Source organism: Corallococcus sp. CA054B, from assembly GCF_003611625.1.
In the GTDB taxonomy this organism is placed as follows: Bacteria; Myxococcota; Myxococcia; order Myxococcales; family Myxococcaceae; genus Corallococcus; species Corallococcus coralloides.
Genome location: NZ_RAVY01000059.1, coordinates 1 through 46227, shown reverse-complemented (window position 1 = coordinate 46227; position 46227 = coordinate 1). Strand labels below are relative to the sequence as shown.

General features: G+C 68.7%; 32 protein-coding genes and 2 pseudogenes. 8 read left to right on the top strand and 26 right to left on the bottom strand.

Features of this window, described 5'->3' with window-relative positions:
• Nucleotides 1-525 (bottom strand): annotated as a pseudogene (locus D7V80_RS16790) (energy transducer TonB); the annotation flags it as partial.
• A gap of 221 nt (nt 526-746) precedes the next feature.
• Between D7V80_RS16790 and D7V80_RS16785 the strand changes: the two are divergent.
• The 4 genes from D7V80_RS16785 to D7V80_RS16775 all read left to right on the top strand — a co-directional run bounded on the left by D7V80_RS16785 (nt 747) and on the right by D7V80_RS16775 (nt 4296).
• On the top strand, nt 747-1226 hold the full coding sequence (locus tag D7V80_RS16785) for a hypothetical protein (RefSeq protein ID WP_120589119.1): 480 nt from the start codon (nt 747-749) through the stop codon (nt 1224-1226).
• A 134-nt stretch (nt 1227-1360) separates the two neighbouring features.
• Nucleotides 1361-1522, top strand: coding sequence for a hypothetical protein (locus D7V80_RS41810; protein ID WP_158616651.1), 162 nt, complete (start codon nt 1361-1363; stop codon nt 1520-1522).
• A gap of 86 nt (nt 1523-1608) precedes the next feature.
• Complete coding sequence (locus D7V80_RS16780; protein ID WP_120589118.1) at nt 1609-3666, top strand: cation:proton antiporter; 2058 nt, start codon at nt 1609-1611, stop codon at nt 3664-3666.
• 84 nt (nt 3667-3750) lie between these two features.
• On the top strand, nt 3751-4296 hold the full coding sequence (locus D7V80_RS16775) for a polymer-forming cytoskeletal protein (RefSeq protein ID WP_120589121.1): 546 nt from the start codon (nt 3751-3753) through the stop codon (nt 4294-4296).
• A 30-nt stretch (nt 4297-4326) separates the two neighbouring features.
• On the opposite strand, the gene D7V80_RS16770 is transcribed toward D7V80_RS16775, so the two are convergent.
• From D7V80_RS16770 to D7V80_RS16760, 3 genes are all read right to left on the bottom strand, one after another.
• On the bottom strand, nt 4327-4974 hold the full coding sequence (locus D7V80_RS16770) for a cysteine hydrolase family protein (RefSeq protein ID WP_014396794.1): 648 nt from the start codon (nt 4972-4974) through the stop codon (nt 4327-4329).
• 111 nt (nt 4975-5085) lie between these two features.
• On the bottom strand, nt 5086-6990 hold the full coding sequence (locus D7V80_RS16765; protein WP_158616650.1) for a sorbosone dehydrogenase family protein: 1905 nt from the start codon (nt 6988-6990) through the stop codon (nt 5086-5088).
• A gap of 121 nt (nt 6991-7111) precedes the next feature.
• Nucleotides 7112-8110: a WD40 repeat domain-containing protein gene (locus D7V80_RS16760; RefSeq protein ID WP_147447121.1), complete on the bottom strand. Its 999-nt coding sequence runs from the start codon at nt 8108-8110 to the stop codon at nt 7112-7114.
• 187 nt (nt 8111-8297) lie between these two features.
• Here D7V80_RS16760 and D7V80_RS16755 point away from each other — a divergent pair, with 187 nt between their 5' ends.
• Entirely contained in the window at nt 8298-8945 is a 648-nt protein-coding gene (locus D7V80_RS16755) for an SRPBCC family protein (RefSeq protein ID WP_120589115.1), read from the top strand.
• A 69-nt stretch (nt 8946-9014) separates the two neighbouring features.
• On the opposite strand, the gene D7V80_RS16750 is transcribed toward D7V80_RS16755, so the two are convergent.
• The 21 genes from D7V80_RS16750 to D7V80_RS16655 form a co-directional block, all read right to left on the bottom strand.
• On the bottom strand, nt 9015-9242 hold the full coding sequence (locus D7V80_RS16750; protein ID WP_120589114.1) for a hypothetical protein: 228 nt from the start codon (nt 9240-9242) through the stop codon (nt 9015-9017).
• A gap of 209 nt (nt 9243-9451) precedes the next feature.
• Nucleotides 9452-13951, bottom strand: a complete 4500-nt coding sequence (locus D7V80_RS16745) for a discoidin domain-containing protein (protein WP_120589113.1) — start codon at nt 13949-13951, stop codon at nt 9452-9454.
• Between the two features lie 155 nt (nt 13952-14106).
• Nucleotides 14107-14781: a hypothetical protein gene (locus D7V80_RS16740; protein WP_120589112.1), complete on the bottom strand. Its 675-nt coding sequence runs from the start codon at nt 14779-14781 to the stop codon at nt 14107-14109.
• Nucleotides 14778-15332 (bottom strand): hypothetical protein, encoded by a 555-nt coding sequence (locus D7V80_RS16735; protein WP_199738695.1) that lies wholly within the window; start codon nt 15330-15332, stop codon nt 14778-14780. Before D7V80_RS16735 ends, D7V80_RS16740 begins: the two co-directional genes overlap by 4 nt.
• Nucleotides 15333-15345: 13 nt before the next feature.
• Entirely contained in the window at nt 15346-18630 is a 3285-nt protein-coding gene (locus D7V80_RS16730; RefSeq protein WP_120589110.1) for a glycoside hydrolase family 2 TIM barrel-domain containing protein, read from the bottom strand.
• Complete coding sequence (locus tag D7V80_RS16725; protein ID WP_120589109.1) at nt 18627-19997, bottom strand: GH1 family beta-glucosidase; 1371 nt, start codon at nt 19995-19997, stop codon at nt 18627-18629. The genes D7V80_RS16730 and D7V80_RS16725 overlap by 4 nt, the downstream gene beginning before the upstream one ends.
• A complete protein-coding gene (locus D7V80_RS16720; RefSeq protein ID WP_120589108.1) occupies nt 19978-20973 on the bottom strand; it encodes an ABC transporter ATP-binding protein in 996 nt (331 codons plus the stop codon). The genes D7V80_RS16725 and D7V80_RS16720 overlap by 20 nt, the downstream gene beginning before the upstream one ends.
• Complete coding sequence (locus D7V80_RS16715) at nt 20970-22736, bottom strand: dipeptide/oligopeptide/nickel ABC transporter permease/ATP-binding protein (protein ID WP_120589107.1); 1767 nt, start codon at nt 22734-22736, stop codon at nt 20970-20972. Before D7V80_RS16715 ends, D7V80_RS16720 begins: the two co-directional genes overlap by 4 nt.
• A complete protein-coding gene (locus D7V80_RS16710; RefSeq protein ID WP_120589106.1) occupies nt 22729-23712 on the bottom strand; it encodes an ABC transporter permease in 984 nt (327 codons plus the stop codon). The genes D7V80_RS16715 and D7V80_RS16710 overlap by 8 nt, the downstream gene beginning before the upstream one ends.
• 2 nt (nt 23713-23714) lie before the next feature.
• On the bottom strand, nt 23715-25358 hold the full coding sequence (locus tag D7V80_RS16705; protein ID WP_120589105.1) for an ABC transporter substrate-binding protein: 1644 nt from the start codon (nt 25356-25358) through the stop codon (nt 23715-23717).
• A complete protein-coding gene (locus tag D7V80_RS16700) occupies nt 25355-26110 on the bottom strand; it encodes a family 16 glycosylhydrolase (protein ID WP_233585413.1) in 756 nt (251 codons plus the stop codon). Before D7V80_RS16700 ends, D7V80_RS16705 begins: the two co-directional genes overlap by 4 nt.
• Before the next feature lie 104 nt (nt 26111-26214).
• On the bottom strand, nt 26215-27441 hold the full coding sequence (locus D7V80_RS16695; protein ID WP_120589103.1) for an ROK family transcriptional regulator: 1227 nt from the start codon (nt 27439-27441) through the stop codon (nt 26215-26217).
• A 47-nt stretch (nt 27442-27488) separates the two neighbouring features.
• A complete protein-coding gene (locus D7V80_RS16690; RefSeq protein WP_120589102.1) occupies nt 27489-28253 on the bottom strand; it encodes a hypothetical protein in 765 nt (254 codons plus the stop codon).
• Between the two features lie 756 nt (nt 28254-29009).
• Complete coding sequence (locus tag D7V80_RS16685; protein ID WP_158616649.1) at nt 29010-34403, bottom strand: RHS repeat-associated core domain-containing protein; 5394 nt, start codon at nt 34401-34403, stop codon at nt 29010-29012.
• A gap of 1175 nt (nt 34404-35578) precedes the next feature.
• The gene (locus D7V80_RS41805; protein ID WP_158616648.1) at nt 35579-35917 is read right to left on the bottom strand and encodes a hypothetical protein; all 339 of its coding nucleotides are present in this window, start codon (nt 35915-35917) and stop codon (nt 35579-35581) included.
• Between the two features lie 190 nt (nt 35918-36107).
• A complete protein-coding gene (locus D7V80_RS16680) occupies nt 36108-36476 on the bottom strand; it encodes a response regulator (RefSeq protein WP_120589100.1) in 369 nt (122 codons plus the stop codon).
• A gap of 2 nt (nt 36477-36478) precedes the next feature.
• Nucleotides 36479-38047, bottom strand: a complete 1569-nt coding sequence (locus D7V80_RS16675; protein ID WP_120589099.1) for an ATPase domain-containing protein — start codon at nt 38045-38047, stop codon at nt 36479-36481.
• Nucleotides 38048-38196: 149 nt separating this feature from the next.
• Nucleotides 38197-38976 (bottom strand): 1-acyl-sn-glycerol-3-phosphate acyltransferase, encoded by a 780-nt coding sequence (locus D7V80_RS16670; RefSeq protein WP_014396775.1) that lies wholly within the window; start codon nt 38974-38976, stop codon nt 38197-38199.
• Nucleotides 38977-39005: 29 nt separating this feature from the next.
• On the bottom strand, nt 39006-39791 hold the full coding sequence (locus tag D7V80_RS16665) for an exodeoxyribonuclease III (RefSeq protein WP_120589098.1): 786 nt from the start codon (nt 39789-39791) through the stop codon (nt 39006-39008).
• 86 nt (nt 39792-39877) lie between these two features.
• Nucleotides 39878-41725, bottom strand: coding sequence for a lamin tail domain-containing protein (locus tag D7V80_RS16660; protein WP_120589097.1), 1848 nt, complete (start codon nt 41723-41725; stop codon nt 39878-39880).
• Between the two features lie 160 nt (nt 41726-41885).
• Nucleotides 41886-42848 carry an alpha/beta fold hydrolase gene (locus tag D7V80_RS16655; RefSeq protein WP_120589096.1) on the bottom strand — a complete coding sequence of 321 codons (963 nt, stop codon included), beginning with the start codon at nt 42846-42848 and terminating at the stop codon, nt 41886-41888.
• Nucleotides 42849-42975: 127 nt separating this feature from the next.
• Here D7V80_RS16655 and D7V80_RS16650 point away from each other — a divergent pair, with 127 nt between their 5' ends.
• Nucleotides 42976-43773 carry a phytanoyl-CoA dioxygenase family protein gene (locus D7V80_RS16650; RefSeq protein WP_120589120.1) on the top strand — a complete coding sequence of 266 codons (798 nt, stop codon included), beginning with the start codon at nt 42976-42978 and terminating at the stop codon, nt 43771-43773.
• A 20-nt stretch (nt 43774-43793) separates the two neighbouring features.
• On the top strand, nt 43794-44642 hold the full coding sequence (locus D7V80_RS16645) for a WbqC family protein (RefSeq protein ID WP_120589095.1): 849 nt from the start codon (nt 43794-43796) through the stop codon (nt 44640-44642).
• Here the strand turns inward: D7V80_RS16645 and D7V80_RS16640 are convergent.
• Nucleotides 44582-46057: pseudogene (locus tag D7V80_RS16640) on the bottom strand (ATPase); the annotation flags it as partial. The gene D7V80_RS16645 and the pseudogene D7V80_RS16640 overlap by 61 nt on opposite strands.
• Between D7V80_RS16640 and D7V80_RS43935 the strand changes: the two are divergent.
• The coding region (locus D7V80_RS43935) for a phytanoyl-CoA dioxygenase family protein (RefSeq protein ID WP_370452504.1) at nt 45952-46227 on the top strand (276 nt) is incomplete at its 3' end. The pseudogene D7V80_RS16640 and the gene D7V80_RS43935 sit on opposite strands and share 106 nt — an antisense overlap.

The following is a 46227-nucleotide window of genomic DNA, read 5'->3' as shown; positions in this document are numbered from 1 at the left end:
CCCGACGACGCCGCCCACCGCGCCGTCCGGCACGCCCGGCCCCGCGGGCGCCTGCGGCGCGACGGCGGCCACCTCCGTCGCGGCCGGCGTCTCCACCTGCTCCACCACCGGCTCTGGCTCCTTCACCGGCTCCGGAACCTTCGCGGGGACCACCAGCTCCTGCCGCTTGGGGCGCGGCTTCTGCACCACCGGCTTCACGGGCTCCGGGGTCGCCTGCTTCAGCGCCCCACCGCCCAGCGGCGGCGGAGGCGGGGCGTACGCCATCAGCACCAGCTCCGGCTCCGGCTTCTTGACCACCGGCGGCGCCTGGGTCGACACCATCAACCCCACCGCCACCGCCAGCACGTGCGCCACGGTCGCGGTCAGCAGGGCCCCGCTCCAGCGACCCCATCCCGTCTCGGCCGTCGCGGTCGCTGACTGGAAGAGCCCCACAGGGCTCCGCGCCGCATCCGCACGGGCGGTCACTGCTTGCGGCAGCGCCGGGGCGGCACCCAATCGGTCGTCGAAGTTGAGAATGGTTCGCATTTTCGGTCGCCGAAAGGGGATATCCCCTGGGGGGTGGCAACGTCAATCTGGAGCGATGCTGAAATCATCCTGGCGCGTCGCCTCATGACTGTTTCGTTGCCAAGGGCGCGATTTTCCGAGGTGCGTAAGAGCCCTGCTGCGTATAAAGGCCTTCCGCTGACTCGTTGATTTGTCGTCGCCCGACTGTCGCATCGGGTGCGACACGCTTAACCCCCCCACCCATGACGCCGGCCCTTCCCCACACCGGGCGTGAAGCCCCCCGCGAGATCAGGTTCGCCCTGGCGGCGGCCGTGTGCGCGGCGGTGCTGGCCGGACTCCTGGGGATGGTGGGGCTCTCGTCAGCGCCCCGCCACGGCACGCGCCAGGAGGTTGCTGCGCCCCGGACGCATGCGGTGTCGCGCATGCCGCCCCCTCCGAAGCTGGGGTGGGAGGTCGCGGGGCTGCTGCATGGCTCGCACATGGCCGCGCCGCGGGCGGGCTCGCGCGATCAGGTGGATGGCGGTGGTGCCGGCCTCCGCCCCTCAACGCCCTTCGCACCCCGGCTGGACACGCTGCGCGCGATCCTCGCGCGCCATGACGCGCGGATGCTGGCGCGGGCCGAGGGCCTGCTTGCCCGGGCGCTGCCCTCCCGTCTCACGCCGCTGGCGGACCGTCCCCGGACGGTGAACTGCCCGGCCCAGGGTCCACCCGTCTGGGGCTGAGCGGTTCTTTGCGTTCGCAGGCCCGCGCCCGTCTCCGACCCGGTGTGACCCCCGGGAGCAGGTGGGCGGGCCTTCCACATCACAACCCTTCCAGCACGCGGTCTGCACTTCGCGGCCGCGCGAGACCTTCTTCCATGTCTTCCTCCCCTCCCCCCGAACCCATCTCCACCCCTTCGCAGCAGCCCCAGCAGGGCGGCTCCACCCACGATCAGTGGCAGGGCGCGCGCCTGTTGTGGAGCGGACTGCTGTGCCTGGTCATCATCGTCGGGGCCATTGCCCTCGAGCGATGCAGCTGAGTCCGCCCTAACTTCCTGTAGTTCCGGCCCCGCGCAGCGCGGGCGGGGCCGGTCATCGCGAGCCCATCACCTCCAGAGGCGCCCCCATGCACGACGCCCACGCGTTCCTCCAAGCCCTCGCCACCGTCCTTTGTGTCGCGGCGGTCACCACGGTCCTCTTCCAGCGCCTGCGCCAGCCGGTGGTGCTGGGCTATATCCTCGCGGGCTTCATCATAGGGCCGCACGTCCCCATCCCCCTGGTGGCGGACCCGGGCATCGTGCAGACGCTGTCGGAGCTGGGCGTCATCCTGCTGATGTTCTCGCTAGGGCTGGAGTTCAGCCTGCGGCGGCTGTTCCAGGTGGGGCCCACCGCAGGGATCACCGCCGTCATCCAGTGCAGCGTGATGGTGTGGCTGGGCTTCGTCACCGGCCGCGCCTTCGGCTGGACGATGCTGGAGAGCCTGTTCGCCGGCTCCTGCATCGCCATCTCCAGCACCACCATCATCGCCAAGGCGTTCGACGAGCAGAACATCCGGGGCGCGCTGCGGAGCATCGTGGTGGGCATCCTCATCGTGGAGGACCTCATCGGCATCCTGCTGATGGCCATGCTCACCGCGGTGTCCAGTGGCACCGGTCTGTCCGCCGGGGACCTGGCGTTCACCGTGGGCCGGCTGGCCGCGTTCCTCGTGGGGCTGGTCGGCATTGGCCTGTTCGTCGTGCCCCGGTTGGTGCGCTACATCACGAAGCTCCAGCGGCCGGAGACGACGCTCGTCACCGGCGTGGGCATCTGCTTCGCGGGCGCGCTGCTGGCGCAGTCGTTCGGCTACTCGGTGGCGCTGGGCGCGTTCCTCGCGGGCTCGCTGGTGGCGGAGTCCGGCGAGGGCAAGGAGATTGAACACCTGGTGCAGCCGGTGCGCGACCTGTTCGGCGCGGTGTTCTTCGTGTCGGTGGGCATGCTCATCGACCCGGCGCTCATCCGCGAGCACTGGCTGGCCATCGCGGTGCTCACCGGCGTGGTCGTCCTGGGGAAGATCCTCAGCGTGTCGCTGGGCGCGTTCTTCACCGGCAACGGCACGCGCACGTCCGTGCAGGCGGGCCTGAGCCTGTCCCAGATTGGCGAGTTCTCCTTCATCATCGCGGGCCTGGGCCTGTCCCTGAAGGCCACGGGCACGTTCCTCTACCCGGTGGCGGTGGCCGTGTCGGCCATCACCACGCTGACGACGCCGTGGCTCATCCGCGCGTCCGGCCCCATCGCCAACTGGGTGGACCGCAAGCTTCCGGCGCCGCTGCAGACGTTCGCGTCGCTGTACGGCAGCTGGGTGGAGAACCTGCGCACGTCGCCGCGCCAGAAGACGGTGGGCGCGCGCGTGCGGCGCATGGCGCTGCTGATGCTGCTGGACGCGGCGTTCATCACCATCATCGTCATCGGCACGTCCGTGCTGCTGCCCCAGGTGACGGAGTTCATCGACGAGCGCATGGGCTGGGGCAAGACGCTGACGCCGTGGATCGTCATTGGCCTGGCCACGGCGCTGGCCCTGCCCTTCTGCGTGGGCATCGTGCGGATGGGGCGGCGTTTGGGCGTGGTGCTGGCGGAGGGCGCGCTGCCGGCCGCGGCCAACGGCAAGGTGGACCTGGCGGCGGCGCCGCGCCGGGTGCTGGTGGTGGCGCTCCAACTGGCCAGCGTCTTCATGGTGGGCGTGCCGGTGCTGGCCATCACCCAGCCGTTCGTACCCGGCGTGCCCGGCGCGGTGCTCCTGCTGGTGTCCCTGGGCGTGCTGGGCTTCGCCTTCTGGAAGAGCGCCACGAACCTGCAGGGACACATGCGCGCGGGCGCGCAGGTCATCGTGGAGGCGCTCGCGGCCCAGTCCCACGCGAAGGGCGACGAGGGCGAGCCGTCACAGGACGTGCTGCACGGCGTGCGTCAGATTCTTCCCGGCATCGGAGAACCGGAGTCGGTGGCGCTCGGCGAGTCCAGCGCGGCGGTGGGCCGCACCCTGGCGGAGCTCAACCTGCGCGGCATGACGGGGGCCACGGTGCTGGCCATCCGCCGGGGCGACGCGGGCGTGCTGGTGCCCACCGCGCAGGAGGTGCTGCGCGCGGGTGACATCCTCGCGCTCGCGGGGACGCACGAGGCCATCGACGCGGCGAAAGGCGTTCTCGGCTGAGGCGGGGCCCCGGATGCAATGGGGGACGCGGCCGTCCGTAGCAAGGGCATGCCGCTCCCCTTCCGCGTTCCGGAGGTCTCCGCCATGCGCCGTCCCTTCCTGCCCACGCTGTTGCTTGCCTGCTCGCTGGCCGTGCCTGCCCTGGCGGCGGAACCGGCGAAGAAGCCGGCCAGGGCTCCCGCCAAGGCCATCTGCGTCAATGTCAAGGACGGGAGCAAGGCGGTCCAGGGCACGAACCTGGTCATCGAGCCCGGCGAGAAGGTCAAGGACGCGGTCGCCGTGGACGGCGACGTCATCGTGAAGAAGGGCGCGGTCGTGGACAACGACGTGGCCGCCATCCGAGGCCGCGTCATCCTGGAGCCCGGCGCCAAGGTGAAGGGCGACGTGGTGACCATTGGCGGCGAGGTGCGGGTATCCGCGGGCGCCCACGTCGACGGGAACGCGACGGCGCTGGGCGGCAAGCTCGTCCTGGAGAAGAAGGAGGACGTGAGCGGTGAGCAGAACTCCCTGTCCCTGGTCTTCAACGGCGACGACCTGGTGAAGGAGTTCGTCGGCAAGGCGCTCGACGAGGATGCCGGCAAGTGCCACATCCTCGACGACGAGGATGACGACGACGACAAGGACGTCTGAGCCGTCGTCCTGCCTGTCAGGCGGCCCCCGTCACTTCCATTCTGGCGGGGGCTTGCGCGTGGCGCGGCGGCGCGAGCGGGGTTGCAGGTGCACCTCGTCCCCGCGGCAGACGCGCACGCTCAGGAAGCGCTGGAGTTGATCCAGGGCCAGGTCGTGGTCCTTGTCGCTCTCCGCGCAGCAGCAGTCGCTGAGCACGGTGATCTTGTACTCGTGCATGTGCGCGTCGTGGGCGCTGAAGAAGACGCACAGGTTGGTGGCGATGCCCGCGAGCAGCAGCTTCTTCGTGCCCAGGTGCTCCAGCAGGGGCACCAGCGACGTGGCGAAGAAGGCCGAGTGCTTGGGCTTGAGGATGAAGTAGTCGTCCGGCCGGGGCTTGAGCGCGCGGGCGACCCGCTGGCCCCGGCTGTCCTTCCGGGTGCAGTGCTTGTAGACGTCCGTGAAGCTGCTGCGCCACAGGTCGAAGTTGTCGTTGACGTAGATGACCGGGACGCCTGCCTTGCGCATCCGCTCCGCGAAGGGGCCCAGGCGCTCCACCATGCGCAGCGCCCAGGGCAGGACGTTCTCCCCGCCGGGGAACTCCAGGTCGTTGATGACGTCGATGATGAGCAGCGCGGTGTCATGCCGCCGCTCGTGCGGCGCGCGCGTCTGCTTCCGGACCGCCTGGCGCGGCTTCGCCACGTCCACCTCCTCGTGGCTGAACGCTAATCATCCTCCCGCCGGGGGGTGGAGTCCCCATGCGGGAGGATGTTCGCTGGCCGCCAACATCGCCCAGGTGCTGCGCGCGGCGGGTTACCGGCGGGCGCGGCGGGGCCTCCACACGACTCCCGCGAGCAGCCACCAGGCCAGGACACCCGGAAGCGCGCTGGCGCCGGCACTGCACCCGCCGGATTCATCCTCATCGGGGCCCGCCACCGTGCCGCCGTCGTGCGTGGAGCCCGCGTCCGCCTGGGTACCCGCGTCCGCACGGGTCCCTGCGTCCACCTGGGTACCGGCGTCCACTCCGGTGCCCGCGTCCGCCCGGGTTCCCGCATCCACCTGGGTGCCCGCGTCCGCACGGGTCCCGGCGTCCACCTGGGTGCCCGCGTCCACCTGGGTGCCCGCGTCCACACCCGCGTCGCCTGCCACGCCGCCGTCGCCGGGCCCCTGAGGCAGGTCGTCGTCCACCGTGCGGGCCTGGACGGTCACCACGGGGATGTCCTGGGTCGGCGTGAACGTGAGGGACGCGTGTTCGACCGTCGCATCCGCGTCGTGCGGCGCGCGCACCGTCACGAACTGAGGAACGCTCCAGTTCTCTCGCGTGAACCGGAGCGAGCCACCCTCCACCAAGATCAGGTCACCCTCGCCCCCCTGCAGCGCCACCTTGACCCAGACGTCCACCAGCGGAGGCATCGCCAGGGACACCGTGACCGTCTGGGCTCCGTCCTCCGGGACGGCGAGGTTCAAGGGAGACACGCTCAGGGCCTGGGTTCCCGGCACCGGGGTGACCCGATGGACCCCCCCGTGGTGGCTGAGGACATACAGCGCCCCGTCCGGCCCCTCGTTCACGTCAACGAAGCCGCCGCCCGTCTCATAATTCATGATGATGTGTTCCCTGGCCACGGAGCCATCCGCCGCGAACTGCATCCGATGCAGCATCCCGCGGAAGTCCGTGAACAGGTAGTTGCCGGAGTAGCTCTGGGGGAAGCGCGTCCCCTTGTAGAACATGCCTCCCATCGTGAACTCGCCCTCCGGCCATCGCTTGAGATAGCCGCCACCACTCACCGCGTCCGGCTCCGGCTGGTCCACGGTGAACGACTGCGAGGAGGGATGACCCTTGATGTAGAACTCGCCGTTGAAGCTGGGGTTCGCGACATCGAAGATCGAGACCCGCGTTCCCTTGCGATACCAGGATGAATTGTAATAGCCGCCGACCAGCGTGTAGGTCGCGACGCCGTTCTGCCGCACCGCGCCTGTCGCCGTGAACGTGGCCTCATCATTGACACCGGGCAGGTATGAGTACACCGGCGCCAGGTATCCCGCGGGCTGGTTGTTCTCATAGTCGGGCCAACCCCCATGGGCTCCCGCGCTGATGCTGAAGATTTGATTGGCCCCCGGGCCTGAGACATTGGCCCACAGGCGCCCGGTTCCCGGCTGGAAGACCAGCCCGTAGAGGTTGTGGAAGCCCCGGGCCCAGATGCTGTCCACGTTGGGGCCCGCCCCGTCGTGGAAGGGATTGTCGGTGGGCACGGTGCCATCCGGGCGCACGCGGTGGATCTTGCCCGCCGCGTTCGTCAGGACGTCCGCGCTCCGGATGCCCTGGAGGCTCCCGACCCCGAAGTACAGCATGCCATCCGGACCGAAGGTGAGCCCTCCGCCGTCGTAGTCGAGCACTCCCGCCGGGAGCCCCCCCACGATAACGGTGCGGTTCACGCCGACGCCGCCGACGTCGGTGTACCGGAAGATCTGCAAAGTGAAGCCCGGCATCGCCGCGAAGAAATAGACGTAGCGGTTGCTCGCGAAGTTCGGATCGAAGGCCATGCCCAGGAGTCCTTCCTGGTCATAGTGATTGAATGACTCGGAGATGAAGGGAGTCGGCTGCACGACCCCGTTCTTCACGACGAGAACCTTTCCAGACATCGTCGCCACGAACAGGCGGCCAGAACCATCCGGAACCCAGCCCATCCGGGTCGCGTCGCTGGCCGTTGCGAAGGTCACCCAGCCTTCCTGGACCTCGAGGTCACGAGCCGTCTCGACGGGTTGGGCATGAACGCGGGCGGCGGTCAGCAATGCCAGGGCAAGCCAGGGGGCGATGGGGCGCATGCCGCGCAAGCTACCATCAATCCCCTACGTCCCATGCAGCGCCAGGCCTGGGCTTCGCGCCCCAGATGCCCACCTTGCCGTCATCCATGCCCCAGCACACGAAGCGCCCGTCGGGTGAGAAGTTCGCGGTGCTGCCCTGCATGTCATCCAGGTCCGAGTACGCGAAGACGCGCTGGCCGGCATGGACGTCGATGACCACGAACGCGCTCGTGTCCGCGCTGGCGGCCAGCAGGGAACCCCCGGGGATGAACTCCATTTGCATCGCACCGGAGGCCGGGGCTCCGATGACCCGAACCGTTTCCAGTCCGGGGAGGCCCAGGAACAACAACTCTCCACCGGTATTCGAGGCAACCAGCCCTTGTCCGGACGGCGTGAACGCTACGTTCCAGATCAGATGGGAGTCCAACGTGCGGGACGCCACGGATTTGCCGGTCCGCGCATCCCAGAGGCGAACGGAAGCGCGTGTCGCGGCACCGACCTGCTCCTCGGCGGCCCCCACGGCCGCGAACCGACCATCCGCCGACAGCGCGCAGCCGTAATGGAACGCGGGGTCCTCCAGCCGCCATACAAGCCAGCTGCGCTCCAGGTCCCAGAGCATGACACGGCCCTGGCCGGCGGTGAGCAGCAGGCGCGTTCCGTCCGAGGACAGACACGCGCTGGAGACGGAACCCCCGGTCTCCACCGAGGACAGCAGCTTGCCGTCGGTGACGGACCAGGTCTGGAGGGTGCCGCGAACGGTCACGGACAGGAGGCGCTGGGAGCCGGGCAGGAACCACGCGGCCCGGCAGCGGGAAACGGAGTGCGCGAAGAGCGGAGTCGCCGCTTCCGAGTGCAGGTCCCACCAGCGCAACGGCGTCCCTCCCTGCTTCTGGACGGACAGCAGGTAGCGCGACGACGCATCCCACGCCAGCCACTGCCACCGTGAGTACTGCGACAGCTCCGGCTCACCCAGCGTCCGCAGCAGGGTCAAGTGTCTCGCGGTCTCAGGGGTCAGCGTCAGGGAAGGCGTGAGCATGGTGCGAATCCAAGAGGGCGCATAGCCGCTCAGGAGCACGGCTTGAAGCAGTTTCGAAGGAGAAGGCCGCGAGGACCCACTCCGCACGCTGCGTCATGGTGGGGCGCGCGCTGGGGGGCTTGAGCCGGACCGAACGGGCGGCCTAAGACGCGGCCTCCCCGTCCAGGGGACCCTTTCGAGGAACTTCATGTTCAAGAAGATTGCCATTGGCGTCGTCGCCGCGCTCGCGCTGTTCGCCGGCTTTGTCGCCACCCGCCCGGATACCTTCACCGTCACGCGCTCCGCCACCGTGCCGGGCACTCCCGACATCGCGTTCGGACTGGTCAATGACTTCCACCAGTGGAACCAGTGGTCTCCCTGGGACAACATCGACCCGAACCTGAAGCGGACCTTCGGTGGCGCGGAGTCGGGCGTCGGGGCCACCTATGCCTGGACCGGCAACGACGACGTCGGTGAGGGCAACATGACCATCGAGGAGGCCAAGGCCAACGAGTCCATCCGCGTCAAGCTGTCGTTCATCAAGCCCTTCGCCTCCACCAACATCACCACCTTCACGTTCAAGCCCGCCGATGGCGGAACCAACGTCAGCTGGGAAATGGCCGGCCAGCACAGCTTCGTGACCAAGGCGTTCTGCCTGTTCATGGACATGGACCAGATGGTGGGCAAGGACTTCGAGAAGGGCCTCGCCAGCATGAAGACCGCCGCCCAGGCCGAGGCCACGAAGCGCGCGGAGGCCGAAGCCGCCCGCAAGGTCGCCGAGGCCAAGGCCGCCGAGGAGGCCGCTACCGCCGTTCCCGCGGAAGGCACGCCCGCCGTCGCCGCGCCGATCCCGTAGTCCCGCCGCCATCTCGCGGCCGCTGGCCCCTCGCGCCCCGTGACTCGAGGGGCCTTCCTATTTCACGGTTCACAACCGCCAGCGCTGGGGAGCGGGCTCCCGGGCCAGCCCCGGGCTCCTGCGATTGACCAGGCGATTTCGCGGATCCACCGCGACCTGCTGGACCTTCCACGGCAGCCCTTCCACCGTGAGCCCCGCCGTCGCCGACTCCGGCTCCAGGCCGTACGAGACCGTGACCCGCCGCCGCTCCTCCGGCGCCGAGCCCTGAAGCTCCAGCTCCACCGCGCAGGGATACACCTTCCCGCTCTCCGTCCGGTGGTTCCAGGGGCGGCTCGCCGGACTCGCAGCCCATCACGCCCAGGACGAAGCACGGCAGCACGAAGCGTCTGAGCCAGGGCAGGAGCACGACACGGATACGGACCCGGGCGCTCACCCGGGTCGTCCTGGAAATGAAAGAGGGGCGGCCGTCACTCCGGCCGCCCCCCTCATCTCAACAAGCGCTCACCCTACTTCGTGAAGGTGATGGGCCCCGAGGACAGCGTGGTGTTGTTCGCGCCGTCCACCGCGCGCACGCGCCACGTGTGCGAGCCCGTGGACAGACCGTTCAGCGTGGTCTGCTCCGTGCCCACGCCGTAGACCTCGAACTCCCACAGCGAGTAGCCGTACGCCGTCGCACGCTGCACGCCGCGCATGCGCACGAAGCGGCCCACGCCGGACACCGTCCAGTCGTCGATGCCACCGTCGCCGGTGTCCACCGTCTTCAGTGCCGTCCAGTTGGTGGAGCCGTCCAGCGACGCCTCCAGCACGTAGCGCCGGCCGTACGCGGCCTCCCAGTTCAGCACGATGCGCTTGAGCGAGTAGATGGCCCCCAGGTCGATGGTGATGGACTCCGTGTCACCCGTGGTCGCCGTGCCCACGCTGGACCAGCGCGTCGTCAGGCTGCCGTCCACCGCGTCGTTCGCGCTGCCGAACTCCACGGACGTGGCGTAGGCGTTCTTGCCCCGCGCCAGATTCGTGCCCGCCGGCACCGGCGTGCTGCGCAGGATGGAGGGGGTGCGGTCCGTGCCGTCCACGATGAGGACGTACTCCGCCACGCCCGCGCCCACGTCCGTCGTCTGCTCCCAGATGAAGCGCGTGGACGTGCCCGGCACCGACTGCCCGGCCGACGGCGACAGCGCCGCGAAGGCCGCGGGCGGCGTCGTGTCGTTCAGCGTGAAGGTGAACGTCGCGGACTGCGTGACGCCGTTCGCCCAGTTGAACGCCTTCACGAACCAGGTGTGCACCCCGTTCGCCAGCTTCAGCCCGTCCAGCGCCGCCGACGGCGTCCTGGTGATGGCCACCGGCATCGCGCCGCCATCCAGGTACACCTCGTAGCGCTGGATGCCCGTCTGGGGGTCGCTGCTCGCCGCCCAGGTGAACGCCGGACGCGTGCCGGTGATGACCAGGTTGTTCGACGGCGTCAGCAGGTTGAACGCCACGGGAGGCGTCGCGTCCGTCAGGCCGAAGCCCTGGATGCCCGCGCCGTACTGGAACAGCGGGTTGCCGTACGTGGGGGGCACCGGCTGGCCCGTCGCGATCTTCTGGCGGATGGCCGCGCGCTCCGCGTCCGTCGCGCCCAGGTCGAACGGCAGGTCCCACTTCTCCAGCTGGTTGTTCTCCACGTCCGTGCCGATCTGGTTCATGCCGCGCGGCAGCTGCCAGGGCGTCTTGCCCCGAGGCAGCACGTCACCGAACAGCACGTCCGCCACCGCGTAGCCGCCCATGTCGCCCGGGCGGTACGCCAGCATCAGCGCGTTGGAGAGCGGCACCACGTTCGTCAGCACGTAGGGACGCGGGCTGATCAACACCACCGTCGTGGGGATGCCCCGCGACTTGAAGCTGTTGATGATGCCGTACTGGTCGCCCCACTTCGCGTCGTGGGCAGGGCCAATCGGGTCGCCCGGCAGGTACGGCTTCTCCTTGTCCCACTCCGTGCCGTGGGTGAAGTAGCTCTCGCCCACCACCACGATGGCCGCGTCCGGCGTCACGCCCGCGGGGGCGTTGTCCTTGTAGACCGTGAGCCCCGCGGCCTCCGCGCGCGCCTTCACCGCCGCGTAGATGGTCGGGTCGCCGAACTCGGTGCCGTGGAAGTCCGAGCGCCAGGTCACCATGCAGGACATGTCGTCCGCGCGAGGGCCCGCGATGACCAGCTTGCCGCCCGCCGGCAGCCGGATGGGCAGCGCGCCGTCGTTCTTGAGCAGCGTCATGGACTCCTGGGCCGCCCGGCGCACCGCGGCCTTGCTGTCCGCGGTGTGCCACTGGGACGTGCCGGCCGGGCCCTGCTTGTACGGGTCCTCGAAGATGCCCAGGCGGAACTTCAGGTCCAGGATGCGGCGCACGGAGTCGTTGATGCGCGCGACAGGCACTTCGTTCTCGAAGTTGGCCATGGCCTGCGGCGTGGCGCCGCCCATCACGTCCGAGCCCGCCGTGGCGGAGCGCACCCATGAACCCGAAGGCAACCAGTCCGAGCAGATGACGCCGTCGTACTTCAGCTGGTTGCGCAGGTAGTTGAGGATGCCCGGGTTGTCACCCGCGCCGTAGCCCTCCGGCCCCAAGAGCCAGCTGCCCGCGTAGCCCGGCATGATGCCGCTGGTGCCCGCCTCGATGGCCGCGTGCCACGGACGCATGTGGTAGTGGATGGTGGTGCCGTCGTAGGTGATGCCCGCCTCACCGCCAGCGCCCTGCCCCGGCCAGTGCTTCGTCGTCACCCAGATGGAGCTCGGATTGACCTCCGGACCGCCCTGGAGCCCCGCGATGAGCGCGCGGGTGATGCCCGCCGCCAGGTCCGCGTCCTCGCCGTTGCCCTCCTGCGTGCGCGGATACAGGACCTTGGTGTTCACCTCCGCCAGCGGCGACAGCGTGCCGCGGCTGCCAATGGCCAGCTGCTCGCGGCGCTGGATGTCACCCATCTCGTAGATGGTGTCCAGGTCGCGCGTGGCCGCCAGCGCCGGCTGCGTGGGCCAGCTCGTCTTGTAGCCGTGGATGGTGTCACCCGCGTCGATGTGCGGGATGCCCAGGCGCGTGGCCGCGGACGCCTTCTGGAACATGGGGATGTCCGTGGGCGACAGGGGGCCCATCTGGAAGCCCGCCTCCGGGTACGTCTTGGCGTCGTAGAACATCTGCAGCGCCTTCTCGCGCAGCGTCATGCGGCCCAGCAGGTCGTTCACGCGTACGGAGATGGGATTGCGCCAGTCCTCGTACGGCTCAATCGTCCCGTTCTTGTTCAGGTCGCGCGCGCCGTTGATGAGGTTGACGCCGTCCGCCTGCGTCTCCACCACCGGCAGGTACACGCTGAAGTTGCCAATGTCCGAGCGCGACGTGCTGCCGCCCGACAGCGTGGCCACGACGTACCACTTGTAGGTCCAGCGGTCCGGCAGGTCCTCCGTGAAGGTGAACGACGTGCCCGTCTGCGACGCCACCTGCGTGTACCTGTCCAGCAGGTTGCCCGCGGCCATCCAGTCGTAGTCGTTGCGGGTGAGGTTGACGTAGAGCTTGTAGTTCGTCGCGCCCGTCACCGGGGCCCACGACAGCGTGGGACGGCGGGTCGCGGTGATCATCGCGTTGTTGGCGGGCGCGGTCAGCCGGAACGCCCCGGCCACCGGCGGCGGCGCGGGCGCCACGTACGGGTCCGGGATGATGGTGGGGTCACGAGGGTCCGTGGGCCCATTGCCCGTGGAGAAGATCTCCACGTTCCAGTCCGCGCCCTGCACCGCCAGCGCCGTGACGGACTGCGCGCGCTGCTGCACGCCGTTGTAGTCCACCACCGCCAGACGGATGTCCGTGTTGGGCTGCGTGGGAGAGAACTGGTTCTTCGACAGCGTCACCGTCGTGTTGGGCGGGAACGTGAGCTGATAGGTGAAGGGCCCGGGCGGGTTGCGCACGGACGGCGTGGTGTTGCCCTCCTCCGGAACCGGCGTCACCGACAGCGGCGCGGGCGACACGTTGATCTTCGCGTACGCCAGCTCCGGGAAGTTCAGCTTGATGGTCTGGTTGGTGGTCTGCGTGGGCGGCGGCGTGGTGCCCCCGTTCTGGTAGACCTCGAAGGACCACAGCGAATAGCCGTAGCCCGTGCCGCGCTCCGTGCCGCGCATGCGGAGGTAGCGCCAGGTGCCGGAGACCGGAATCTCCCGCCGGCCGATGGCGCCGTTGGTCACCGTGTTGAGCGTGGTCCAGCTGGTGTCGTTGTTGGAGCCGTCAATCGTGTACGTCTTGCCGTACGCGCCCTCCCAGTCCAGCACCACCTTGCCCACCACCTGGGACGAGCCCAGGTCCACGCGGATCCACTGCGGGTCCACGCCCTGCGCGGAGGCCCAGCGCGTGTTGACGTCGCCGTCGAACGCGAAGCCCGGCTGGAGCCCCGCTGCATCCGCCTCCACGCTGGACGCGGTGGCCGACCGGTTGCGCGCCAGGTCCGTGTTGGTGGGAGGCGGCGTGCCGCCCGTCTCATAGACGGCGAACTCCCACAGCGAATAGCCATACGCGGGCAGCGCGCGGGTGACGCCCTGCATGCGGACGTAGCGGCCCGTGGTGCCGGACGGCAGGGACAGGTCGTCCGTCGCGCCATCGCCGGTGTTCACCGTCAGCGCGTCGGTGAAGGTGGTGTTGTTGGTGGAGACCTGGATCTTGTAGACCGTGGCGTAGGCCGCCTCCCAGGTGAGCACCACGCGCGAGATGGTGCGCGTCTGGCCCAGGTCCACGGTGATCCATTCGTTCGCCGTGAAGCCGCTGGCCCAGCGGGTGCCACCGTCGCCGTCCACCGCGTACTGGCCCAGGAATGGAGCCTCCGCGGACGAGGTATAGGTGGTCTTGTTCAGCGCGACGTTCGTCTGCGCGTGGGCGTTGGATGCGCCCAGGAACGACACCAGCGTGAGCGCCGCCGCGAAGGCTTGTAACAACCAGACACGCGGTGCTTCACGGAGACATGGGCGTGCGCCCCTGCTTGACAATTGCGGCAAGGATTCAGACATTGGGGGATGACTCCTTGGGTAGGAACAGCAACCGCATCCCTGCCCTGGCGACACGCCGCACGCGGGGGCGTGACGGCGGCGTCAAGACAAGGCTCGGGCGTTCCGGCTGTCACACGGCGACAGCCGGCCCGCCCTTCCTGGCACTGCGTTCCTGCCTAGTCCGCGGTGAAGTACAGGTTGTCGAGCAGGAGTGACTGACCGGTCGCTCCACCTTCGGCCGCGAAGGTGAACGGTGAAGAGACGTCGTTGAGCTTCAGGCCCGCCGCGACGAAGTCCGCCACGGGGATGGCCAGGTGGTGCCACTCACCATCGTTGGCCCAGCCGTACTGCGAGACAGCCAACTGGAAGCCCTTTTCCTTGCCCTCACCGATGCCGTGGGACATGCCGACCTTCACATTGGCGAAGCCGGAGTCGGACGACTTCATGCTCACGTGGAGCGTCTTCCAGCCATCGAGGTTGTGCGTCTGCTTGATCCAGTGCACGCCCAGGCCCAGCCACGCCTGACCGTTATAGACAAGGCGGTCCGCGGACCTGCCCTCGATGTGCTCCGGATCTGACTCCACGTAGGCGGTGTTCGCGTAGAGGTAGAGCTTGGCGTCGATGTCGTCGAAGACGATCACCTCCGAGCGGCCCGTCTCGTAGAAGATGCCCACCATCAGGCGGCGCTGGCCGGCCTCGTAGGGGAACGGCCCCGGCAGCAGGTCCGCGGGCTGCGTCCCGCCGTCGGGGTTCTGGTTGCCCGGCAGCTCCTGGCCCGAGTAGTCCGCCGGGCCCGGATCCGGGCGGCAGGCGGCGAGCAGCAGCAACAGGCCCCACACTGGCTTCTTCATGGCTTCACCGCCCGGTCCGCACCACTGGAGGTCTTCACCATCACCCAGCCGCCCGTCACGGTGCCGCCCAGCTCGACGACGCCCTTGTACGCGGGCGTCACCAGGTCGTAGGCCACCGTGCCGGACGCGTCGTACGTCACCGCGTCCGGGAAGTTATCGAGCACGGACTGGTAGGCCTTCACCGCCATCTCACGCGTCTGCGCCAGGCTGCCCTGGTCCGCCCGGCCCCGCTGGTAGATGGCTGCCAGGTTGACGGCCACGTAGTACTGCGCTTCGCCATACGGCCCGTTCGCGAGCACCGTGGCCCATGCGTAGTAGCCCGCCACCGGGTCCCCGCCGGACTGGATCTGCCACTTCGTCTCCGTGCCCACCCCCGACATCGCGAAGGGGTTGTTCGGGTCATCCAGCACGGAGGTGTTCGGGTAGATGCCCATGGCCGGGTCGGTGACCGTGAAGGTCATCCCGTCCAGCGACTTGCCGTAGATGATGGTCGGGTCTTCGTAGCAGCCGGACAGCGCGGCCACGGCGGCCAGCAGGAAACCAGTCCTCATGATGCGTGTTCCCTCAGAGAGAAAGGATGGCATACGCGCCCACCTCGTACTCGCGACCCTTCAGGCCCTCGGTGATGCCCTGCTCGTTGAGGCCTTCCGAGTACTCGTTCAGCATTCGCACCAGCCCGCGCAGACCGAAGCGCGTGGTCACCGCGCCCAGCACCGGCTTCTTCAGGCCGTAGGACAGGTCCCCGCCCAGCTGCACCGGGTAGGTGAGGTTGAAGACGCGGTGGTAGTCGTACGGACCCCAGTCGTTGAAGCGCAGCTGGGCCGCCAGCAGCAGCGTGTCGTAGAGCGCGGAGCCGTCCAGGCCGAAGCGGTGGATCTGCCGGCTGTCCTCACCCGAGGACTGCTGGCTGCCCACGTACGCCGTGCCGTACAGGCGCAGGCGCTGCGAGGGGTTGCCCACCAGGCGCAGGGACGTCTCCCACTCATCGCGGGCCACCGGCGCGCTGCCGAAGGCGACGGTGCTGCCGTCCGCGAGGATGGCGATGCCCGCGTCGCGTGACGTCGGCTGGTGCCGGTAGACGATGTCCAGGCCCGCGGCGAACGGCGCGTCCTCGCGCATGTCGCGGTCCCACGACCAGAACCAGGTGCCCGGCGTCGGGTCGAAGGTGATGAGCAGCTCACCGCCCAGCGTCTCGCGGTTGTCCAGCACGCTGAACGCGTCCACCAGCACGCTGCGCGGCCGCACGCCCGAGTAGTACATGCCGGAGCCCGGATCGTACGCGTCCGGGATGGTGGGGTTCGGCCCGATGAGGGGCCGCTGGTACAGGATGTTGGGCGACACCTGGATGGAGCCGAACTGCACCGCCGCGCCCAGCTGGCCCGCGTAGTGGTTGCCGCGGCCGCTCTCGCGCAGGCTCCAGCCGGTGATGATGTTGCCCTGCTCCGGTCCGCTGTCCGCGACGAGGCCACGGAAGGAGGACTGCACCAGCCAGCGCACCGCCCCCATGTCGTAGGTGAGCCGCGCCTTGGCGCCCAGCGTGTCCAGGAACTGCACCTTGTCCTGGAGCACGTCGTAGCCGCTGTTGAGGTAGCTGGGGCCGCCTTCCGGAGCGGCGCGCGTATACGTGAACGTCTCGCCAATGCGCTGGGGCGCGGAGAGCAGGCCGCCCACGTCCAGCACCAGCTTGCCGGTGGCGTACTGGAAGTTGAGCGCCGTCCTGCGCGCGATGCGCTCGCGCACCACGGAGGCCGTGGACGACGATGAGCCCTGCGCCAGGTCCTCCTGGTGCACCAGCGTCACGTTCACCGGGCCCACGTTGTTGCGGTACTTCGTCACCACGGAGGGGTTGGCGCCCCAGTACAGCTCCGGCCCGACGGCGACCTTCAGCCCGTCCATGGCCTTCTTGCCGCTGAACACCACGCCGAAGGGCGCGTTGCCGTGGTAGATGTCCAGGTTCGGCCCGTAGTTCGCCTCGCGGTAGAGGTTGAAGAAGTCGCCCTCCTCGCCCCAGTGGTAGTGGCCGGTGCGGTAGTAGCCTTCCAGCGCGAAGTCCGAGCGGTCGAACTTGAACTCCGCCTGATACAGCGCGAAGCGATCCAATGGCGACTGCTCGCGCGCGGGTGCGCCGGGGCCCACGGGGACCTGGTTCGTGCCAGGCGTGGAGGGCGTGCCGCGGTTCTCGTAGAACAGGTTGTTGAGCCGGTTCTGCGCCACGTTGCCCACGACGTTGAACGACGCGCGGCCGTAGACGCCGCTGGCCGGCTGCAATGCCAGGTCGAAGAAGATGGATTCGGTGTGGTCCGCGGCGCTCCGGTTGGGCCGCGTCGTCGCGATGCTTCCGCGCGACAGCGAGCTGTCCAGGAGCAGCCGCAGGTTGGACACCCGCACCGCGCTGAGCTCCTCCGTGCGCGCCAGCGCCACCGACGAGGTGTAGCTGCTGGTGAGCGCGGACGGACGGATGCCCGCGAAGTAGTCGCGGATGACGTCCGGGTTGGTCGTCTGCGCGTACGGGTCCAGGCGGAACACGGCCTGGAGGACGTAGTAGGCCGTGCGCGGCTGGATGCCGCTGATGCCGTTGGAGTCCGGCGGGCCCAGGGCCGCGATGCCGAACCACTCCTCGTTCATGTTGTTCTGGCCGGGAACGAAGTCCGCCGCGTAGCCGCCGTTGGGCCACGTCGCGGTGGTGTCGTGGATGGACAGGTTGGACTCCTGGCCGTGCTTCCACCAGCCGTCCACCCACTGGAACACGAAGCCGCCAATGGCCGTGCCGGACAGGCCCTGGCCGTAGCCCTCCAGGTAGATCTGCTCCCACTGCGTGCGCAGGTACTCCGCCTGCGCCACGTGGTCCTCGCGGCCCGCGCGGGCGTCATAGGCGTCCGCGCCGAACTCGCTGAAGAACACCGGCTTGTTGAGCTTGGCCTTCACCTCCGCGAACAGGTCGCGCGCGGTGGGGCCGCGGTAGACGTTCGTGCCCAGCACGTCCAGGTCCTGGCAGTGCTTGGCGATGAGGTCGATGTACTGGAGGTCGCCGTTGGCGATGGACACGGGGTGGTTCGTGTCCCGCTTCTTCACCGTGCGGGCCGCCTCGCCGTAGAGCGTGTAGAGCGACTCCGCGCGCGCGGCGTCCTCCTGGCCCGGCAGGGCTTCAATCTCGAACGACGTCCAGTGCAGGCCGTAGTTGTTCTCGTTGCCCAGGAGCCACATGAGCACGCCGGGCACGTCGCGGTAGAGTTCCACCTTCTCCGCGAGCGCTCCGAGGATGGCCTTGCGGTGCTCGGGGTTCGAGTAGTCGATGTTGGCGACCATGACCCCGTTCACCGGGTGGCCATAGCGTCCCATCAGCGGGTTGAGCAGCGTGTGGATGCCGTAGTTCCGGTAGATGTACTCGACCCAGACGGGCGGGATGTCGTCGAACTGGCGGATGGCGTTGAAGCCCGCGTCGCGGAGCATCCCCATCTCTTTGGCCAGCACCTGCTTGATGAAGTCCTCCGGCTGCGTCCAGAGCGAGTACCGGTAGTTCTCACCGATGGGCGTGTAGCCCCAGTTCACGCCGTGGACGGGGAAGTCCTTCCCGTCCACCTGGAGCTTGAAGCCGCGCTCGTCGTGGATGATCCGCGTCACCGTCGTGCGCTTCGCGTCCGAAGGCGCGGCGGCCGGGGCCTCATGGACCAACGGAGCGCGATCCGGAGCCGGCTGCTCGGGCACAGGCGCGGCGGCGTCCACGGGGCCGGCGGAGGGCGGCTGCGCGGCGGGCGGCGACTGGAGGGGCGAGCCCGCACCGGACACCTGGGCCCAGGCCTGGGTGCCGCCGCACAACGCCAGACACGTCGTCAGGAAGAGCCTTTTCAAGCGGCCTGCTCCACGTCCAGGCCGTTCTGGGCCACGACGTCGCGATAGAGATGGGCGCTGTCCTTCGGGATGCGCTGCTGGGTGGCGTAGTCCACCCACACCAGGCCGAAGCGCTTGGTGTACCCGTAGGCCCACTCGAAGTTGTCCAGCAGCGACCACGCGAAGTAACCGGCCAGATTCACGCCCTGCGCGATGGCGTCACCGCACGCCGCCAGGTGCCCGCGCAGGTACTCCACGCGCTGCACGTCGTGCACGCGGCCGTCCGCGCTGGGGGCCGTGGAGTACGCGCAGCCGTTCTCCGTGATGTAGATGGGGCCCGGCTTGTATTCCTTCTCCAGGTGCACCAGCAGGCGCGTGAGGGAGGCCGGGCAGACCTCCCAGTCCATGTCCGTCTTGTCCGGGCGCACGAACACGGTGCGCGGCGCGTTCTGCTCTTCCGGGATGCGGTTGCTGCGCAGGACGGCGCGCGAATAGAAGTTCACGCCCAGGAAGTCGGTGGGCGCGGCGATGGTCTCCAGGTCGCCGGGCTGGATGAAGTCCAGGTGCGGGGACGCGATGCGGCCCGCCTTCACGTGGTCTTCAATCACGTCCTGCGGGTAGCCCCGGCCGTAGAGCGGCTCCAGGAACCAGCGGTTGAAGCCGCCGTCGAAGTCGCGGGTCGCGTCCGCGTCCTCCGGGCTTGGCGACGCGGGCTCGCCCGGCGTGAGGTTGAGGGTGATGCCCACCTCCGCGTTCCTCACGTTGGCGCGCAGCACCTTCACCGCGTTGCCGTGCGACACGAGCAGCGTGTGCGCCGCGGCCAGCATCTTGGACCAGTCCTTGTGGCCCGGGGCGTGCTCGCCGTTGCCGTAGCCCAGGTAGCTGATGCACCAGGGCTCGTTGTGGGTGATCCACCGATTCACGCGGTCGCCCAGGGCGCGGCTGATGACGTCCGCGTACTCCACGAAGGCGTCACCGGTGGCGCGCGAGGGCCAGCCGCCCTGGTCCTCCAGCACCTGCGGCAGGTCCCAGTGGTAGAGCGTGACGAAGGGCTCGATGCCCGCGCCCAAGAGCGAGTCCACGAGGCGCGAGTAGAAGTCCACGCCCGCGGCGTTCACCCGGCCGCGGCCCTCCGGGAGGATGCGCGGCCACGCGATGGAGAAGCGATAGGACTTCAGCCCCATCCAGCGCATCAGCTCGATGTCCTCCGGCCAGCGGCGGTAGTGCTCACAGGCCACCGAGCCGTCGGACTTGTCTTGGATCTTCCCCGGGGTGGCGGCGAAGCGGTCCCAGATGGACTCGCCACGGCCGTCCACGCGGGTGGCGCCCTCGATCTGATACGCGGAGGTGGCCACTCCCCAGAGGAAGTCAGGAGGAAACTGACGCATCGGCGGTAACTCCTTTCGGAACTTCAAGGTGGCAGCGGACGAGGTGATTCGCGGCCGGGAGGACGTCGGGAGGCGTGAGGGTGGAGCAGCGCGGCTCGGACACCGGGCAGCGCGGAGCGAAGGGACAGCCCACGAGCGGCGGTGCCCCCGTGGTGGGGCGCACCGGCAGCGCGGCCTGGAGGAAGTCGTCTCCATCCGGCACCGCGGACAAGAGCAGCTTCGTGTACGGGTGGCGCGGCTGGCGCAGCACCTCGTCCGCCCTGCCCGCCTCCACCACCGTGCCCGCGTAGAGCACGAGGATGCGGTCGGCCAGGTGCCGCGCGCTCGCCAGGTCGTGGGTGATGAACAGGATGCCGATGCCACGCTCCTGCGTGAGGCCGCGGAGCAGCTGCAGCACGCCCTTGCGCGTGGACACGTCCAGCATGGACGTGGGCTCGTCCGCGATGATGACCTGCGGCTCCACCGCCAGGGCGCGCGCCACCGCCACGCGCTGGCGCTGGCCGCCGGACAGCTCATGCGGGTAGCGCTTCGCGAAGGCCTCCGCGGGCGTCAGGCCCACGGACTCCAGGAGCGACAGCACCCGCGTGCGCAGGCCCGACTTCGGCACCCGGCCATGGCGCACGAGCGGCCGCTCCAGGTGGTACGCCACCGTGTGCACGGGGTTCAGGGACGCGAACGGATCCTGGAACACCATCTGCACCCGGCCGCGGTAGTCGAGCGACGCCTGCGCGCTGCCGTCCGCCAGCACGTCGCGCCCGGCGAGCCGCAGCTGGCCCGCGTCCGGCATGTCCAACCGGGCCAGGAGCCGCGCCAGCGTGGACTTGCCGCTGCCGGACTCGCCCACCAGCGCGACGATCTCCCCCGGCTGGAGGGAGAAGGACACGCCCTTGAGGATGGGCTTGCGCTCGCGGGAGAAGAAGCCGCCCGCCAGGTAGCTGCGGGTGAGCCCTTCCGCCTCCAGGAGGGGCGCGCTCATCGGTGACCTCCGGGGATGGCGGCGATGCGCGTGGACGGCCGGGACACGGACAGCTCCGGCGCCTGCTGGACCGGCGGCGTCGCGGCGTCCTTCGCGGACAGGTGCGGGAACGAGGACAGCAAGAGCTGCGTGTACGGGTGGCGGGCCCCGGCGCGCAGGTTGGCGGACGTGTCCACCTCCACCAGCTTGCCGCCCTGGAGCACGCCCACGCGGTCCGACAGCGCGAGCAAGAGCGGCAGGTCATGCGTGATGAAGAGCATGGCGAAGCCCAGCCGCTGCTTGAGCTCCACCATGCGCTGGAGCAGCTCCTTCTGCACCACGACGTCCAGCGCCGTGGTGGGCTCGTCCATGATGACCAGCCGGGGCTCCAGGGCCAGCGCCAGCGCGATGCCCACGCGCTGCCGCATGCCGCCGGAGAGCTGGTGCGGCCACGCCGTCACCAGGTCCGGGGACAGGCCCACCATGCCCAGCAGCTCCCGCGCGCGGGCATAGGACGTGGCGCGCGACACGCGTCCGTGCGCCGCGAGCGTGTCGTGGAACTGCTCGCCCAGCGTGAGCACCGGGTTGAGCGCGCTCATGGCGCTCTGGAACACCATGGACACCTGACGCCAGCGGAACGCGCGCAGGGCCGGGCCCTCCAGCGCGGTGACGTCCATGCCGTTGAAGAGGATGCGCCCCTGCGTCACGCGCGCGGAGGAAGGCAGGAGGCCCAGCAGCGCGGAGCCGATGGTGGACTTGCCGCTGCCGGACTCACCCGCCAGGCCGAACACCTCGCCCGGCGCCACGTCGAACGACACCGAGTCCACCACGCGGGAAGCGCCCCTCTCCGTCGCGTAGTCGATGCACAGGTCCTGAACGCGCAGGAGCACGCCCGGCACCGGCTTCTCCAGGTGCGTGCGCGAGGCGGCGCTCGCGGGCAGCGCCGCCGGCTTGTGCACGCGCAGCGCGGGGTTGGTCATCTCGTCGATGGCGGAGCTGACCAGCGTGAGCGCGAAGCCCACGAGCGCGATGCACAGGCCCGTGGGGACGAAGATCCACCAGGAGCGAGTGAGCAGCGCCGCGTCGTTGGCGGCCCAGTAGAGGTTGGTGCCCCACGTCACCACGCTCACGTCGCCCAGGCCCAGGAACTCCAGGCCCACCTGCGCGCCCACGGCATAGAGCGTGTTTCCAATGAACGACGAGCCCAGCAGCGACGCCATGTTGGGCAACAGCTCCCGCGACACGATGCGCGAGTGGCTCTCCCCCGTCACCACCGCCGCGGACACGAAGTCGCGCCCGCGCAGGGCCAGCGACTCCGCGCGGAACACGCGTGCGTTCCAGGCCCAGCCCGCCACGGTCAGCACCGCCACCATGCGCAGCGGGCCGGACGGCAGGTACGCGCCCAGCACGATGGCCAGCGGCATGCCGGGAATCACCAGGAACACGTTGGTGGTGAGGGACAGCACGTCGTCCACGCGCCGGCCCAGGTAGCCCGAGGTGATGCCCACCAGCGCGCCAATCAGCGTCACGAGCGCGCCCACCGCGAAGCCCACCGCCAGCGTCTCGCGCGAGCCCACCACCGTCTGCGCGAGCACGTCCTGCCCCTGCCCCGTGGTGCCGAACCAGTGCGCCGCGTTGGGCGGCTGGTGCGGCCGGCCCACGAGCTCCGTGGGGTCCATCACGAAGAAGGGCCCCACCACCGCGAGCAGCAGGAAGAACAAGAGCAGGGCGCCGCCCACCGCCGCCTTCCGGTGGCGGGCGAGCCTTCGCAGGAAGTCACGCATGGGCGCGGGTCCTCGGATCCAACCAGAGGCAGAGGAGGTCCACGGCGAAGTTCGCCGCGAGCACCGCCAGGGTGATGACCAGGAAGAGCCCCTGCATCAGCGGGTAGTCCTGGTTGCGCACGGCGAGGATGAGCAGGTAGCCCGTGCCCGGATAGGAGAAGACGATCTCCGTGAGCAGCGACCCGGACAGCACGAACCCCACCGCCATGCCGAAGCTGGTGACGTTGGGCAGAAGCGCGTTGCGCGCGGCGTAGCGCAGCATCACCTGCCGGGGCGGCAGGCCGCGCGCGTGCGCCAGGCGGATGGAGTCCGTGCCCAGCGTGGCCACCATCGTGTTGCGCATGCCCAGCATCCACCCGCCCAGCGTGGCCACCACGATGGAGGACGCGGGCAGCACCGCGTGGCGGGCCACGTCCGCGGCGAACGCGAACGACAGCCCCGGATCCATGTCGTGCCCGTACGCATGGCGCAGCGGGAACCACCCCAGCACGAAGCCGAAGAGGTACAGCGCCAGCATGGCCAGCCAGAAGTACGGGAAGGCCCCCAGGAACGCGAGCGCCGGAGCCAGCCCCGAGTCCAGCCACCCGCCCCGGTTCCACGCGGCGAGCACGCCCAGGAAGGACCCCACCACGAAGCTGATGATGACCGCCACGCCGGCCAGCCCCACCGTCCACATCAGGCCCGTGCCAATCACTTCCGACACGCGCGCGGGGAAGTAGGCGTAGGACATGCCCAGGTCGCCCTGCACCAGGTGCTTCAGGTAGGTGAAGTACTGGGCGTAGAGCGGCGCGTCCGTGAAGCCGAAGGCGGCCCTCAGCGCGCCCATGGCCTCCGGCGCGACCTTGCCCTCGAAGCGCGCGAACATGGCCGCGGCCGGGTCGCCGGGGGCCAGGCGCGGAATCACGAAGTTGAGCGTGAGCGAGGCCCACGCGGCGATGAGGTAGAAGCCCAGTCGCCGGAGGATGTAGCGGCCCATGGTCAGCGCTCCCTCGGGGACAGCTGCGTCAGCACCAGCAGGCTGTCGGGCTCCGCGTGCGGCGCGAGCCGCGCGTAGGGGTTCTGCTCGGTGGGGAAGCCCGTGAAGCGCGAGGAGTTGGACTCGCCCCAGGACGGGTTGGGGAACAGGGGAATCGCGGGCGCGGTGGCGGAGAAGCGCTGCTGCACCTGGGACATCAGCGCGTGCTGCTCCTCCGGCGTGCCGGCGCGCTCGAAGCGCATGAGCAGCTCATCCGCCTGCGCATCGCCCATGCGGTGCCAGTTGGCCGCGGCCACCTCGCCCACCGGCCGCACCGTGCGCGGCGACAAGAGCCACTTGTAGAAGTTGTACGGCGTGGGGCCGTCCAGCGACCAGGAGATGGCCAGCTGGAACTCGCCCTTCTGCAGGCGCGTGAACCAGGTGCCGAACTCGTACGTCTTGAGCGTCACGCCGATGCCCAGCTTGCGCAGGTCGCGGCCCACCACCTGCCCCGCCCGCACCCAGTCCGACCACCCGCTCACGACCTCCAGATCCAACGCGAAGGGCTGCCCGTCCTTCAGGCGCCGCAGGCCGTCCGCGCCGCGCGTGAGGCCCGCCTCGTCCAGGAGCTTGTTGGCCGCTTCCAGGTCGTAGTGCGTCCACGCGTCCTTCGCGACCTCCGCGTCCTTCCAGCCGGTGTACGCGTCATTGAGGGCGGTGGCATCCGCGGGGCGGGTGTAGCCATACATGGCCACCTCCACCAGCCGGTCGCGGTCCAGCGCCATGCTCAGCGCCTTGCGCACGCGCACGTCGTCCAGCGGCGGGCGCGTGGTGTTGGGATAGAGGAAGACGGTGCTGCCGTAGAGCGGGAACCAGCGCGCGTGGTGCGCGGGATCTCTCGACACGAAGGTGCGGTCCACGGCCGGCACGAAGTTGCCCGCCCAGTCCACCTCCCCCTCCACGAGCGCCATGTTGGCCTGGTCGTTGGTGGGGAACGCGAGGAAGCGCAGCGCGGACACCGCGGGCTTGCCGGGCTGCCAGTAGTACGGGTTTTTCCCCAGCTCGTAGACCTGGTTGCGGAACAGCGTCACCTGGGTGAAGGGCCCGGTGGCCACCGGCTCCGGGTTGGTGAACGTCACCGGGTCCGCGACGTCCTTCCAGACGTGCTGGGGCACGATGATCTGATGCGCCAGGTCGCTGAAGCCCGGCAGGTACACGCGCGAGAAGCTGAAGGCGACGGTGCCCTGGGCTTCCGCCTTCACGTCCGTGAGGAAGCGCCACACGCCGCCCGCGTCCAGCGCCGGGTGTTGCTTGAGCAGGCCGAAGGTGAAGACGACGTCGTCCGCGGTGAAGGGCTTGCCGTCGGACCAGCGGACGCCGTCGCGCACGTTGAAGCGCAGCGTGAGCTGGTCCTCCGACCATGTGTGGCCGGTGGCGAGCCACGGCACCCACCTGCCCTGCGCGGAGCTGAAGATCTCCATGCACTCGTACACGCCCGCCCGGGTGGGCCAGCGCGCACCGGCGCCCGCGAACAGCGGGTTGAAGTTGCGCACCCACGCGCTCTGCTGCTCCACGGAGACGAAGAGCACGCCCGGCGGCCGGGGGCGCGGCTCGGACGAGCACGCCACCAGCAGCGCCAGCGGCAGGAGCGCGCGGGCGAACCTCACTGCGCGGCCCTTTCGTAGACGCGCACGTAGTCCACCTTCATCGTCTGCGGGAACACCGTCTTGGCGTCCGGCGGCCCCACGAACGAGCCACCCACCGCGATGTTCAGGATGATGAAGTGCGGATGGTCGTAGACCCACTTCCGGCCGGCGGGCAGGCTCTTCGGCGTCACCTCGAAGAAGACGGTGTCGTCCACGATGAAGCGCAAGAGCTCCGGCTCCCACTCCACCGCGTAGATGTGGAAGTCCTCGGCGAGCGGCGGCCCGGAGACGGCGTGCTGGCGGCCGATGTTCGAGCCACCCGAGTAGCCCGGCCCGTGCACCGCGCTGCTCACGACGGAGGGGATCTGCCCCTTGTGCTCCATGATGTCGATCTCGCCGCAGGCCGGCCAACCGACGGAGTCCACGTCCGCGCCCAGCAGCCAGAACGCCGGCCAGATACCCCGGCCCGTGGGCAGCTTGATGCGCGCCTCGATGCGGCCGTAGGCCTTGGAGTAGCGGTTCTTCGTCGTCAGGCGCGCGGACGTGTAGTCGTTGTTGCCGTAGCGCTCACGGCGCGCGGTGATGGCCAGGTGACCCTCGCCGTCCAGCGACGCGTTCTCCGCCCGATTGGTGTTGTACTCGTACTGGCCGTTGCCCCACCCGTCCCCGCCCACGTCCGGGACCCAGCGCTCCTTCGCGGGCAGCGAGCCCGCCGGACCGTCGAACTCGTCCTGCCAGACGATCTCCCAGCCCCTGCCCGGCTGCTCTGTCACTGGCCTGGGTTGCTCGTTTTGCTTGTTATCCAGACCTGCTGCCGGATCACACGAAGCCATTCCCAGGCCCGAGAGGGCCAGGGCGAGGACAAGACGGCGCGAAGTCATGCACTTCTCCCGACGTTCTGCGTGGGAAAGAGGGAGCGATCGCGCAGCGCCGCCTGGAGCACCAGGGTGGCCGCGCCCACGGCGATGGCCCGCTCGCCCAGCGTCGACGTGACGATGCGCGTCTCCGCCATGGAGACGGACAGGGCGCGCTGCCGCACGGACGCGCGCAAGGGGTCGAGCAGCATCTCGCCCACGGAGGAGATCTCCCCGCCCAGCACGACGATGGCGGGGTTCAGCAGGTTGAGCAGGCCGCCCACGGCGATGCCCAGATAGGCGCCCATGCCGTCGATGATCTGCTTCGCGGCGGCGTCGCCCGTGCGGGCGCCCTCCACCAGGTCGCGCACGGTGGGGCCCTTGCGGCCGCGCGTGCCCATGAGCTCGCGCGCGCGCTCCGTGAGCGCCGTGGAGCCAATGAGGGTGACGAGGCAGCCCCTGAGGCCGCACACACAGAGCGGCCCGTTGGAGTCCACCGGGATGTGGCCGATCTCACCGGCCGTTCCGCCGGCGCCCCGGTACACGTCGCCGTGGATGATGTGACCGGCGCCGATACCGGTGGCCAGCTTGATGTACGTGAGGTCCTCGCCGTTGGCGCCCGCGCCCCAGAAGCACTCCGACAGCGCGCCGAGGTTCGCGTCGTTGTCCACGAACACCGGCATGTCGAAGGTGGTCTCGAACCACGCCTTCACGTCCACGTGCTTCCACGCGGGGAGGATGAGGGGGGACATCTTGCCGGGAGCCGCCGGGTGCACGGGGCTGGGCACGGCCACCCCCATGCCGACGACGGAGCGGCGCGGGACGCGCTCGGCGTCCAGGCACTCCAGGACCAGCTCCTTCGCCTTCTGCAGCGACCCTTCCGGATCGCCGCGCACCGCGTGGCTCGCCTTGCTCTGCGTGCGCACGCGGCCGCGGAGGTCCGTGAGGACGACGGTGACGTGGGAGGCGCCCAGTTCGACGCCCACCAGGCTGAACGCCTCATCGCAGAAGCCGATGAGGGTGGGACGGCGGCCCCCGCGGGAGACCCCGGCGCCGATGCTGCGCACCAGGCCCGCCTGCTCCAGGTCCGCGACGATGGCGGAGACGGTCGACGGACTGAGCTCCGTGCGCCGGGCGATCTCCGCCCGGGAGATCTGACGCTCGCGCCAGATCATGTTGAGCAGCAGGCCGCTGTTCTGCGCACGCATGCCCGCCGCATCGACCGTCAACACCGCCGTTCCCGCTTTCATCGTCCGCTCACGTTCCTGGTTTGGCGCACCGGGCGCTCAGGTAGGGGCTACTTCCACTGGATGTCGTCAATGAAGAGGACGAGCGGCTTGACGTCCAGCCCGCCCGCCGACCAGCCGAAGCCCCCGCCGACCGTGCTGTAGCGGATCTTGCTGATGTCCAGCGTGTACTGTGTGGGCTCCGTGGTCAGCTTGACCTCGATTTTCTTCGTCCACCCGTCCTTGCCTTCGTAACCCGCGAAGAAGTTCACGGTCTCGCCGCCGCTCTCGCTCCAGGCGTAGAAGGTCACGGCGTTCGCGCCATCCGGCACCTGGAAGCCCGGGCGCGGGTCATCCTCCCAAGCGTCCTTCGGGAACTGCCAGAAGACGCCGGCCCACGCGTCCGCCTTCTGGGTGGCCGTGAACTTGTGGCAAGCGCCCAGGCCCGCGCCCGGGCGGGGCGTGTGGCAGATGGGCTCGTCCACCAGACCGCCCTGCTCGCCTCCGCCAGACCCCATGTAGCCGCTGGCCGCCCAGGTGCCGTCCACCGCCAGGGGCAGCGTCGTCTGGGTGCCCGCGTCCACTCCGGCGTCCGTCTCCGTGCCCGCGTCGGTGGTGGTGCCGGCGTCCGTCTCCGTGCCCGCGTCGGTGGTGGTGCCCGCGTCGGTGTTCGTACCGGCGTCCGTATTGGTGCCCGAGTCCGGCTTGGTGGTGCCGCCGTCATTCTGGGTGCCAGGCGTGGGGTCGTCCTCAGGGTCACAGGCGCCAACGAGCCCCGCCGTCGCGAAAACTCCAACGGCCGCCAACATCCACGCGAAACGCTTGGTGCGAAGCATGAATCCCCTCCGGGTTGTCTTGCTGGGATGACTTCGTTCTTACGGCGAAGAAATTGAAACCTGCTGGAATCCGCCGCCCGCATGCTGCGATGCGTCACCCCTGCTGCCACACGCCAGAGGAGAAAACGCCGTCTCCCGCCGCCGGGGCCCCTGCCACCTGGAGCCGCCCCGCGTCCCCGCCCATCGCGAACATGCGAGTTCGTTCGATTGACGAAGAAATACCAGCCCCCTTTACCCATTTGCAAGCAGCCGAGAACACGCTCCGTGGCGGTCAAGCTGTTGATGCAGTGCGCCGTGATTTTAGAGATGGGGATGGGACGGGAAGAGGCGCCTGCTCCGAAATGACCAGGAGCGCATCCGCACTGAGCGAGGCGAGAAGACACAAAAATGGCGATGCCCAACCTCGCGCTGGGCATCGCCATCAGGTTCTACGCGTTCCTACGCAGACAACTTCTCAGGGAAGCAGCTGACCCAGTTCGCGCTTCCAGACAAGGTAGCCCCGGGTCCCGTCTTGCCTCTCGACGTGAAGGCACCATGTCTCTTTCGTGTAGCTGTCACCCACGATGCGAACCTTCTCCCTCGGACGGAGCTGACTGACGACATCCGATGAATCCAGGTGGCTATATCGGCCACATGCTTCGCTGGATTGAAGCAGTGGAGCCTCCATCGCCACTTCAAGGTGGCGTGGTTTCCGGGCATCCGTACAAGCCATCATCATCATCATCCCGCCAAGAAGGATGGTTCTCATATCGGCTCTCATTGCAAGAAGTCGAAGTTCGTTCCCCAAGGCGCAACTGATCCAGTCGCAGGGATGGATGCAGGATAGTGGTTCACATCCGACATCATTCCTCCCAGAATCAGCATCGTCGCATACTCCGAAGGAGCAACTGATCCAAACTCGACACCTTTCGCATCCTTGAGTGCTTGCTGACTGGGGTGCGTGCAGTTCTTGGTGAAGAGATTGTAGTCACTGGCACTATTCTTACTGCCAAAGTCGATCAATGCCGCCTCAAAGGCCGCCTCCTCTAGTGGAGTGAGCGGGAGCACCACACCCGTCCCTCTTCTGAACGAGTTGGCGCTCAGGTATTTTGAAAAATCATTGACGGTCATTCCGCTCGGCCCCCACGAATAGGACGTCCCATTCACGCGGGCCGAGACGTGACCGAATGAAGATGCCCCCCAGCCGGCGGAGCTCCAGAAGATAATCTCCGCATCCAATCCAGTTGAATCCGTGAAGAACATTGGATTGTTCAATGCGTAGGCATAAGTCGGACGGAGGTGCGGCCCCTTCGCGAGCAATGGCTCCGGCTGGAGGTATCGGCCGATGCTCGGATCGTAGTAGCGGTTCCAGTTCTCGAAAAGATCCGTCTCCGCGTCGTAGTAGTGACCCGCGAAGCGCAGGGGGGTCCAGAAGGGCTGAGCGCCCGTCTCGTAGCGCTGGTACTCGAAGCTTTCCACCGCCGCGCCCATGGACGTATTCGGTCCGGAGCTATCAGCCGGGCCCGCGGAGATGTGCACGCTCATCCCATCGGCGGGCAATGAGAACCAGGGGGTGATCACCTGGTTCATCTCCGGGTCCTGATAGCTCACCTCCTGGGGGGCCACGGGGTCATTCCAGTAGACCATCACGTCGTCCTGCCCATCATGGATGTCGATGAACATGAACCGGGCGCGCGCACGAACCTGGACATTGCTGTTCTCCGCGGGCTGCCGGAAACCAGCGAAGGTCTCTCCGTCGTCATCCGGGTAGGGAAGCCCTGAACTGTCCCAGGTGGAAAGCCGGTTGACGTGGCCAAAGGGCTGGTAGTCCGCTGCACCTGCCACAAGTCCATTGCTATTCAACATCAGGACCGGCTTGCCCACGATGTCCGTGACGGGGAAGTAAACGCCGCACGCCGCGGCTTCACCGTCACGCCTGCAATCCACGGTCGAGTCAGGCTCGCGGACGTTCTGTGTCGCGCCCAGCCTGCCCCGGAAGACCATCAACGGACGTCCTCCGAGCCAGACGTAATCATCCACCACACGGAAGTTATCATGACTCTGCGGGACGAGTTCATTCCATCCCTGGTCCACCAGCAACTGATTGCCAGTGCCATGGAAGAATTCATCCCGCCGATTGAACGGGTTGACCTTGGCGCGCCTGCGTCCCAGGGCATCGTAGAAGTAGTTGTACGTCAAGCCATTGACCCGAACGGCACGGAAGACAGAGGCTCGCGCCGCCCCCTGCCCTTCCGACGCGTTGAAGGGCGCATAGCCGAACTCCATCCGGTTCGCGGGCTGCCCAGACATGTAGCGACCCGATTCCCTGGTCACCGCGCGCCCATCCGCGTCGTAGGTGAAGTTCGTCTTCGTGTACTGCCCACTGGGCGGCGTCATGGACATCAGCAGGTCCGAGCGATCCCCCGTGTCAAATGCGATCGAGTAGGGGTAGTTGCCGCTGAACTGGGTGAACAGAGAGCGGTTGCCACGGCGATCGTAGCCAAACGTCTGCTGCTCGAAGGCTCCACCTGTCGCGTCCCAATTGCCAGCGGGCCGGGACGCGGACGTCAGCCTCAGGGTCCGATCATAGGCAAACAGTTCCGTCCTGGGCGTCGTCGCCCCCAGAAGACACGTGTCCGTCCGCACGACCTGATCGGCGTTCCACGTATAGGTGCGCTTGTAGATGCCACCGTTGTTGAATGTGCTGCCCGGAGTGAAGTCATCCCGGTTGACGCGCAATGAGCGCACGCGCCCCGTCAGGTCCGAATTCGCGGCGGATGGGAAGGCCGCCGAGCAATTGGCGGGGGCCTGCGTGCCATCATCCCCCAGCGCATACTCCACGGCCACCGGGCGTGTTTGAGCGGGCAACGGGTTGATCTGGTAGCCCCGCAGACCGCCGAACGGCTCCCAGGCCACCTTGCTCACCAGTCGTTCGGTTTGCGAACCAGAGCTCGTGAACAGGGTCACGTCGATGGCGGAGACCCGATGCGCATTCGCATGCGTGCCGTAGACATAGGTGACCGTGCGCCCGTACGGATACTGGATGTCCGACAACCGCCCAAGGCCGTCATAGGTGTACAGCGTCTCCAGTTCCGGCGTGCATCCCGCGTCGCCCTGCCGCTGCCGAAGCTCACCCTCCACCCGCCCCAGTACGTCGTAGCGATACCAGGTGCGGCCCAGCGAGTCGTCGCGGTACCTCAACCTGCCCTCGGAGTGCAGCACGGCACTGCCACAGCCTGACGGCATCGTCCCGCCCGCGTCATAGGCGAACTGGTAGAGCGTCTCACTGACGGGCGTGGTGCCGCTGCCCCTGCGCTTCGCCTGCAAAGGTCGACTCAGGATGTCGTAGCTGTACTCCAGCCACTCGTTCGCCAACCGCATGGCTTCCGTCTGCTTCACGAGCAGGTTGCCGCGCACATCGAAGGCCTGGCGCACCGGTCCGGTGGCATGCGGAAGCTGTGTCTGAACAAGGTTTCCGAAGTCGTCGTACTGGTACGAAGCCAACAGCCCACAACCCGCGACCGCGCTGGCACAGCCCGCGCGCACGGCGTTCACATTGCCCTGGGCATCGTAGGCCAGCGTCGTGTGTTGTTCGAAATTGCCGGGCAGATAGTCGGAGACGCGGTTGAGGCGGTCCGTCGTGTCGTACCCCATCTGAGTGCAGAGGGCGGAGAGGGTTGTATCCGGATTGCGGCAAAAGTCAGGGGCGGCATTGAATGGCCGGCCGGTTGCAATCAGATTGCTATTGAGGTCGAAGCCATTGACGGCGGCGAAGCTTCCCGTTCCCACACCCTGCCGGGCATAAGTGGGGCGCGATTGGGGATCAGGATGATGCGTCGACCGGGTCCGGACTTCCTCGACGCCATTGCGGCGGGAACGCCGCTCCTCGGTCTTCAACGCACCATCAGGCCAGTAGGTCCTGACCGACTTTTCGCTCCAGTCCACTCCAAACTCGTCGTCCGCCACTGCCAGCCACTGGAGCTGAGCTGTCTTTTGCCCACCCTGGCATCCCGCACCCGTCGTTCCCGTCCGATAGCAGGAGACTGTCCAGACTCCGTCAGGCTTCTGTACCGCCCGTACCTGTGCGCCGTCGTAACGCAGGGTCGTCGACAGCCCCTCGCTCGTTGCACTCAAGAGGCGCCCGCCCTGATACGTCATCGTCATGATGCCGCCCTGAGGAGTAACGACCTTGGTCGCGACGCCACGTGCATCGTAATCCCGGTATTCGGTCGTGAGCGGTGACGAGATACAGGTGTCGGACTCACCCACGTGAGAGGTGTAACGCGACATCTTCCAGAGGCGCCCCGCGTTGTTGCTGCGCTCCACCGAGGGCGGCCCGTAGTAGTGGTACTGGGTGAGGGGGTAGTCAAAGCCCGTGCAGCCCGTCGCTTCTGGACCGCTCACGAGGCAAGGCCCCCGGACCTCCTTCAGCACCGTTCCGCCGGTGTCAGACTCTCCAGAACACTTGAGATGGTTGTAATAGAAAATGCCGACATGGCGGGCCACGGGGCTTGACCACGTGCCAGTGGTCTCGTTGAACGTCTGCGTGAAGCCGGAGCGGATCACGGACTTCACGAACCGCGTCGCCGTGTCGTAGGTGGTCCGCGTGACGACCTGGCCACTCGGCTGCAACACGGACGGCATGGTGCGCGTGGAGAACTCCACCGGCTTCCAAGGGCTGGGGATTGATCCCGAAGGAAAGCTGGCGAACACCTGGGCCGTCGTTCCACCCGTGACGCCACCATTGCCGTAGTAGTCCTGACCGTAACCCCGAAACACCTGCGTCACCGGGCTGACCGTCCCGGGAACAGATTCCGTGCCCGCAGGAGCAAAGGTCATCTGGGTGACGTCGTAACGCCCGAGCTTGTTCCGGACAGAGTTCATGTAGAGCGTGCCATCCGCTGGCGTCGCGTACCCATAGCTGATGTCTCCGGCCGCGAAGCTCATGCAGTTGCCTGACACGCATGTGTCCTGGACTCCGTCCAGGATGGCGTAGGGCGCGTAAGCGGTGCTGCGGGAGAAGAACTTGCGGCGAAATTGAACCGACGTGCCGGCGGAGTCGCCTGAAGTCGCTGTCGTCGGCTCGGCCGAAGGCGGCACGCAGTTCGATCCACCGCCCATGGCGGCCGGACCATCACAGTCGCCGGACCCCGCGCTCATGGCCATGGTGGTGGTCGTGCCCGCACTGACCGACGCCACCTTGCCGGACTGATACTCATGTCCCGTCAGGGCCGACTGATTGACCGAGATCTTCCACGCGGTGGCGGTGGCGGTGGTCGCCGTGGTGTCCTCGTAGGAGACGCTGTCCCCGGTTTCCGGATAGTCAATCCGGGAAAGGAGGCCGGCCCTTTCGAAGCTGAGGCCCGCCCCAAGGGGATAGTGGAAGACCGCGACTGCGGTTTCGGTGGGGTCGGAAGAGTTGGCGTTATTGCGAAGATACAGCGTGTCCAGGACGCACTCCGTTCCCGGAATGGCATCCGGGGCGGCATGGACGGGCCGATAGGACAGGCGCAGCCGGCTGCCCTCCTCTGTCGTGACCGTGGAGAGGTACGGGACCCCATTGCCCAGAGCGCTCGCACCCGGGCAGGCGAACACCTGGCCGCCCTGGGTGAACGGAGGGGGCGTCGCGTACGTCAGGTTGAGACGAGCGCGCGGCGTTCCCGTCAGGCGGTCCTCCTCGATGCGGCTCAGGAAGAAGCGACGCACCAGGCCGCCGGGCGTCGCCGTCCACCTGTGGGCATAGATGAAACGGCCTTCCCCTGGCTTGGTGAGGATGAAGGAACCGTTGCTGGCCCAGAAGAGGCTCGCATTGGACCAGCGGCTGTTGGTGCGGAGCGTGGCGTAACATCCGGAGCCGGAAACCAGGCAGGCGGAGAACTCGATGACTTCGCCCTCCGTATCGCGCACGGTCCAGGTGCTGACCCCCGGAACAGCCCCCTGGACATGAACGAAGCTGTAGAGGGTGTGCCACCAGCGCATGGAGCTCTGGCGGGTCGGGCTGGAGCCAAAGGGCTTCGCGACGAACGGCTCCGCGCTGTTGCCCAACATCGACTGGTAGGACCAGAAGTTGTCGGTGGAGACGTACTTGCGCACGAAGTTCAGGCCGCCCTGATCCCCGTGGATGCCCACATCCGTCGCGGTGAAGCGCGTGGTGAAGTCCTTCAGGTTCACGCGAGGGGCGGACATGGAGGAGACGCCGGAGGTCGCGACCGTGGTGCCAGTGTTTTCACAGACGTCCGGCTCGGGTTCCGGAGCCTTCTCTCCTTCTGCCCCGCCGGTCCCAACGCCACGGCCACCACCGCCGCGTGGGACATCCGGGCCCGGCAAATGCTCCCGGGGTGGGGTTGTCAGGCCCCTCCCCGGCAGGGGATTGCTGACGCTACTGCTAGGGCTGTCAGTGCTAGGGCCCATCACGGTGATGGTGCCGCCGACACATTCACCCATTCCATCGGTTGTAGGAGCCGTACAATTCGCTACGTCGCTGGCGCTGGGGCCTCCACGCGGGTTGCCAAAGCCTCCCTGTGCGTAGGAACACACGGGGCCCGTCGCGCAATACGTGCCGCTGAGGGTCCTCGCCCCCGTGACGGAATCAATCTGGGGTTTGATGCCCGCGCAGGTGTTGCCACACGCGTTGCTGTCTTCACACGAGGTGCCACCGGGCGCGCATTGGAAGTTCTGTGAGCTTCCCGTAGCGCAGTGCATTTCGCCCGCGATGTAGCCTGTCTCGCTGCAGGACTTGCTGGACACGCAGCACTGGAAGTTCCCTCCGGCCTGGGAGGTGCCGTCAAGCCCGAAACTCGGGGCCTTCAAGCATCCGTTCGGGCCACTGCACGAGGCCTGGGAGTCCCCCGAGCCCAGGCAGTAGCCGACGTTCAGCCCATCCCCACAACCGCAGGTCCAGCGGACATATCCGGACCCTGGTCGAAGCTCGCAGTAGTCGAACGTGGCGCCCGAGCAGCCTTCGTCCGCTGCGCCGTCCCGGTTGTCATCGCAGCCGTTGCCGCAAGCGTCCAGCGCCTGTGCCGTGGCAGGCTGACATGGACCCAGGCGCTCGTTGTTCACGCAGGTGGCCGTTCCCCCCGCGCCGCACGCGGAACATGCCTGGGGCTGATTGTGGGGCTCGCAGTCACCCCACTCTCCCAATTGCCCTGGAGGCGCCGTGCAGTACATGACGCCCCGGCAGCCTCCAGCGTTGGTGCAGGAACTGACAGAGCCCCCGGAGCACGTGGGCGCTGCTTCCGCCGCTCCCCAGGAAAACAGACACAGGACACACAACAACAACATCCGGACAGACAAAGGCATCGCCGTCTCCGACGGAGAAGAATGCTTGAAGGAAAGAGAGCGGATCAGCCGCGGGAGGGCGCCACGGCGCCCTTCCACTCCGCGGGGGGGATGCAGACTCGGGCGCTGGCTCCGGGATGCACCCGCGAGCACTTCCACTGCGCGGGGCACTGGGCTTCGCCGGTGCACGTCTGGCTGCAGAAATAGCCCTCGTCGGGCAGTGCCCCGGTGTGCAGGCAGAGGCCTGACTTGCATCCGGAGGCACCGTGCTTCGTGCAGTCCTCACCGACCTCATTCGAGGCGGTCTCCGCCAGCGCCGTACGGTGCTCGGCCAGGACGGGCGAGGGTTCGATGGCCGGGGCCGGGGCCGGCGACTCCGCGGAGCAGGCCAGGACGCCCGCCATCAGCCCTCCCAGGAGCCAGGGGGACCGGAGACACACACACCAGAGAGATTTCAAGACGCCTTCCCAGTCGATGACGGACGTGAGGGCGCCAATGATTGAAGTGTCCCCCAGTGAACGCGGCGACATAGATTGTCCATGGCCAGACTGTCAAGGCCATGGGTCGCGACTGCCCTCAATCCCTGTCAGGCTCTCAGTGCGTCAGCGGCGGCGGACCGATCATGCGCCGGACGACGTCGAGCAATTGCTCGATGTCGAAGGGCTTGGGCAGGAAGCCCGCGCACGGCAGGTGCTGCCAGAAGTCCGGCGGGCTGGCGCTCATCATCACCACCGGGACGTCGCGCAGGGCCGGGTCCTTCTGCATGGACTCCAGCACCCCGGGCCCGTTGAGCACCGGCATCATGTAGTCGAGCAGCACCATCGACGGGCGCTCCTGGCGCATCCGCTCCAGGGCATCGCGGCCGTTGAGCGCGGTGGCCGTGCGATAGCCTTCGTCGGACAAGAGGTCGCGGACAGCCTCCACGATGCCGAACTCGTCGTCGACGATGAGGACGGGCCCCATGGTCACGTGCCTCGGCGCTTGCGGATGGTGCGGCGCGGCTTCGGCGGCGTCGCCCTGGCAGAGGACACAGTGCCCGCGCGCGGCTTGCGGCGCGGCTTCGGCAAGGGGGTCGGCTCCGGAGACCGCGTGCGCGCGAGCCCCGTCATCAACATCTGCCCTTCCGCGAAGGGCTGGCCGACGTTGAGTCCCTTGTCCGTGATCTCCAGCTCGCGCAGGGCGGGATCGTAGGCGCTGTTGCGCACCTTGAGCACCGCGATGAGACGGCGCAGCCCGGAGTGCAGCTCCACCATGCGCAGGAACAGGATGTTCTCCGCCACCATGGAGATGCCCTTGAGCGGGAACTTCACCTCCGGCCCGAAGGCGGAGGTGGCCTCCGCGGTGTAGAGGAGCGTCACCTCGCGCACCCGGCACTCGTTGACGAGCGCCGCCAGGAAGCGCGCCACCCGCGTACTGCGAGTGGAGGCACGGCGGAGCGCTTCATAGCCGTCCAGGAAGACGCGGCGCACCCGGCCGCTGCGGACGATGGTCAACAGCTCCGTGCCCAGCTTGTCGAGGATGTTCTCCGTGGGCGGCCGGAAGCTCACCTCCAGGTCCCCCCGCTCCATCAGGGGTTGCAGGTGCAGGCCCACGCCCGCCGCCTGCGCGAGCATCCGCTCCGGCGCGTCGTAGAAGGCGAAGTAGTGGCCGCGCTCCCCCTGGCGGGCCCCCTCCGCCAGGAAGCACAGGCCCAGCAGCGTCTTGCCGCTGCCCGGCGGCCCCAGGAGGATGGTGGTGGAGCCCGAGGGCACGCCGCCCTTGAGCATCGAGTCCAGGCCGGCCACGCCGAAGGCGTCGCGCTCGCGCCTCCCCGCGCCGGGCACCAGGTTGCCGTCCACCATGGATTCCAGGCGGGGATAGACGGTGAGCCCGTCACCGGTGATCTCGAAGCCGTGCTGCCCCAGCTTGTACGCGCTGCCCCGGAACTTGCGCACGCTCAGCTCGCGCAGGGTCCGCACGCCGAAGGTCCGCTGCTGGAGCAGCAGCAGGCCATCCACCATGGTGTGCTCCGCGCGCAGGCCCTTGCCGCCCCCGGTGGTGAGCACGACCGTGGTGCAGCCGATGAGGCCCGTCACGACCTGGAGGCCGTGGATGAACTTCTTGAGCGCCTGCCGCGACGGCGCCAGCTCCTCCGCCGCCAGCAGTCCGTCCAGCACGAGCAGCGAGGCCTTGTGCGCCTTGATCTCCTTGCGCACCAGCTCCGCGAGCGCGTCCAACCCGCCCTGCTCCAGGATGGTGAAGGCGCTCAGGTAGCTGATCTTCCCCGGAACGCAGGCCGGGTCGAAGAACGACAGCGTCTGGAGGTTGCTCACCAGCTCCGTGTGCGACTCGGCCAGGAGCGTGAGGTAGAGGACCCGGTGGCCCTGCGCCGCCTGATGGAAGCAGATCTGGTTGGCGAGGATGGTCTTGCCCGCGCCCGGCAGGCCCAGGACCATGTACATGCGGCCCTTGCGCAGGCCGCCGCACAGCACGGTGTCCAGGCCGGGAATGCCCGTGGACACCCGCTGCTCTTCGCGTGCACCGCCCGGCGTCATCACACGCTTCCTTCCCGGGCGTCACGCGCCAGGCCGGAGCGCGAGGAGCGGCCCCGGGTGGACTCCATAGTCCAGACCCCGCGTGAAGGCTCAACAATCTGGGGAGCGTGCGTTCGTGGACGAACACGCAGGCCCGGCCCGCCGGCCGCTCAGCGGGCGGCGTTGGCGTCCGTCGCCGGGACGGGAGCCGCGCCCCCCGTCAGCGGCTTGAGCGACGCGCGCAGGGCTTCAATCTGGGCGCGCGCCTGGTTCTTCAGCGACTCCACGTCATCCAGCGTCATCCCCTTGGTGGAGATGGGCGTGCCCACCGTCACCAGTCCGCGCGACGTGGCGAAGCGCCACGAGTGCTTGGGCAGCGCGAGCCGCGTGCCGCTCACCGCCAGGGGCAACACGTCCGCCTGGTTCTCGATGGCGAGCCGGAAGGCGCCGTCCTTGAAGGGCAGCAGCTCGTCCGTCTTGGAGCGCGTCCCCTCCGGGAAGATCATCACCGGCATCCCCTTGTCCAGCCACTGCTTGCAGCGCGCCATGGCGCCGGTGGCCGAGTCGCGGTCGCCGCGCTCCACCGGGACGTCCCCCGCGATGCTCATCATCCAGCCCACCACGGGCACCTTGAAGAGGCTCCGCTTGCCCAGCCACTTCATCTCCCACGGCAGGAAGGAGATGAGGAAGCAGTCCGCGTTGGATTCGTGGTTGCTCACCACCACGGTGTTGGGCGCCACGCGGTCCGGCACGTTCCCATGCACGCCGAAGCGCCAGAAGGGCGTGAGCTTCGCGGCGGTGACCCCCACCACGCGGAAGCAGCGGCCCACCACGTAGCGGCGCTTGTCGAACAGGAACGTGATGAGGAGCAGGAAGAGCTGGACGAAGAAGCCCACCAGGGCGACGAGGGCCACCTCGAGCCAGGTCCAGATGGAGAGCAGTGCGTTCATGAGAGGTGTCCCTTGGGCATGAGGGGTTTTCAGGTGAGGACCGCGGGGTCCAGATCCACGCTCACCGGGCAGTGATCCGACCCGTGAACGTCCGAGTGCACGGCCGCCTTCTTCACGAAGGCGAGCGCCGCGGGGGTGGCGAGCACGTAGTCGATGCGCCAGCCGATGTTCTTCTCGCGCACGCCGGCGCGCTGGCTCCACCAGGAGTAGTGGCCGCCGCTCGCGTTGAAGTGGCGGAAGGTGTCCACCCAGCCCGCGCGGATCCACCGGTCGAACTCCGCGCGCTCCTCCGGGCGGAAGCCGCTGGTCTCGCGGTTCTCGCGCGGGCGCGCCAGGTCGATGTCCTGGTGGGCGGTGTTGAAGTCCCCCATCACCAGCACGCGCTGGTTGTCGCGCAGCGGCTTCTCCAGGCGCGCGAAGAGGCGGCGGTAGAAGTCCAGCTTGAAGGGGATGCGGGAGAGGTCCCGGTCCTTCCCGTTCCCGTTGGGGAAGTAGCCGTTGACCACGGTGAGCTTGCCAAAGCGGGCGAACTGGAGGCGGCCCTCCGCGTCCATCTCCGGCGCGTCCAGGGTGGTGGTGAGGTCGTCCGGTTCGTGGCGGCTGAAGAGGCCCACGCCGCTGTAGCCGGGGCGCTCCGCGGCCACGAAGTGGGTCTTCCAACGGCGGGGGGCGCGGACCTCCGCGGGGAGCTGCTCCACGCGGGCGCGCACCTCCTGCAGCCCCACGATGTCCGCCCGGGCCTTGGACAGCCACGGGAGGAAGCCCTTGCGGTGGATGGAGCGCAGACCGTTGACGTTCCAGGAGACGACTCGCACGCCCCCGCTTATGGCGAAAGCGCGCGGGTATTTCCAGCCCCCACCGTTCCTGGACGGACGGTGGGGGCCGGTCACTGCTCAGTGCGTCAAGGGACTTCGGTGCCGCTCGCCTTGTTCTGCGGGTCACGCGCCTTGCGGACGATGAAGTCCGCGCTGTTCACGTTGGTGTCGTAGCTGTTGCCCTTGGTCGCGTCCGCGCCGGTGCCCTCCATGGTCGCGGCGGACGAGCCAGCGTTGGCCTTGCGCTCGAAGCTGCCGGCCGCGCCCGGAGACCCAGTGACGGGGCTCCTGCCTTCCGCGGAGTCCGCCGTGGAGCCGTAGCCCACCGTGTCCACCGCGAGGGCGTCCGTCGGCTGGTTGCCGATCCCGGCCTTGCCGAGGCGGATGTGGCCCACCGAGCCGCCCAACTGGAGGGTGGTGCCGAACGACGCATCACCCGGGACCGTGGTCCCGCCGGAGTAGGAGCCGCCCGTCACGAGGTAGAAGCCGTGCGCTGCGATGGTCGCCCCCGAGGGCAGCGCATAGGTATTGTTGTAGGACTTGCCGTCCGCGCTCTTGTACTGGAGCTTCCAGCCGGCGATGACGACGGGCTCGTTCGTCGGGTTGTAGAGCTCGATGAACTCGTCGTTCGCACCACCGGAGCCGGCAACGGCGAACTCGCTGATCACGACGTGGTTCGTCGTGGGGGCGGCGGTGACCTTCGCCTGGGCGGACACGGACTGGCCGTTGAGCGTGGCCACGATGGTGCCCGTCGAACCGGACGCGCCGGCGGTGAAGGTGAACTTCGCGGAGATCTCGTTGGCCGGCACCGTCACGGTGGCCGGCACGGTGCCCACGTTGCCCGTCGTGGACAGCTCCACGACCGTGGCGGCCGCGGCCGGGATGTCCAGCGTCACCGTGACGTTGGCCGTCTGTCCTGAGGACAGCGACACCGTCTCCGGCGACAGGTACGCCAGCGCGGCCGCTTCCGTCGCACCCAGCACGCGCACCGTGGCGGTGCGCGAATCGCCACCCAGCGTGGCCGTCAGCGTCGCCTTGGCGGAGCCCGCCGCGTCGTCCGCCGTCACGATGACCGCCGCGGTGCGCGTGCCCGCGGGCACCGTCACCTGACCGTTGTTGGCCACGACCACCGAGGGGCTGGACGAGGCGACCTGGACAACGACGTCCGTGGTGGCCTCGGCGCTCAGCGTCACCGACAGCGACTCCGGAATCGTCTCACCCGTGGTGCCCGAGCGCGCGAAGACCGCGGCCGGCTCCAGGGCGCTCAGCGTCGCGGTGGTGCCCGCGTCGGTGCCCGCATCCGTCTCCGTGCCCGCGTCCGTGCCCGCATCCGGAGCCGGGCCCGCGTCGATGGCGCCGCCGTCCGTCTCGGTGCCGGCGTCCGTCTCGGTGCCGGCATCGGTCTCGGTGCCCGCATCGGTCTCGGTGCCCGCGTCGGTCTCCGTGCCCGCGTCGATCTCCGTGCCGGCGTCCGTCTCGGTGCCCGCGTCGATCTCCGTGCCGGCGTCGATCTCCGTGCCGGCGTCCGTCTCGGTGCCCGCGTCGATCTCCGTGCCGGCGTCCGTCTCAGTGCCCGCGTCGATGGTGCCGGCGTCGGTCTCCGTGCCCGCGTCCTGCTCAGTGCCGGCGTCGGTCTCCGTGCCCGCGTCCTGCTCGGTGCCGGCGTCCGTCTCCGTGCCCGCATCCTGCTCGGTGCCGGCGTCCGTCTCGGTGCCCGCGTCCGTGTTGGTGCCCGCGTCGGTCGTGGGCGTCGTCACCTGACAGCTGTTGTTGCAGCGGTCGCCTTCGACGCGGTTGCCGTCGTCGCACGCCTCGCCACTCTCGATGATGCCGTTGCCGCAGACAGGGTTCTTGTCGTCATCACCACCGCACGCCGACAACACCAACAGCACCGCTGACAATGGGACCAGCAGGTGCCGGGAAGACCAGGACATGAAGACTCCGTGTTGAGTACTGAGCCTCCTCACAAACCACAAAATTACAGGCCGACGCAAACCCCTCCCCGTGACTTCTGGATCACGGCCACGGAACCTTCCGGGTCGCCGGTTTCTCAAGACCTGACAGTGCGGGTGGGTCGTCCGGGCCAGCCCGGTTTCAGCCAGGGGTTCCGCGGGTTTGCGGGGAGGCTGAGTCCCTCAATCCATGCGCATCCAGGAAGCCCCGAACGGACTGGGCGATCTCCGTCCCGGCCTCCAGGAGGCCCGCGTGGCCGGCGTCATCCACCTGGAGCCAGTAAGCCTGGGGCAGCGCGCGGTGCAGCCGCTGCACTTCCGACAGGGGCACGAGGACGTCATTGCTCGCGGCGATGATCAGCACGGGCACGCGGATGGACGGGAGGACGTCCCAGGCGTGGCCCTCCGTGAGGCCTCGCAGCGTGCGCCAGTAGGCCTGCGCGCTCATGTGGTAGAGCGCGTCCAGGAACTCGGCGATGTCCTCGCGCGGAGCCCGGGGCCGCAGCGCACCCACGGCCCGCGCCAGCGGATCCGCCAGCGGGGTGGCGAGGAAGGCCTTCACCGCGGGCGCCACCACCGGCACCCAGGGCGTTCCGGCGGCCAGCATCCCCTTCGCGGCGGACAAGGCGACGCGTGAGCCCCAGCGCGGATCCGCCGAGCCCGGCACGCCCGGCGTCCCCGCGATGAGCGTCATGGACGGCACCAGATCCGGCCGACGGCGGTACAGCTCCAGCAGGATGCGCACGCCCATGGAGAAGGCGATGTGATGCGGGGGCTGGCCGTCGCCGCGCGCCATGGCCGCCTCGGTGACGCGCTCCAGGTCGTCCACGTGCACCTGGACGCGGTAGTCGTTGTCGCGCGACTCCTCGCTCATGCCGTGGCCGCGGTAGTCCCAGTGCACCACGCGGTGGTCCTGCTCCAGGTCGGCGACGATGTGGCGCCAGAAGTTCTCCGACGTGCCGATGCCGTTGGTCAGCAGCACCGTGGGGCGGTCCGCGAGCGCTGCGTCGCGGCCCTCCTCCGGCATGCCCGAGCTGTGGGTGTGGACCGCCACCCGGGTGCCATCCGGGGCGGAGACGAGGTGCGTGGCGCGACGGTAGGGCATCCCCGCCCACCATGCGGCCGGGCAGGCGCGGGTGCAAGGGCCGACAGCCCGTTCCCCCGAGGGCACCCTCCCCCGTCCGCGCAGGCCGTGCTGGACGCGCCCGGGCCTCCAGGCAATGGTGCGCGCGATGCTCAGCGTGGAGGCGAAAGGGTTGGACGTGGCGGCCGTGCTCGCCCACTACGAGGCGCACGGCTTCGCGCGCCTGGGCCGTGTGCTGGACGACGCGGGCGTGGAGGCGCTGCGCGAGCGGGCGGACGACCTGATGCTCGGCCGCGTGGTGTACCCGGGGATGTTCTTCCAGCCGGACGCCACCACCGGCCGCTACGAGGACGCGCCCCTGGGACTGGGCTGGCAGGGCCCGTCCCTGGACTACCGCAAGCTGGAGAAGCTGGAGAAGGATCCGCGCTTCCTCGCGTGGATGGAGAACCCGCTGTTCGAGCGGATCGCCCGCGCGCGCATCCCCGGCGACATCGTCCTGTACCGCGCCATCCTCTTCCACAAGGGCCCCGCGGGCGGCAGCAACCTGCCCTTCCACCAGGACGGCGGAAAGCTGTGGGGCCTCACGCGCGAGCCGGACCTGCAAATCTGGACCGCGCTGGACGACGCGCCGGAGGGCGGCGGCTGTCTGGAGGTGATCCCCGGCAGTCACCGCGCGGGCCTGGTGACGGCGCTGGGCGGCGTGATTCCCCCGGACCGCGTGGAGGCGGCGGACGCGGAGGCCCACGTGGTGCCCCTGCCGGTGCGGGCCGGAGAGGCGCTGCTCGTGCACAACCACGTCTGGCACCGCTCCGGTCGGGGCAGGCCCGGACAGAGGCGGCGCGCGTTCTCCGCCTGCTACATGAGCGCGGACACCACCTGCGTGCGCAAGAAGAAGGCCCCGCGCGTGTTCCCTTCGATGTTCCGTCACCCGGTGCGCGGCGGCTGAAAGGCCCTATCATCCGGGGCGTGTCCGGACACCCTGGAGTCCTCGTCGCCGAGCAGCCCCACTACCTGCCGTGGGTGGACTTCTACGAGCAGGTGGCCCGCGCCGGCACGCTGGTGGTGCTGGACGACGTGCAGTGGCTCCGGCGCGGCTGGCAGCGCCGCACGCGCGTCGCCCTGCCTCATGGCGTGCCCACGCCGCCCCCGTCCGAACCGGGCTTCCAGTGGCTGTCCATCCCGCTGGAGGATCCGCACCGCGACACGCGCATCCGCGACCTGTCGGTGGACTCGAGCCAGCCCTGGGCGCGCAAACACCTGCAGGCGCTGGTGACGCTCTACGGAGGCAGGCCCCACTTCCGCGCGCAGGTGCTGCCGCTCGTGGAGCCCTTCTACGACGCCGCCGCGCGCGAGTCCGGCCCGGGGTCGCTGTTGCGCGTGCTCCTGTCCAGCATGGCGCTGTTCCATGGGCCGCTGGGCTTGGAGCCGAACCTGGTGCTCTCCTCCACGCTGGAGCGCCGGGGCGAGGACAAGACGCAGCGGCTGGTGGAGTACTGCCTCCAGACGGGCGCGCACACGTACTACTCGGGGACGGGCTCCACGGTGTACCTGAAGCCGGAGCGCTTTCGCGCGGTGGACGTGCGCCTCTTGTGGCAGCGCTTCCGTCACCCGGACTACGCGCAGGGGCGCGAGGGGCGCTTCGTGACGGGGCTGTCCATCGTGGACGTGCTGGCCAACGTGCCCGTGGAGACGGTGCGCACGTGGCTCCAGCCGTCGCCGTGGGGGCCGTTCGCGGGGGACGGCCCCCAGCCACTTCAGCCAGCGGACGCGGCGGTGGGCGTGGAGTCCGCCGGCTTGTCGAAGCGCACGAAGTAGCTGCGCACGGCGGCGTCCAGCAGCGCGGGATCCAGGCGCGGCGGCTGGCCCTGGTAGTTCGCCATGTCGATGACCTGATCCAACAGGTCGCGAGGCTGGCACGCGGCGAAGGGCCGGTGGTTCGGGCGGTAGTGCTCGTCGATGAGGTAGTCCACGGCGCGCGCGTCGTAGGGCACGCCGCGCTTCTTGCACATCACCTGGAAGATCTCGTGGAACTGCTCTTCGTCCGGGCGCTGCACCTCCAGCTTGTAGCGGACGCGGCGCAGGAAGGCGTCATCCACCAGGGCGCTGGGGTCCAGGTTGGTGGAGAAGGCAGCGAACACGTCGAAGGGCACCTGGATCTTCTTGCCGGTGTGGAGCGTGAGGATGTCCACGTCGCTCTCCAGCGGGACGATCCACCGGTTGAGCAGATCCTTGGGGGACACCTTCTGCCGGCCGAAGTCGTCGATGAGGAGCATCCCGTTGGACGCCTTCATCTGGAACGGCGCCTCGTAGTACTTCACCTCCGGCGTGTAGACGAGGTCGAGCATCTCCAGCGTGAGCTCACCGCCCACCACCACGAGCGGACGGCGGCAGCGCACCCAGCGGCGGTCATACGAAGGCATGCCGGGCTCGTCCTCCATCGCGCGGTGGATGTTCGCGTCGAACATCTTCACCACGAAGTCGTCGATGAGCAGCGCGTGCGGGACGAAGATGTCCCCCTCGTAGCAATTGACCATGCCCTGGCAGATGGCCGTCTTGCCGTTGCCCGGGGGGCCATAGAAGAAGATGGCGCGCCCGGAGTTCATCGCCGGACCGATGCCGTCGAAGATGTAGTCGCGGATGATCAGGTCGCCGAACTTGTCCTGCATGCGATGGCGGGTGATGCGATTGCCGCGCACGGTCTGCTGCTTCACGGCGGCGACCCATTCGTTGAACGGCACGGGCGCGGGACCGTTGTAGCGGTTGCGGTCCAGGATCTGCCGCAGCACGTCCGTCACGAAGGTCGTGAGCTGGTAGATCATCGTGGAGCGGCCCACACCGGATCCGCCACCGCCGCGGATGTCGATGTACTTCTGCCGGCGCAGGCCTTCGATGACCTCGTCCACCAGCGTGGTGGGCAGTTGCAGGCGCGTGGCCACGTCCATGCCGCGCATCTCGCCCGCGAAGAAGATGGCCTTGAGGACCAGCTCCTCCACGAACGTCGCGTTGAGGCCGGCCTCCTGGAGCGTCTTCGGCTGCGCGGGCCAGAAGCGGTTCGTCACCGGCGCATCCGACGCTTCACCGCGCCGGAAGCCGCGCCGCTCCGGGCCCACGTAGTTCTGCGGCGGTGCCGGCGCTGATCCACGACGGTCGGGCCCGGGTCCTCCTGGCGGCGCGCCACGGCGGTCCGCTTCCGGGGGACCCCGGCGATCCGCCTCTGGAGGGCCTCGGCGCTCCATGCCGGGGGCCGCGCGACGCTCAGGCTCCTGCGCGGGGGGAGGCGGCGGACGCGGAGGCCCACGTGGTGCCCCTGCCGGTGCGGGCCGGAGAGGCGCTGCTCGTGCACAACCACGTCTGGCACCGCTCCGGTCGGGGCAGGCCCGGACAGAGGCGGCGCGCGTTC

Excerpts from the sequence above, each read along its gene's own strand:
- D7V80_RS16785 (WP_120589119.1), top strand. The coding sequence starts at position 747 with ATGACGCCGGCCCTTCCCCACACCGGGCGTGAAGCCCCCCGCGAGATC.
- D7V80_RS41810 (WP_158616651.1), top strand. The coding sequence starts at position 1,361 with ATGTCTTCCTCCCCTCCCCCCGAACCCATCTCCACCCCTTCGCAGCAG.
- D7V80_RS16780 (WP_120589118.1), top strand. The coding sequence starts at position 1,609 with ATGCACGACGCCCACGCGTTCCTCCAAGCCCTCGCCACCGTCCTTTGT.
- D7V80_RS16775 (WP_120589121.1), top strand. The coding sequence starts at position 3,751 with ATGCGCCGTCCCTTCCTGCCCACGCTGTTGCTTGCCTGCTCGCTGGCC.
- D7V80_RS16760 (WP_147447121.1), bottom strand. The coding sequence starts at position 8,110 with ATGCTCACGCCTTCCCTGACGCTGACCCCTGAGACCGCGAGACACTTG.
- D7V80_RS16755 (WP_120589115.1), top strand. The coding sequence starts at position 8,298 with ATGTTCAAGAAGATTGCCATTGGCGTCGTCGCCGCGCTCGCGCTGTTC.
- D7V80_RS16745 (WP_120589113.1), bottom strand. The coding sequence starts at position 13,951 with ATGTCTGAATCCTTGCCGCAATTGTCAAGCAGGGGCGCACGCCCATGT.
- D7V80_RS16740 (WP_120589112.1), bottom strand. The coding sequence starts at position 14,781 with ATGAAGAAGCCAGTGTGGGGCCTGTTGCTGCTGCTCGCCGCCTGCCGC.
- D7V80_RS16735 (WP_199738695.1), bottom strand. The coding sequence starts at position 15,332 with ATGAGGACTGGTTTCCTGCTGGCCGCCGTGGCCGCGCTGTCCGGCTGC.
- D7V80_RS16725 (WP_120589109.1), bottom strand. The coding sequence starts at position 19,997 with ATGCGTCAGTTTCCTCCTGACTTCCTCTGGGGAGTGGCCACCTCCGCG.
- D7V80_RS16720 (WP_120589108.1), bottom strand. The coding sequence starts at position 20,973 with ATGAGCGCGCCCCTCCTGGAGGCGGAAGGGCTCACCCGCAGCTACCTG.
- D7V80_RS16715 (WP_120589107.1), bottom strand. The coding sequence starts at position 22,736 with ATGCGTGACTTCCTGCGAAGGCTCGCCCGCCACCGGAAGGCGGCGGTG.
- D7V80_RS16710 (WP_120589106.1), bottom strand. The coding sequence starts at position 23,712 with ATGGGCCGCTACATCCTCCGGCGACTGGGCTTCTACCTCATCGCCGCG.
- D7V80_RS16695 (WP_120589103.1), bottom strand. The coding sequence starts at position 27,441 with ATGAAAGCGGGAACGGCGGTGTTGACGGTCGATGCGGCGGGCATGCGT.
- D7V80_RS16690 (WP_120589102.1), bottom strand. The coding sequence starts at position 28,253 with ATGCTTCGCACCAAGCGTTTCGCGTGGATGTTGGCGGCCGTTGGAGTT.
- D7V80_RS41805 (WP_158616648.1), bottom strand. The coding sequence starts at position 35,917 with ATGGCGGGCGTCCTGGCCTGCTCCGCGGAGTCGCCGGCCCCGGCCCCG.
- D7V80_RS16680 (WP_120589100.1), bottom strand. The coding sequence starts at position 36,476 with ATGGGGCCCGTCCTCATCGTCGACGACGAGTTCGGCATCGTGGAGGCT.
- D7V80_RS16675 (WP_120589099.1), bottom strand. The coding sequence starts at position 38,047 with ATGACGCCGGGCGGTGCACGCGAAGAGCAGCGGGTGTCCACGGGCATT.
- D7V80_RS16670 (WP_014396775.1), bottom strand. The coding sequence starts at position 38,976 with ATGAACGCACTGCTCTCCATCTGGACCTGGCTCGAGGTGGCCCTCGTC.
- D7V80_RS16660 (WP_120589097.1), bottom strand. The coding sequence starts at position 41,725 with ATGTCCTGGTCTTCCCGGCACCTGCTGGTCCCATTGTCAGCGGTGCTG.
- D7V80_RS16655 (WP_120589096.1), bottom strand. The coding sequence starts at position 42,848 with ATGCCCTACCGTCGCGCCACGCACCTCGTCTCCGCCCCGGATGGCACC.
- D7V80_RS16650 (WP_120589120.1), top strand. The coding sequence starts at position 42,976 with ATGCTCAGCGTGGAGGCGAAAGGGTTGGACGTGGCGGCCGTGCTCGCC.